56 protein-coding genes (2 of these 56 running past the window's edge) are annotated in these 54,558 nt (G+C 62.3%); 24 read left to right on the forward strand and 32 right to left on the reverse strand.

The features are described from left to right. The 4 genes from HY30_RS12830 to mtgA all read left to right on the forward strand — a co-directional run. A protein-coding gene (locus HY30_RS12830; RefSeq protein WP_034741161.1) for an NAD-glutamate dehydrogenase crosses the window boundary here: on the forward strand, positions 1-1,361 show its end. 3,364 nt of this gene lie to the left of the window's left edge; only the last 1,361 of its 4,725 coding nucleotides appear in the window; its start codon lies off the left edge, out of view; its stop codon occupies positions 1,359-1,361. Positions 1,362-1,459: 98 nt separating this feature from the next. Then, on the forward strand, positions 1,460-2,134 hold the full coding sequence (locus HY30_RS12835) for a glutathione S-transferase family protein (protein ID WP_034741163.1): 675 nt from the start codon (positions 1,460-1,462) through the stop codon (positions 2,132-2,134). Next, positions 2,115-3,254 carry a tRNA epoxyqueuosine(34) reductase QueG gene (gene queG / locus HY30_RS12840; protein ID WP_034741166.1) on the forward strand — a complete coding sequence of 380 codons (1,140 nt, stop codon included), beginning with the start codon at positions 2,115-2,117 and terminating at the stop codon, positions 3,252-3,254. Before HY30_RS12835 ends, queG begins: the two co-directional genes overlap by 20 nt. Continuing rightward, complete coding sequence (gene mtgA / locus HY30_RS12845; protein ID WP_081812228.1) at positions 3,251-4,327, forward strand: monofunctional biosynthetic peptidoglycan transglycosylase; 1,077 nt, start codon at positions 3,251-3,253, stop codon at positions 4,325-4,327. The genes queG and mtgA overlap by 4 nt, the downstream gene beginning before the upstream one ends. Positions 4,328-4,346: 19 nt before the next feature. Here the strand turns inward: mtgA and HY30_RS12850 are convergent, their stop codons facing one another. Beyond that, a complete protein-coding gene (locus HY30_RS12850) occupies positions 4,347-5,264 on the reverse strand; it encodes an SDR family NAD(P)-dependent oxidoreductase (RefSeq protein ID WP_034741169.1) in 918 nt (305 codons plus the stop codon). Positions 5,265-5,369: 105 nt separating this feature from the next. Between HY30_RS12850 and HY30_RS12855 the strand changes: the two genes are divergently transcribed. From HY30_RS12855 to HY30_RS12865, 3 genes are read left to right on the forward strand one after another with little or no spacing between them, the layout of a single operon-like run. Further along, positions 5,370-6,020, forward strand: a complete 651-nt coding sequence (locus tag HY30_RS12855; protein ID WP_034741172.1) for an HAD-IA family hydrolase — start codon at positions 5,370-5,372, stop codon at positions 6,018-6,020. After that, complete coding sequence (locus HY30_RS12860; protein WP_034741175.1) at positions 6,007-6,588, forward strand: hypothetical protein; 582 nt, start codon at positions 6,007-6,009, stop codon at positions 6,586-6,588. Before HY30_RS12855 ends, HY30_RS12860 begins: the two co-directional genes overlap by 14 nt. 4 nt (positions 6,589-6,592) lie before the next feature. Continuing rightward, on the forward strand, positions 6,593-6,886 hold the full coding sequence (locus HY30_RS12865; protein WP_034741177.1) for a 4a-hydroxytetrahydrobiopterin dehydratase: 294 nt from the start codon (positions 6,593-6,595) through the stop codon (positions 6,884-6,886). 11 nt (positions 6,887-6,897) lie between these two features. Here HY30_RS12865 and HY30_RS12870 read toward each other — a convergent pair whose 3' ends face one another. From HY30_RS12870 to HY30_RS19385, 5 genes are all read right to left on the reverse strand, one after another. Next, entirely contained in the window at positions 6,898-8,556 is a 1,659-nt protein-coding gene (locus tag HY30_RS12870; protein WP_051615454.1) for an ATP-binding protein, read from the reverse strand. A gap of 89 nt (positions 8,557-8,645) precedes the next feature. Next, positions 8,646-10,196, reverse strand: coding sequence for a bifunctional GNAT family N-acetyltransferase/carbon-nitrogen hydrolase family protein (locus tag HY30_RS12875; RefSeq protein ID WP_034741179.1), 1,551 nt, complete (start codon positions 10,194-10,196; stop codon positions 8,646-8,648). Positions 10,197-10,254: 58 nt separating this feature from the next. Further along, positions 10,255-11,547: an ATP-binding protein gene (locus HY30_RS12880; RefSeq protein ID WP_034741182.1), complete on the reverse strand. Its 1,293-nt coding sequence runs from the start codon at positions 11,545-11,547 to the stop codon at positions 10,255-10,257. A 10-nt stretch (positions 11,548-11,557) separates the two neighbouring features. After that, positions 11,558-12,238 (reverse strand): response regulator, encoded by a 681-nt coding sequence (locus tag HY30_RS12885; RefSeq protein ID WP_034741186.1) that lies wholly within the window; start codon positions 12,236-12,238, stop codon positions 11,558-11,560. Between the two features lie 7 nt (positions 12,239-12,245). Beyond that, complete coding sequence (locus HY30_RS19385) at positions 12,246-12,710, reverse strand: MarR family winged helix-turn-helix transcriptional regulator (RefSeq protein ID WP_051615455.1); 465 nt, start codon at positions 12,708-12,710, stop codon at positions 12,246-12,248. A 54-nt stretch (positions 12,711-12,764) separates the two neighbouring features. Here HY30_RS19385 and HY30_RS12895 point away from each other — a divergent pair, with 54 nt between their 5' ends. Beyond that, the gene (locus HY30_RS12895) at positions 12,765-13,649 is read left to right on the forward strand and encodes a branched-chain amino acid aminotransferase (protein WP_034741189.1); all 885 of its coding nucleotides are present in this window, start codon (positions 12,765-12,767) and stop codon (positions 13,647-13,649) included. A 10-nt stretch (positions 13,650-13,659) separates the two neighbouring features. On the opposite strand, the gene HY30_RS12900 is transcribed toward HY30_RS12895, so the two are convergent. The 3 genes from HY30_RS12900 to HY30_RS12910 form a co-directional block, all read right to left on the reverse strand. After that, positions 13,660-13,911: a DUF3297 family protein gene (locus HY30_RS12900; protein ID WP_034741192.1), complete on the reverse strand. Its 252-nt coding sequence runs from the start codon at positions 13,909-13,911 to the stop codon at positions 13,660-13,662. Positions 13,912-13,957: 46 nt separating this feature from the next. Next, entirely contained in the window at positions 13,958-14,974 is a 1,017-nt protein-coding gene (locus HY30_RS12905) for an NAD-dependent epimerase/dehydratase family protein (RefSeq protein WP_034741195.1), read from the reverse strand. A 91-nt stretch (positions 14,975-15,065) separates the two neighbouring features. Beyond that, the gene (locus HY30_RS12910) at positions 15,066-15,521 is read right to left on the reverse strand and encodes a MarR family winged helix-turn-helix transcriptional regulator (protein WP_034741198.1); all 456 of its coding nucleotides are present in this window, start codon (positions 15,519-15,521) and stop codon (positions 15,066-15,068) included. Between the two features lie 78 nt (positions 15,522-15,599). On the opposite strand from HY30_RS12910, the gene HY30_RS12915 reads away from it, so the two are divergent. Next, positions 15,600-16,004: a nuclear transport factor 2 family protein gene (locus tag HY30_RS12915; protein ID WP_034741202.1), complete on the forward strand. Its 405-nt coding sequence runs from the start codon at positions 15,600-15,602 to the stop codon at positions 16,002-16,004. 5 nt (positions 16,005-16,009) lie between these two features. Here HY30_RS12915 and HY30_RS12920 read toward each other — a convergent pair whose 3' ends face one another. From HY30_RS12920 to HY30_RS12930, 3 genes are all read right to left on the reverse strand, one after another. Continuing rightward, complete coding sequence (locus HY30_RS12920; RefSeq protein ID WP_162176946.1) at positions 16,010-17,149, reverse strand: dipeptidase; 1,140 nt, start codon at positions 17,147-17,149, stop codon at positions 16,010-16,012. A 130-nt stretch (positions 17,150-17,279) separates the two neighbouring features. After that, the gene (locus tag HY30_RS12925; RefSeq protein WP_034741208.1) at positions 17,280-17,900 is read right to left on the reverse strand and encodes a glutathione S-transferase family protein; all 621 of its coding nucleotides are present in this window, start codon (positions 17,898-17,900) and stop codon (positions 17,280-17,282) included. 199 nt (positions 17,901-18,099) lie between these two features. Continuing rightward, positions 18,100-18,738 (reverse strand): peroxiredoxin, encoded by a 639-nt coding sequence (locus tag HY30_RS12930; protein WP_034741211.1) that lies wholly within the window; start codon positions 18,736-18,738, stop codon positions 18,100-18,102. A gap of 128 nt (positions 18,739-18,866) precedes the next feature. Here HY30_RS12930 and HY30_RS12935 point away from each other — a divergent pair, with 128 nt between their 5' ends. Further along, entirely contained in the window at positions 18,867-19,394 is a 528-nt protein-coding gene (locus HY30_RS12935) for a SixA phosphatase family protein (RefSeq protein WP_034741214.1), read from the forward strand. A 124-nt stretch (positions 19,395-19,518) separates the two neighbouring features. On the opposite strand, the gene HY30_RS12940 is transcribed toward HY30_RS12935, so the two are convergent. From HY30_RS12940 to HY30_RS12950, 3 genes are all read right to left on the reverse strand, one after another. After that, the gene (locus HY30_RS12940) at positions 19,519-19,830 is read right to left on the reverse strand and encodes a UrcA family protein (protein WP_034741217.1); all 312 of its coding nucleotides are present in this window, start codon (positions 19,828-19,830) and stop codon (positions 19,519-19,521) included. Positions 19,831-19,912: 82 nt separating this feature from the next. Then, the gene (locus tag HY30_RS20210; protein WP_162176947.1) at positions 19,913-20,095 is read right to left on the reverse strand and encodes a hypothetical protein; all 183 of its coding nucleotides are present in this window, start codon (positions 20,093-20,095) and stop codon (positions 19,913-19,915) included. Positions 20,096-20,322: 227 nt separating this feature from the next. After that, a complete protein-coding gene (locus tag HY30_RS12950; RefSeq protein ID WP_051615456.1) occupies positions 20,323-21,924 on the reverse strand; it encodes an FAD-binding domain-containing protein in 1,602 nt (533 codons plus the stop codon). 433 nt (positions 21,925-22,357) lie between these two features. On the opposite strand from HY30_RS12950, the gene HY30_RS12955 reads away from it, so the two are divergent. From HY30_RS12955 to HY30_RS12965, 3 genes are read left to right on the forward strand one after another with little or no spacing between them, the layout of a single operon-like run. Next, positions 22,358-23,572 (forward strand): acyl-CoA dehydrogenase family protein, encoded by a 1,215-nt coding sequence (locus HY30_RS12955; RefSeq protein WP_034741222.1) that lies wholly within the window; start codon positions 22,358-22,360, stop codon positions 23,570-23,572. 2 nt (positions 23,573-23,574) lie between these two features. Next, positions 23,575-24,201, forward strand: coding sequence for a 2-hydroxychromene-2-carboxylate isomerase (locus HY30_RS12960; RefSeq protein ID WP_051615457.1), 627 nt, complete (start codon positions 23,575-23,577; stop codon positions 24,199-24,201). Then, the gene (locus tag HY30_RS12965; RefSeq protein ID WP_034741226.1) at positions 24,198-25,334 is read left to right on the forward strand and encodes an acyl-CoA dehydrogenase family protein; all 1,137 of its coding nucleotides are present in this window, start codon (positions 24,198-24,200) and stop codon (positions 25,332-25,334) included. The genes HY30_RS12960 and HY30_RS12965 overlap by 4 nt, the downstream gene beginning before the upstream one ends. An 81-nt stretch (positions 25,335-25,415) precedes the next feature. Here the strand turns inward: HY30_RS12965 and HY30_RS12970 are convergent, their stop codons facing one another. Then, positions 25,416-25,853 carry a DUF2853 family protein gene (locus HY30_RS12970; RefSeq protein WP_081812233.1) on the reverse strand — a complete coding sequence of 146 codons (438 nt, stop codon included), beginning with the start codon at positions 25,851-25,853 and terminating at the stop codon, positions 25,416-25,418. Between the two features lie 303 nt (positions 25,854-26,156). On the opposite strand from HY30_RS12970, the gene HY30_RS12975 reads away from it, so the two are divergent. Together HY30_RS12975 and HY30_RS12980 are read left to right on the forward strand one after the other, a co-directional pair. Continuing rightward, positions 26,157-27,749: an FMN-binding glutamate synthase family protein gene (locus tag HY30_RS12975; RefSeq protein ID WP_034741229.1), complete on the forward strand. Its 1,593-nt coding sequence runs from the start codon at positions 26,157-26,159 to the stop codon at positions 27,747-27,749. A gap of 89 nt (positions 27,750-27,838) precedes the next feature. Continuing rightward, positions 27,839-28,066 (forward strand): DUF805 domain-containing protein, encoded by a 228-nt coding sequence (locus HY30_RS12980; RefSeq protein ID WP_206741475.1) that lies wholly within the window; start codon positions 27,839-27,841, stop codon positions 28,064-28,066. 53 nt (positions 28,067-28,119) lie between these two features. Here the strand turns inward: HY30_RS12980 and bfr are convergent, their stop codons facing one another. Beyond that, positions 28,120-28,599, reverse strand: coding sequence for a bacterioferritin (gene bfr, locus HY30_RS12985; protein WP_034741232.1), 480 nt, complete (start codon positions 28,597-28,599; stop codon positions 28,120-28,122). A 148-nt stretch (positions 28,600-28,747) separates the two neighbouring features. After that, positions 28,748-28,957, reverse strand: a complete 210-nt coding sequence (locus HY30_RS12990) for a (2Fe-2S)-binding protein (protein WP_241765718.1) — start codon at positions 28,955-28,957, stop codon at positions 28,748-28,750. Positions 28,958-29,081: 124 nt separating this feature from the next. Here HY30_RS12990 and HY30_RS12995 point away from each other — a divergent pair, with 124 nt between their 5' ends. Further along, a complete protein-coding gene (locus HY30_RS12995) occupies positions 29,082-30,674 on the forward strand; it encodes a lysine--tRNA ligase (protein WP_051615484.1) in 1,593 nt (530 codons plus the stop codon). A 112-nt stretch (positions 30,675-30,786) separates the two neighbouring features. Here HY30_RS12995 and HY30_RS13000 read toward each other — a convergent pair whose 3' ends face one another. After that, entirely contained in the window at positions 30,787-34,245 is a 3,459-nt protein-coding gene (locus HY30_RS13000; protein ID WP_034741241.1) for an indolepyruvate ferredoxin oxidoreductase family protein, read from the reverse strand. A gap of 126 nt (positions 34,246-34,371) precedes the next feature. Between HY30_RS13000 and HY30_RS13005 the strand changes: the two genes are divergently transcribed. Beyond that, positions 34,372-34,866: an Lrp/AsnC family transcriptional regulator gene (locus HY30_RS13005; RefSeq protein WP_034741244.1), complete on the forward strand. Its 495-nt coding sequence runs from the start codon at positions 34,372-34,374 to the stop codon at positions 34,864-34,866. A 4-nt stretch (positions 34,867-34,870) separates the two neighbouring features. On the opposite strand, the gene HY30_RS13010 is transcribed toward HY30_RS13005, so the two are convergent. From HY30_RS13010 to HY30_RS13040, 7 genes are all read right to left on the reverse strand, one after another. After that, positions 34,871-35,938, reverse strand: a complete 1,068-nt coding sequence (locus tag HY30_RS13010) for a DUF2332 domain-containing protein (protein ID WP_051615458.1) — start codon at positions 35,936-35,938, stop codon at positions 34,871-34,873. Continuing rightward, positions 35,935-36,543, reverse strand: coding sequence for a hypothetical protein (locus HY30_RS13015; protein WP_034741247.1), 609 nt, complete (start codon positions 36,541-36,543; stop codon positions 35,935-35,937). The genes HY30_RS13010 and HY30_RS13015 overlap by 4 nt, the downstream gene beginning before the upstream one ends. Before the next feature lie 81 nt (positions 36,544-36,624). Further along, a complete protein-coding gene (locus HY30_RS13020) occupies positions 36,625-37,806 on the reverse strand; it encodes a thiolase family protein (RefSeq protein WP_034741250.1) in 1,182 nt (393 codons plus the stop codon). 172 nt (positions 37,807-37,978) lie between these two features. Further along, positions 37,979-38,326, reverse strand: coding sequence for a hypothetical protein (locus tag HY30_RS13025; RefSeq protein ID WP_034741253.1), 348 nt, complete (start codon positions 38,324-38,326; stop codon positions 37,979-37,981). 86 nt (positions 38,327-38,412) lie between these two features. Next, entirely contained in the window at positions 38,413-38,979 is a 567-nt protein-coding gene (locus HY30_RS13030) for a fatty acid desaturase CarF family protein (protein ID WP_034741256.1), read from the reverse strand. Between the two features lie 96 nt (positions 38,980-39,075). Further along, on the reverse strand, positions 39,076-39,423 hold the full coding sequence (locus HY30_RS13035) for a VOC family protein (RefSeq protein ID WP_034741259.1): 348 nt from the start codon (positions 39,421-39,423) through the stop codon (positions 39,076-39,078). 104 nt (positions 39,424-39,527) lie between these two features. Then, positions 39,528-39,878, reverse strand: coding sequence for a hypothetical protein (locus tag HY30_RS13040; protein ID WP_034741262.1), 351 nt, complete (start codon positions 39,876-39,878; stop codon positions 39,528-39,530). Positions 39,879-40,030: 152 nt separating this feature from the next. Here HY30_RS13040 and HY30_RS20035 point away from each other — a divergent pair, with 152 nt between their 5' ends. The 6 genes from HY30_RS20035 (at position 40,031) to HY30_RS13065 (ending at position 43,878) form a co-directional block, all read left to right on the forward strand. Next, a complete protein-coding gene (locus HY30_RS20035) occupies positions 40,031-40,177 on the forward strand; it encodes a hypothetical protein (RefSeq protein ID WP_155839330.1) in 147 nt (48 codons plus the stop codon). Positions 40,178-40,261: 84 nt separating this feature from the next. Further along, on the forward strand, positions 40,262-41,347 hold the full coding sequence (locus tag HY30_RS13045) for an alpha/beta fold hydrolase (RefSeq protein ID WP_034741265.1): 1,086 nt from the start codon (positions 40,262-40,264) through the stop codon (positions 41,345-41,347). A gap of 247 nt (positions 41,348-41,594) precedes the next feature. After that, positions 41,595-42,668 carry an aspartyl protease family protein gene (locus HY30_RS13050; RefSeq protein WP_162176948.1) on the forward strand — a complete coding sequence of 358 codons (1,074 nt, stop codon included), beginning with the start codon at positions 41,595-41,597 and terminating at the stop codon, positions 42,666-42,668. Between the two features lie 17 nt (positions 42,669-42,685). Beyond that, a complete protein-coding gene (locus tag HY30_RS13055) occupies positions 42,686-43,240 on the forward strand; it encodes a DUF2975 domain-containing protein (RefSeq protein WP_034741271.1) in 555 nt (184 codons plus the stop codon). 12 nt (positions 43,241-43,252) lie between these two features. Next, entirely contained in the window at positions 43,253-43,480 is a 228-nt protein-coding gene (locus HY30_RS13060; RefSeq protein ID WP_034741587.1) for a helix-turn-helix domain-containing protein, read from the forward strand. Further along, the gene (locus HY30_RS13065; RefSeq protein WP_034741274.1) at positions 43,477-43,878 is read left to right on the forward strand and encodes a globin; all 402 of its coding nucleotides are present in this window, start codon (positions 43,477-43,479) and stop codon (positions 43,876-43,878) included. Before HY30_RS13060 ends, HY30_RS13065 begins: the two co-directional genes overlap by 4 nt. Before the next feature lie 4 nt (positions 43,879-43,882). On the opposite strand, the gene HY30_RS13070 is transcribed toward HY30_RS13065, so the two are convergent. The 6 genes from HY30_RS13070 to HY30_RS13095 all read right to left on the reverse strand — a co-directional run bounded on the left by HY30_RS13070 (position 43,883) and on the right by HY30_RS13095 (position 53,342). Next, on the reverse strand, positions 43,883-44,470 hold the full coding sequence (locus HY30_RS13070) for a glutathione peroxidase (protein WP_241765719.1): 588 nt from the start codon (positions 44,468-44,470) through the stop codon (positions 43,883-43,885). A gap of 111 nt (positions 44,471-44,581) precedes the next feature. Beyond that, positions 44,582-44,953 (reverse strand): hypothetical protein, encoded by a 372-nt coding sequence (locus HY30_RS13075; protein ID WP_155839331.1) that lies wholly within the window; start codon positions 44,951-44,953, stop codon positions 44,582-44,584. Positions 44,954-45,104: 151 nt separating this feature from the next. Continuing rightward, positions 45,105-47,294: a M13 family metallopeptidase gene (locus HY30_RS13080; protein ID WP_034741279.1), complete on the reverse strand. Its 2,190-nt coding sequence runs from the start codon at positions 47,292-47,294 to the stop codon at positions 45,105-45,107. 85 nt (positions 47,295-47,379) lie between these two features. After that, positions 47,380-50,601 (reverse strand): efflux RND transporter permease subunit, encoded by a 3,222-nt coding sequence (locus tag HY30_RS13085; protein WP_034741283.1) that lies wholly within the window; start codon positions 50,599-50,601, stop codon positions 47,380-47,382. Further along, a complete protein-coding gene (locus HY30_RS13090) occupies positions 50,598-51,863 on the reverse strand; it encodes an efflux RND transporter periplasmic adaptor subunit (RefSeq protein ID WP_034741286.1) in 1,266 nt (421 codons plus the stop codon). The genes HY30_RS13085 and HY30_RS13090 overlap by 4 nt, the downstream gene beginning before the upstream one ends. Positions 51,864-51,869: 6 nt before the next feature. Next, positions 51,870-53,342: an efflux transporter outer membrane subunit gene (locus HY30_RS13095; protein ID WP_034741289.1), complete on the reverse strand. Its 1,473-nt coding sequence runs from the start codon at positions 53,340-53,342 to the stop codon at positions 51,870-51,872. A gap of 236 nt (positions 53,343-53,578) precedes the next feature. On the opposite strand from HY30_RS13095, the gene HY30_RS13100 reads away from it, so the two are divergent. Next, positions 53,579-54,558 carry the 5' portion of a sensor histidine kinase gene (locus tag HY30_RS13100; protein ID WP_051615459.1) on the forward strand. It continues 391 nt past the right edge of the window, so the window shows 980 of its 1,371 coding nt (coding positions 1-980); it begins with the start codon at positions 53,579-53,581; the stop codon falls past the right edge of the window.

The following is a 54,558-nucleotide window of genomic DNA, read 5'->3' on the forward strand; positions in this document are numbered from 1 at the left end:
AGTTTGCCCAGAATGGCGGGCGCATCAACACCGATGCCATCGACAACTCGGCCGGCGTCGACAGTTCCGACCATGAGGTCAATATCAAGATCCTCGCGGCCGAGGCCATCCGCATCAAGTCCCTCAAGGCGAATGACCGCAATGGCCTGCTCGCCGAGATGACCGATGATGTGGCCGCCCATGTGCTGCGCCACAATTACGACCAGACCGCCGCCCTGTCGCTGGCCGAAGCGAGCGCCGCAGCCGACCATGAAGCGCTTGAGCGCCTGATGGTCTATCTTGAAGAACGCGGCGTTTTGAACCGGCCACTGGAAGGCCTGCCAAGTTCCGCGCAGATGCGCGTGCGCCAGGAGCAGGGCCAATTCCTGACCCGGCCCGAACTTGCCGTGCTCCTGGCCTGGTCCAAGATCGTGCTGATCGACGACGTGGTCGCTTCCGACATTCCGGACGATCCGTATTTCGAAAGCGTGCTGACCTCCTATTTTACCCACCCGATCGATACCTATGGCGAGGCGATCAGCAACCACCGCCTCAAGCGGGAAATCATCGCGACCGTCATCGCCAACCGCTCGCTCGACATGGCGGGCCCTGTGCCGCTGCTGCGCTTGCGCGAAATGTCGGGCGGCGACAGCGCGGCCACTGTGCGCGGACTGGAAGCGGCCCGCGCGGTGCTCGACTTCGACGCCTTCCGCCGCGAAGTCGACAGCCTCGACAATGAAGTTCCCGCCGACCTCCAGATCGACCTGCGCATGCAGGCGATGCAGGCCATGAACGAGGCGGCCACCTGGTTTGTCCGCATGCGCCCGGGCATGTCCGTTGGAGATGCGGTTGCCGAGTCTCACGTCCCGCTCAATGAACTGAAAGCAGCTTTGGCTTCGGTGCATTCGCCCTATCCGGCATCGCGTATCGAGCGGGCGACACGCGCCTTCATCAAGCGCGGCGCACCCGAAGCGCTTGCCCGCTGGGCCGCAGCCATGAGCAATTTCGCACAAGGCCTTGTCGTCACCGATCTGGCAAAAACAGCTTCCATTGCGGTGGAAGAGGCAGCCTACGCCTTTTACGCCCTCGGCGACTCGCTGCGGCTCGACCGCCTGCGCGATAGCGCAACGGAAGGACTGGAAAAGGCTGGATACTGGGACCGCGTTGCGGGACGGCGGTTGGTCAGCGAGCTGGTGCGCCTGCAAGCCTCTGCAGCAAGTGATGCGATTGCAGCCGGCGGTATCGATGCCTGGCTCGCCGACAAGCTCGAGGCGCGTCGCCAATTGATCGCGACGCTCGGCACGCTCTCCAAGGGCAAGGACTGGTCCTTCGCAAAGTTCACCCTGTCGACAGACGCGGTGCGGCAATTCATGGGCCGGTAAGGGCTGGCGAGTTATACACAGGGCAGAAGTGCGCGGGATAGCGGCCGATAAGGCTTCGCTTGACGGGCGCAGGCAGCCTGTTGTGAGTGTATGCGACCATGAAACGGCTCTACCATTGGCCCCTTGATCCAGCCGGACGGCTGGTCCGCCTCGTGCTCGCCGAGAAGGGCGAAGCCTTCGAACTGTTTGAATCGACGCCCTGGGCGCCGCACCCTGATGTCGCCGCACTGGCCTATGGTGCCGTCGCGCCAGCTTTGGTCGAAACCTTGCCGACCGGACGCCTCTTTGCCTGTGGCACGCGGGCCATCTGCGAACAGATGGAAGAGATCAAGCCGGCGCCCGCCCTCCTGCCGACAGACCAGAACGAGCGCGCCGAGGCCCGCCGCCTCTGGGCCTGGGTCGAGGCCGGCTGCGAGGAAGTGACCGACAAGCTGCTGACCGAGCGCGTGATGCAATGGGTGCGACGCGACCGCCAGCCGGATTCGGAAAAGCTGCGCCGCGGCGCCCATGCGCTGCGCGGGCGGCTCACCTTCCTGAATGGCATGGTGGAGATGAACGGCTATCTGGCGGGCCGTACGCTGTCGCTGGCCGACCTCTGCGCGGCAGCGCACCTCTCGGCCTATGACTATTTCGGCGATGTGGAATGGAACGCGGTGCCGGACCTCAAGACATGGTATGCACGTATCAAGTCCCGCCCAAGCTTCCGGCCGTTGCTGAGCGACCGGATCGAGGGTACGCGACCTGTCTCCCATTATGCCGATCTCGACTTCTGATCCCCTAGCCCGTTCGCCCGAAGCTTTCCTCAAAGACACGGCGCGTTCGATAGGTTTCGACAGCGTCCGCATCACGCGGGCCGATGAGCCTTGGGCGGCCGGTGAACGGCTCGAGGCTTTCGTCGCAGACGGTCGCCATGGACAGATGGAGTGGATGGAAACGACGCTGGAACGCCGCAAGGCGCCGACCGCCATGTGGGCCGGGGCAAAGTCGGCTGTTGTCGTTGCATTGAACTATGGCCCTGGCATCGACCCGATGGAGCTGCTCGCCGAGCGTAGCGTCGGAAACATCTCCGTCTATGCGCGGGGGAGGGACTATCACGACCTCGTCAAGTCGCGCCTGAAACAGCTCGCCCGCGCCTTCGTGGCAGAGACGGGCGCTGAGGTGAAAGTCTTCGTCGACACCGCGCCTTTGATGGAAAAGCCGCTCGCGGCCAAGGCGGGCATGGGCTGGCAGGGCAAGCACACAAACCTCGTCAGCCGCGAACTCGGCTCATGGTTTTTCCTCGGCGTGATGCTGACAGCAGCAGAGCTGCGGCCGGATGCAACAGAGACAGATCATTGCGGCTCCTGCCGCGCCTGCCTTGATGTATGCCCGACGCAGGCTTTCCCGGCGCCCTACCAGCTTGATGCGCGCCGCTGCATCTCCTACCTCACCATTGAGCATGCCGGGCCCATCCCGCGCGAATTCCGCGCCGCCATGGGCAACCGCATCTATGGCTGCGACGATTGCCTCGCTGTTTGCCCATGGAACAAGTTTGCCGAAGCCGCCTCGGAAGCCGCGCTCCATGCCCGCGCCGAACTGAAGACGCCGGGCCTCGATGAACTTGCCGCGCTGGATGATGCCACCTTCCGCGAAGTCTTCTCCGGCTCACCGATCAAGCGTAGCGGCCGGACGCGTTTCGTGCGCAATGTCTGCGTGGCCATCGGCAATTCCGGAGATGCGCGCCTTGTGCCATCACTGCTCAGCCTGTTGGACGATGAAGCGGCTGACATTCGCGGTGCAGCCATCTGGGCGCTCGCGCGTCTTGATCCTGACAGATTTGAGGCCGAGAAGGCCGCGCGGATGGTGGAAGAGACCGATCCGTGCGTCATGGCGGAATGGGAAGGGGCAGCATGACCTACGCAAACGGACACGGAACGGACTCAAAAGGGCCCGTCCGCGTATGGCTTGGTCGCCTCGTAAAGCTCCTTGCGGGCCTGTTCGTGGCCTTTCATGTCTATGCACTGCTGCTCAAGTTCGTCCCGGTCCCAGGCACAATACTCATGGCCCAGCGCGCCATTGGCGGCGAGAGCCTGCGCCGTGACATCACCCCCATCGAAGACATATCGCCTTACCTCGTCAGTGCAGTCATTGCTGCAGAAGACACCCGCTACTGCGAGCATCATGGCGTCGATCCGGAAGCCATCGAAAAGGCCATCGACGAATACCAGCGCGGCCGCAAAGCCCGCGGCGCGTCCACCATTACCCAGCAGACCGCCAAGAACGTCTTCTTCTGGAATGGCGGCGGCGCCCCCCGCAAGGCCGGCGACATGTGGATGGCCACCTTCATAGACTACACATGGGGCAAGCGCCGCGTGATGGAGGCCTATCTCAACGTGGCCGAATGGGGCGACGGTATCTTTGGTGCTGAGGCGGCTGCACAAGCCCGGTTCGGCAAGCCAGCCTCGAAACTGACAGAGCGCGAAGCGGCGCTCCTGGCGGCTGTGCTGCCGAGCCCGAACAAGTGGCGCGTTGACCCGCCGGGGCCTTATGTTTCCAAGCGGGCAGGCACGCTGCAGGCGCGCATGCGCGTCGTGCGCAACCAGGGGCTCGATGCCTGCGTCTTCGGTGACAAGCGTCCGGCCGCGCTGCCGCCCGTTAAGGGCCAGCCTGCGCCAGCGCCGGAAGTCATGCCGGACCTGCCGCCGGATCCCGAGCCGCAGCCGGAAGATACCCAACCGGATGCGCCGGTGGCGAATGATGATCCGCTGAATGATGTGCTTGATGCGGCCGACCAGTCCTTTTCGCAGCCCGCACCTGATGTGACGGACGAGCCTGAGCCGTTCACCGAGCCTGACGTGGCGCCTGTCCCGCAGGAAGAAACGCCCTCAGAGCCGACTGCGCCCCAGGAGGCCGGTCCGACGGACCTGCGCCCGCGCAATGATCTTGGATTGGACCCTGAGCCGGAGCCGGACAGCCCGCCGCAATAGGGCAGGCTGTCCTGGCGGACTAGACCGGGTCGTAAGGGAAGACGCTGGCCGACGCGCCAAGGCCGAAAAAGCTGCCCTGCATGGCGGGGAAGGCTTGATCGATGATGCTCTCAGGCGTCCAGCCTTCCATCCTTGCAACCGATTTGATCGGGCGGGGCTGGTCGCAGAGGATGACCTCGTTACCGCGCACGATGAAGATCTGGCCGCTCACGGTCTTCGCCTTGTCGGCGCAGAGGGCGATGGCGAGCTGGGCGACCTGGTCTGCACGCATGGAATTCTTGATCCGCTCGACGCGCTGGGCGCCGGCCTCGTCCTTCACCGGGATCGAGGCAATCATGCGCGTCCATGCAAAGGGCGCGATGACGTTGGAGCGAATGTTCTTGCGCTCACCTTCCATGGCAATGATGCGCGAGAGGCCCACGATGCCCATCTTGGCAGCGGCATAGTTCGCCTGGCCAATATTGCCGATGATGCCGGACGTGGACGTGAACAGCACGAACGAGCCGCTTTCCTTTTCCCGGAAGAGTTCAACGGCGGCGCGGGTGACGTTGAAGCTGCCGCGCAGGTGAACGTCGATCACGCTGTCCCAGTCGGATTCGCTCATCTTGTGGAACATGCCGTCGCGCAGAATGCCGGCCGGGTTGATGATCGAGTCGAGCGTGCCGTAGGTGTCCTTCGCCTGTTCGATCATGCCCTGCACGGCTTTCATGTCGGTCACGCTGTCGGAGTTCGACACGGCCTCGCCACCGGCCGCGCGGATTTCAGCCGCGACCTTCTCGGCCGGGCCGGCATCGCCTTCGTCACCGCCTGACAGGCTGCCGCCGAGATCGTTGACCACAACCTTGGCGCCTTCGCGGGCTGCCAGCAGGGCTGTCTCGCGCCCGATACCGTTGCCGCCGCCGGTGACCAGCACCACTTTTCCGTCAAGAACGCCCATTTTCGTTAATCCTCCGAATTTTCCATGTGATTGACGGGCACCCTAGATACCGCCAAGCAATGTTCAAGGTTTGAAACGCGAATTGAGGAAGGCTAAGGCTGGGGCATGACAAAGACATTTAAAGCTGTGATTTGGGATTTCGGGGGCGTTTTTACCTCCTCTCCCTTCGATGCCTTCACCCGCTACGAGGAAGAAAAAGGCCTGCCGAAGGACTTTATCCGCTCGGTCAATGCCGTGAATCCGCTGGAAAACGCATGGGCATTGCTTGAACGCAGCGAAGTGGACGCGGCCGGTTTTGACGGGATGTTCCGCGATGAATCTGCCGCCCTCGGGCATGAAGTGCCGGGCCGCGACGTCTTGTCCCTCCTGTCCGGCAGCTTGCGTCCACGCGTCGTGGAGGCCCTGAAAGTGTGCAAGGCCAAGGGCAAGGTCGGCTGCATCACGAATAATGCGCCGATCGGGAAGGGGGCCTCAATGACCAATGACGCCCAGAAGGCAGCTGATCTGGAAAAAGTCTTCGCCATGTTCGATCACGTCATCGAAAGCTCGAAGCTTGGCATCCGCAAGCCGGACCCGCGCATCTATGCGCTGATGTGTGAAGCACTGGACGTGGACCCGGCCGATTGCGTCTATCTCGATGACCTCGGCATCAACCTCAAGCCCGCCCGCCAGATGGGCATGACGACGATCAAGGTGCTCGGCGAAGACCAGTTGCTCGCCGATCTTGAGGCCGCTACCGGCTATGTGCTGGCGTAAGGCGGTCTTCGCGGCGGCGGCGCTCGCCCTCGCCGGGTGCAGCCAGGGCAGCGACGCGCCAGAGCCGGCCATACCAGACGAGAGCCTGACGCAGTCTCCGCAACCGGCCGCTCCGGTCGAAATCACGCAGACCGTCAGCGCCACGCGCGACCTGCTGCTGAAATATGCCGCTCAGGGATCGCTGACCAAGCTGGCGCGTCTCGCCGACCAGAGCGATGGCTTCATTTCCAATTTCAATGGCCAGCCGCATCAGGAATTCTGGGACCTGCTGCGCCGCACCGGGCTCGACCCGAACCTGAAATTGCGTGAATTGCTGGGCCAAGCGCCCGGTTTGCGTGTTGTCGACGGGGAACGCTGGTATGTCTGGCCTGCGCTCGCCGCACGCGATGCCAATGAACTGATCCCGGAAAAGCTGTCCTTCCAGGATCGCAAGCAATTGCGGGAACTTATCGGCGAAGACGGGATTGCCCTTATACGAGCCGGCAAAGGCTATCCGGGCATGCGCACCGCAATCGCGGAAGATGGACGCTGGGTCTATTTCGTACTCGGACTCGACGGAGAGGAATGAATACATGACAGGCAAGATCGGCGCGAGCGCCGCACTGGAACAACTCACGGGCTGGACGCAAGGCAAAGGCGACCGCGACGTGATCGAGAAGACCTATAAATTTGCCGACTTCAAGACGGCGTGGGCCTTTATGACCAGCACCGCCATCAAGGCGGACGGCATGGATCACCATCCTGAATGGTTCAATGTGTACAACAAGGTCGAAGTGACCCTGACCACGCATGACGTTGATGGCGTTTCGCCAAAGGATGTCGAGCTTGCAGGTTACATGGACGCCTTGGCCGCCAAGCTAGGCTAAGCGCGAAAGTGTCAGCTTCCCACGGCGGATTTGCGAGGACTGTATGGTGAAGCGATGTCATCATCCGACAGATCTGTCAGGGCCTGCGACGGGTCGAGATGTCGTATGCCCTTCTTTTCATGCACCCGGGTCAGGGCGGCCATGAGTTCGTGCTCGATGATTGGCTTGGCGATATAATCGTCCATACCCATCTGGAGATAGCGTTCGCGGTCGCCGTTCATCGCGTCAGCAGTCAGCGCGATCACGGGGATATCGCTCCAGCGCTCGCGGCTGTCCCGGATCCGTCGCAACACTTCCGGCCCGTCCATGCCCGGCATATGCGCATCTAGCAGGACGATGTCGAAGGTTTCGCTGTTGAGCCGGGCCAGCGCATCCTTGCCGCTCGGGACATCTGTCACGATGACGCCCAGCGGTTCCAGAACGACGCGCGCCACGCGCCGGTTGATGGTGTTGTCATCCACGACCAGCGCCCGCACGCCCTTGAGCAGGTCAACCTCACGATTGGCCATGCCAGAGTCTGACTTGACCACTTTCTTCGGTGCATCGGCCACGCGGGCCTCGAACGAGAAGGTGAAGATCGATCCTTCGCCTGGTTTGCTGACGCAGGTGACATCCCCGCCCATGAGCTGAGCCAGCTTGCGGGAGATGGCGAGGCCGAGGCCCGAGCCACCATATTCACGTGTGGTGGAGGAATCTGCCTGCTGGAAGTTCTGGAACAGCTTGCTGCGTTGCTCCTCACTGATGCCGATCCCCGTATCGGAGACGTGGATGGTAATGGCGATCCGTCCGTCTCGCGACATATCGCCGGCCATGACAGCAAGTGTGACGCCGCCTTCTTTCGTGAACTTGAGGGCATTGGTCAAAAGATTGTCGATGCACTGGCGCACCCGGGTCGTGTCGATTGCGAGATGCTCGGGAAGCTTCGGATCGAAGGCGACCTTGAGGAACAGGCCTTTTTTCTCCGCCAGCGGCCTGTAATTGCGCTCAATCCAGGATATCCTGTTGCGGACATTCTCGACCACCGGGGTGATTTCCAGTCTGCCGGCCTCGATCCGCGAAAGGTCCAGGATGTCATTGAGCAGCAGCAGGAGCGTGTGCGAGCTCTCGACGATGGTGTCGACCATTTCGGTTTCTTCAGCGCCCAGCGTGCGGTGGCGCAGACCCTCGGCCATGCCGATAATGCCATTGAGTGGCGTGCGGATCTCGTGGCTCATCGATGCCAGGAATTCCGATTTCGCCTCGCTGGCCATCAGCGCGTGCCGGCGCGCGGCATTCAGCGAAATCTCCCGCTGCACAAGGCCGGTCACGTCATGCGTGACGCCGATCAAATAGCCATCATCGAGACGCGAATGGCTGGTCACGACATGCCGGCCCGTGGCCGTGACCATGTCGAGGTCCTTGCACTTGCGGATTGCGTCCATGACGATGGTATGGCGCACCTGGAACGTGGCCTCGTTCAGGCGCGGGAACAGGCTGCGGATCTGGCGGGCAACGGAATCGTGGAACGAGATGCCCTCGTCCATGCTGGCATAGAGAACGGGCCAGTGCTCCCGTGCTGCCGTGTTGGCGTACCGGAGCGTACCATCAGGCCGATAGATGATGAACCCGCCCTGCATCTGGTCAAGCGCATGCCACGCCTTCTCAGCAGAGATTGTCCGTTCATCCGACATACTGGCTTGTCCATTCCCCAAATACCCAAACCTAGCGGTCATTTATGTAGGGAACGTAAAATCTCTGCCGGATGACAACCCCAGATGGATCAGCCGCCCTTCTTCCAGGCGACCTGGTAGAGGTCAAACCGGCGGTCTTTCAGGTTCTGCACGGCGCCGGATTGGCGGGCGGTCAGAAGGTCCGAGAGCGAAAGATCGGCCAGCGCCACGGTTTCTGTATTGGCTGGCGTGTCGGCTGCAACCCCGTCGCGCGAGAAAGGGAAGTCCGACGGCGTCAGGATGCAGCTCTCCGCATAGTGAATGTCCATGTTCTCCACGTTGGGCAGGTTGCCCACCACGCCGGACATGACGACATAGCACTGGTTCTCGACCGCCCGAGCCTGGCAGCAATAGCGCACGCGCAGGTATCCGCGCCGCTCGTCGGTGCAGAAGGGGACGAACAGAAGCAGGGCGCCCTGATCGACCAGATGGCGGGCCTGTTCAGGGAATTCGCTGTCATAACAGATCATCACGCCGATGGGGCCGCAATCGGTCTGGATGACGGTGTTGCCCTTGCCGCCCTGGATGTTCCACCAGCGCCGCTCAGATGGTGTGGGGTGGAGCTTCTGCTGGGTGTGAACCGAGCCATCGCGCAGGAAGATGTATGACACGTTGAGAATGTCGCCATTCTCCATCTTGCTCGGGTGTGAGCCGCCAATGATGTTGATATTGTAGGAGACCGCGAGCTTTTCCATGAAGGCGATATAGCGCTGCGTATATTCCGAAATCTTCTCGATCGCTTCCATCGGCCCGAGTGGCTTTTGCTCAAGCGATAGTAATTGCAGCGTGAACAGTTCCGGGAAGACGACAAAGTCGGAGCGGTAATCGGACGCGATATCGACGAAATACTCGACCTGCGTCTCGAACTCATCGATCGACTGGATGCGACGCATCTGGAACTGTACGGTCGTGATGCGGACGCTTTCGGGCAGGTCTGTGTTGCCGAGGCTGGGCTTCGCCTTGATCTCTTCCTGCGCCAGCGGGTTCTTCCAGAACATGTGCGTGGCATGGTTCATCGAGGCCGTGTCGCCGGGCAGGTAGTTCTTCAGCACACCAATCGGCTCGAAGCCCTGGCGCAGCTGGAACGTGATGACCTGATCCTTGAGCTTGGAAGCAACCACCGCGGCAACATAATCGGCCGGGTTCGGATATTCCTTGGCGCGGCGTGCGTAGCCCGGCATACGCCCGCCGAACACGATGCCTTTCAGCTCAAGATACTGGCAAAGTTCCTGGCGTACGCGGTAGAACCGCTGGCCGATCCGAAGGCGGCGGAAGTCGGGGTCGACACCCACATCCATGCCATAGAGAACGTCGCCCTCGACATCATGGCGGGCAGCAAAGCCGACGCCCGTGATCTCGTCCCATGTGTGCGGCGCGAAGGCCACTTCGGACTTGATCATGAATGTCGCTGCATGGCCGACAATCTTGCCCTCATACTCGGCGACGAACTGGCCGTCAGGAAAGCGGTTGATATGGCCGAGCAGGTTGTCCCGGGTATAGCCCATGCCGGCACCGTAAATCCGCTCCGACAGGTCGATCATCGCGCTCACATCAGCGGGTGTTGCATTGCGGACAATCAGTTTGGCGGCAGAATTCGTCATGGAGGCTCCGGATTGATGGGAAGGGTAGTTATATGGGCTGCGTCCTAGAAAGTTCCAGTTAATGAGGCAGCCGCAGGCTGGCTCGCAAACCGCCGAGAACACTGTCGGAGAGGCGCAAGTCGCCTCCATGCGCTCTCGCCGTGTCGCGCGCAAGGGTTAGTCCCAGCCCGGTGCCGGACGTGTTTTGCGTGCGCGCCTCATCAAGGCGTGAGAATGGGCGGAAGGCTTCCTCGCGGCGCTCGGGCGGAATGCCGGGGCCATTGTCGTCGACATGGACTTCGGCGGCATGCGGACCATCGAGCACGGTTACCCGCACATCCGTCGCATATTTCACGGCATTGGAGATCAGGTTGTTGATGGCACGTTTCAGTGCGAGAGGGCGACCTGTCGCCGAGATTGACGCCGGCCCGACAACGGCGACATGGGCGCCAAATCCGGCAGCCGCCTCGCGCACGAGCTGGGCGAGATCCAGCGGGATGGGCTCGTCGCCTTCTTCACCCCGGGCGAAGGTCAGGTATTCATCGAGCATCATGGCCATGTCGTCGAGGTCTGACTGGGCGGCGGCAAGCTCGTCCGACTGCTCCATCATCGCGAGCGACAGTTTCAGGCGCGTCAGCGGCGTACGAAGATCATGGCTGACACCGGCCAGCATGGCCGTGCGCTGATCGGCAAAGGCGGTCAGGCGGCTCTTCATGTCGAGAAGGGCGCGGGCGGCATCGCGCACTTCGGTGGCACCGGACGGGCGGAAGCCCGGTGAATCCCGGCCCCGGCCAAAGGCGCGCGCGGCTTCTGACAGGCGCAGGATGGAGCGCACCTGCTGGTTCAGGAAGGCAACGGCCAGCCCCAGCATCAAGAGGGACGAGGCGATCACCCAGACAATGAAGAAGTGCGAGTTGACGACCAGCGCCCGCTTTCGCTCGATCAGGATCTCGGCTGTGCCGCTACCTGACGCAAAGCGGAAGTGCAGCATTGTGTCTGGATCGACTCTGACATCAACCGGCACACCGAGACGGATCGACAATTCCTCGGTCAGCGTCTTTCCATAGGCAAAACTGTGCACGAGGCGTGGGCCGCCTTCCGCCGGATCCACATGGTTGCATGTGAATGTCATGTCGAGATCGCGTTCGAGTTGCTGCTGCGTCATCAGTGTGTCGGGGTGGGCGTCGCAGAAGGACTGGATCTGCGCCGCGTCGCGGGCGATCGCTTGCGCCAGCTTGCGGTTCACCTCGGCGAGGTGGCTGTCATAGTAATACCAGGTCATCAGCGCGAGGATCAGCACCACAGGCGCCACCACCATCAGCAGGCTGCGCGCATAGAGGCCGCGCGGTGTGATATCTCTCAAGCGTGGCATGGCGGGCGCCTCAATCCGGCATCAGGCGGTAACCGACGCCGCGCACTGTCTGGATATGAACCGGCTCGCGCGGATTGGGCTCGATCTTCCGGCGCAGGCGCGTCACCTGCACGTCAACCGAGCGTTCCATGCCCGCAGATGTCAGCGACGCGAGTTCCTCACGGCTGACCGGTTCGCCCGCATGGGCTGCGAGGATTGTCAGCAACTGCAGCTCGGCATCAGTGAGACGAATGCGCTTGTCGCCTTCGCGCAGCTCGCCTCGGGCCGCGTTGAACACAAGGCCCGACATCTCGACCTCTTCGGGCGGCACGTCCTTGTGCGACCGGCGCAGGATCGCCGCGCAGCGCAGGGCCAGTTCCTCCGGCTCGAACGGCTTGGGCAGATAATCGTCGGCGCCAAGTTTCAGCCCCTCGATCCGGTCCGAGGCCTGTCCGCGCGCGGTCAGCAGCATGACCGGTGTTTCCTTCTCGCGTCCGGTGCGGATCGCGGCCAGCAGCGACAGGCCGTCTTCGCCGGGCATCATGACGTCGAGAATGGCAAGATCGAATTCCATCGTGGCCAGCAGGCGTCTTGCGGCAGCCGCGTCGCCAGCTGCCGTCACCCGGTGGCCTTCACGCGACAGGAAGCGCTTCAACAGATCGCGAATGCGGTCATCGTCATCGACGACAAGAATGTGGGCCGGTTCCTTCATTGCCGCGTCACTTCGCCAGTGCTTCGAGGGCGAGACGCATGCCGGCGACCGCGTCCGGTCCGGCCGCGCGGAAGGCGAGGCGCAGGCGTTCGCGCAGAACGATGGCAATCGGCGTCGTCAGTGTTATCCCCGCATCTGACAGGACGAGCGTCCGGCGGCGGCCGTCGCGCTCCTCGCGCTCGCGATCAATTAGGCCGCGCGTGTCCAGGGCGCCGATCAAGCGCGCAAAGGTCGGCACCGTCATGCCGACTGACTCGCGCATTTCGCTGACAGTCCGGCCCGGCTCATAGCGGATGGTTATGAGAATTTGCATCTCTGGCTTGCTCAGCCCTGCTTTCTTGCGGGCTGTTTCTGCTGCAGAAAGGAGTTCGCGCCCCCCCGCCATCAGGAGGCCGACACCGCGATCAAGTTCCTGATCCATCAGGAAAAGTCGCGGATCGAACGGTCGGTTCAGGTTGACGTCAGGGGCCATAGTCTGAAATGAACGCGAATAGACAAAAAGTGCAAGCGAGGAGCGCTGAAATCCATGGCAAGTATCCCCTATGACGACCGTGACGGGTATATCTGGATGGACGGCGAATTCGCCGCCTGGCGTGACAGCAAGGTACATATCCTGACGCACGCACTGCACTATGCCTCGGCCGTGTTCGAAGGCGAGCGTGCCTATGGCGGCAAGATCTTCCGCTCGCTGGACCATTCCAAGCGCCTGCATAATTCGGCCCGCATCATGGGCTTCGAAATCCCGTTTACCGTTGAGCAGCTGGAAGAAGCCAAGCGCGAAGCGCTGGCCAAGTCCGGCCTCGACAGCGCCTATGTCCGGGCCATTGCTTGGCGCGGATCCGAGATGATGGGCGTTTCGGCCCAGAACAACACGATCCATCTCGCCGTGGCCGTCTGGTCATGGGGCGATTATTTTGCCGACAAGATGAAGGGCATCCGCCTGACGCACGCTGAATGGCGCCGTCCGGCCCCGGATACCGCGCCCTGCCACGCCAAGGCCGCTGGCCTCTACATGATCTGTACGCTCTCCAAGCATGCGGCTGAAAAGGCTGGCTATGCCGACGCGCTGATGCTGGATTATCGCGGTCAGGTCGCCGAGGCGACGGGCGCCAACATCTTCTTTGTGCGCGACAATGCCCTGCACACACCGACGCCGGACTGCTTCCTCAATGGCCTGACGCGTCAGACCACGATCAAGCTCGCCCAGGCGCGCCAGATCGAGGTTATCGAACGCGCCATCATGCCGGACGAGCTGGCGACTTTCTCCGAATGCTTCATCACGGGCAGCGCCGCCGAGATCACGCCGGTCGCTGAAATCGGCGCGCACACCTACAAGCCAGCAGAGATCAGCCACTCGCTCGTGGATGACTATACGCGGCTGGTGAACGGCAAGATGGATCTCGCGCTCTAGGGCGCGAGGTTCAGCCTTCGGCTGGTTCGTCCTTGATCCAGGCCTCGACGGGGCCCTTCAGCAGCAATGTCAGCGGGTTGCCCTTGCGGTCGACGGCCTTGCCGGCGGATACGCGTATCCAGCCTTCGGAGATGCAATACTCCTCGACATTGTTTTTCTCTTCACCCTTGAAACGGATGCCCACGCCGCGCAGCAGCAGGGCCTCGTTATAATAGGGGCTTTTCGGATTGACGCTCAGGCGGTCGGGAAGTGTGTCTGTCATGGGAATGTTCTTTGCCCCGTACACGGGCCTGACTCAAGAGCCTGTTTCAGGGCCGCGCAATGGCGCCCGCTTCCACCTGCTGGGCAAACATGTCGGCGATCGCCTCGCTGACCGGATGGTAGGTGAGGCCAAGCGCGCGCCGCGACTTTGAATTGTCGGCCTTCCACGGCAGCTTCGGCCCGTCAGATGGCGCGTCTTTCGTGGGGAAGGGCCAGTCATCGCCAAACCGCTCGCGAAGGACATTCGCGATATAGAGAAAGTCGTGCGCCTCGGCGAACGTGATATGGCGCCCTTCAGCCTCGGGTACGAAGCCTGCCATCATGTGCGCCTCTGCCACGTCCTTGACATCGACCATGCCGATCTGGCGCGGTGGCGCGCCGTCTTTCATGGCGCCCGTGCCATAAGCCTTGATATAGTTGAAGGATTCAGACGTCTGGTCCGGATTGATGCCGGGGCCAAGCACGAGGGCTGGATTGACAACAACGAGCTTCCAGCGGTCCTGCGCTGCGGCCATGTCCCAGGCCGCGCGTTCGGCCAGTGTCTTGGAATAATTGTAGGGCGTCACGGTGAGGGAAGAAGATGTGTTCCAGTCATCCTCTGTCAGAACCCCGCCTGACGCCTTGGCGACGTCCTCGATCACGCCATAGATCGCCGCGCAGGAGCTGGTGACGACGACGCGCTTCACGCTATCGACTGCATTGGCTGAGTCGAGCACGTTGCGCGTGCCCTTGAGGGCTGGGTCAACGAGATCGCGCTGGGGATCGTCCACATTCACCGTGAAGGGCGAGGCAGTGTGGAAGACCACGCCGCAGCCCTGCATGGCCTCGGCATAGCTACCGGGTTCCAGGAGGTCGGCCTTGAAGAAGCGGATCGTACCGGGCCTGGCATCGGCGAGCTTTTCCAGCGGTCCGGTCTTCTCGGAATTGGACGGATCACGCACCGCGGCGTGCACCGTGAAGCCCTCGTCCAGAAGCCGGCTGACCAGCCAGCCTGCCACATAGCCCGTCGCGCCCGTGACAAGAACCGGCGCGCTGGTGTCATAGTTCGGTGTGGGTGTGGACATGATGGGAGGCTCCTTTGAAATATTTCAGGGCAGGGCCTCACGACCCCGCGTCACTCCCACATAAGGGGCCGATCCGGATAAACCAGCCGTGCTAGCGCTGGCTGGCCTCAATAGCGGTGCCGAGATCCTTCAGGATGGCGCGCAGTTCTGCCATGCGCTTGCGCCCGATCATTTCCGCGCAGGCGTTTTCGGCTGCATCCCTGAGTTCTATCAGGGCATCCCACACGGCATGGCCGCGCGCCGTGAGGACAACGAGCTTGGCACGTTTGTCATCCGGATCGGAGACGATGCGGACATAGCCGAGGTCCTTCAGGCTGCCGGCAAGATAAGCCATGCTTTGCTTTGTCATCTGCGCACTATCGGCGAGGTCGGTCACCCGCGACCCTTGCGGGCGGATATAACGAAATACGCTGGAATGCGCTGGCCGCACATCGGGAAAGCCGCGGGCTTCGAGTTTCGCATATACGTCCGCCTGCAGGCTTTCATAGGGTTTGCGCAGGAGGGCACCCAGTGTGTCGCGTGCCTCCGAGATTGTTTTGTTGTCCATGAGTCCCTCTCGCATATTGACAGGCAATCTGTCTAGTTCTAGTTAGACAGATAATCTGTCTAACAAAAGGAGCTTCCCATGAGCTGCGGCTCGATTGAACAAAACCTCGCCACGGTCGATGCACATATTCGCGATGAGGCGGCTGATCCCGCCGAGGTGATGCATCTCTATGGCGATGGCATCGTACTCGATATGCCGACCCGCAACCTGCGCCTGTCCACGCTGGAAGCGATCGAAGCCAATTATCGCAACATGTTCGGCGCCATCGAGCTTATTTCGATGGAACCGGTCGAACGCTTTGCCACGCAGGACCGTGTGGTGGATGACATGCTGGTGCGCTTCACAATCGTGAAGGAAGGTTTCACCAATGCGCCCTATCCGGTCGGTTCAACAGTCGAGCTCCGGCTCCTTCATGTGTTTCACATGAAGGATGCAAAGATTGTGCACGAGAAGGTATTTGAGGGCTGGAAGAAAATCGCCTGAGGCGCTTAAGCCGCCACGCTTTGTCCCCAGACGCGCAGCAGGTTGCCGCCGAAGAACTTGGCCGCTTCCGTCTCGCCCATGCCCCGCTTCAGCAAGAGGCCTGTCAGGTCCGGCAGGCGGCGGTAATCATCGAAGACCGGTTTGTAATTGCCGTCCATGTCGGTGCCCATGCAGACATGGTCGATGCCGACCGCGTCGATCAGCGTGAAGATCCTGTCGGCATACCCGGCCAGGTCGCTGATGCCGATGCCGCTGGGCCAAGCGCCGATCACGCCGCCGCCAGCCGCGACTTCGCGGGCAAGATTGGCGGAGATGAAACGGGGATGGTTGAGCTCCGGCGTCTTGATGTGCGTGTGCGAGAACATTACCGGCCTGTCTGACAGCTCCAGCGCTTGGCGGGCCGCCTTTTCCGGCATGTGCGCGAGGTCGATCAATAGGCCCAGCCGGTTCATTTCGCGCACGATCGCCTCGCCTGCGCCGGATAGTGCGCTGTCATCCTCCGATTCCGTCATCGGTTCGCTGATCTCGTTGGCGCGGTAGTGCACCAATGTAATCGATTGCACACCGTCTGCTTGGGCTTCGGCCAGGCGGTCACTCGAGCCTTCCAGGAAGTCGGCGCCTTCGACTGTCCAGATCGCGCCAGGCTTTCCGGTCGCGCGAACCGCGTCCATCTCGCCGGGGGCGGAAAAAGGCGTGACCACGCCGTTGCTGGCGAGTTTCTTCAGGTTCGCGATCTGGGTCTTGTAGCTCGCCCAGGCCTCACCCGGCTCGAAGGGGCGGCTCTCGGCAATGCCGGTTTTTGTCGGGCTGAGAACATTGATGTCCGCAACCGCCGCAAAACTTGAAGCTGCGAGGCCGCCTTCCACCATGTCGGTCACAGTGCGCCGTTCGAATATACCCTTGGCGCCATAGGCCTTCATCATCGGGGAGAGACCGCTCGCATCGCGAAGGAATGTGCGGCCGGGGTGGGCGTGCGCATCGATGGCGGGGTTTGCTTTCAGGAAGGCGGTACCGCGTGCAAGTTCTTCGTCTGTCAGGTCAAAGCCCAATGGCGCTGCGTCTGGCCGCTTGCGCCATGCATATGCGCCATAGGCCCCTGCTGCGATTACGGCTGTGCCGCCTGCAAGCAGCACGCGTCTCGTCATTTTTCCCATCATTACCTCCCGGTCTGCGCGCACTAGCGTGGAGGCCGGTCATGGGGTCAAGTCAGGATGCCTTGGCGATGTGACGCAGTTGGATAGGTGCCAGTGCAAAGCGCGACGCCGCATGGCCGATTCAGCTTGCGGCAGCAATCGCCGCATCATCCAGCGCCGAAGCGCGCTTGAAGGCCTCACGCGAATAGACGCGTTCGGAATAGGCCGTCAGTTCCGGGCTTGGCGGGATCGAACCGAACTGCAGGCCCCAGCCGATCTGAGAGCCGACATAGACATCCGCCGCAGTGAACCGATCGCCGCACACAAACGGACGGTCTGCGATGGCGGAAATCAGCACATTACGCGTCCGCTCGAAATTTCCGTAGCCCACCATGCCGGTCTTCTCGGCGGGAACTTCCACGCCCAGCGACCGGTTGACCACCGCAGCCTCGACCGGGCCGGCAGCAAAGAAAAGCCAGCGATAATAGTCGGCGCGCTCGTCTGCCGTCGGCGCCAGGCCCGCGTCGGGAAAGGTCTCCGCAAGATACGCGCATATCGCCGCGCATTCGGTGACCACCTTGTCGCCATGCGTGATGGCAGGAACCTTGCCCATGGGATTGATTGCGAGGAAGTCAGCCGACTGCGACCCCTCGCCAAATTTCAGGATTTTCGTCTCATAGTCTACGCCGGTCTCTTCGAGCATCCAGCGCGCGATACGCCCGCGCGACATGGGATTTGTGTAGAGGGTCAGTTTGTCAGCCATGGGGGTCACTCCGTTCACGTTTTGATCTTTCTTCGACTATGCGACGGAGTCAACGGAAATCAGGTTCCAACAAAAATATCCCGCCCCGGCACCATTTGCGATCTATGGTTTCGAGGCGGGATGAGGATGGTTTTATAGTGAGTCTTGGGCGGGTTTCGCGACGGCCTTTCCGCCACGCCATTCCCCCCGGAAAGAAGCGCTATTTATCCGGCTGTGGCGTGTAACGCAGGTAGGGCTTCACGGCTTTGTAGCCTTTCGGGAAGAGGCGCTTGATCTCTTCCGGATCGGTCAGCGACGGGACGATGATCACGTCCTCGCCCTGCTGCCAGTTTACCGGCGTCGCCACCTTGTGGCCGTCGGTCAGCTGCAAGCTGTCGAGCAGACGGAGCACTTCGTCGAAGTTGCGGCCGGCGCTCGGCGGATAGACGATCGAGGCGCGGATTTTCTTTTTGGGATCAATCACATAGACTGCGCGGACGGTGACTTTCGCATCGGCGTTCGGGTGGATCATGTTGTACAGAGTCGCGACCTTGCGCTCGGTGTCGGCGATGATCGGGAACTGGACACTGGTATTCTGGGTCTCTTCGATATCCTTGATCCAGCGCTTGTGGTCTTCCACGCTGTCCACCGAAACCACCAGCGCCTTGGCGCCGCGCTTGGCAAACTCATCCTTCAGCTTGGCTGTATAGCCAAGTTCGGTGGTGCACACGGGCGTGAAATCTGCTGGGTGGGAGAAGAAGACAACCCAGTCGTCTCCGGCCCATTCATGAAACCGGATCCGGCCTTCCGTAGTATCCGCTTCAAAGTCGGGCGCGACGTCGCCAATCAGAAGGCTCATTATTCAAACTCCTATCACTTGATTTCTGGACCAGAAATGGTGCCTAAGGGCTACAGAACCAATGCGCGACGCCTGAAGGTGTCGATCAGTTTTTCTAATGGTCCCGGCAGAGCGAGCACACAGCGCCCATGAAACGCCTTATCCTGATGCGTCATGCCAAGACCGAGCCCTGGACGGAAGGCATTGACGATTTCGGCCGCGCGCTGACCGAGCAGGGACATGCCGATGCGCGCCGCATGGCCGAGGAGATCGTTGCGCGCGGCTGGAGTCCGGAGCGGATACTGGTCTCGACAGCCCGACGCGCACGGGAAACCTGTTCGGAAGTTGCCAAAGTGGTCGAAGGCGAACGCGTCCGCCCGATGGAGGCCCTTTATCTGTCAGGCCAGCGAGGCATCCTCGACGCCGTGCGTCAAAATGATGGCGCATCAACACTGATGGTCATCGGGCACAATCCCGGCCTGCACGATTTTGCCCTGAACCTGCTGCGCGATGGCGGCAGCAGCGATCACGAGAGTTCCGAACGGTTGGCCGAGAAATTCCCGACGGCCTGCGCCGCGCTGTTCGAGTCCGACGAAGACGGTCCCTTCCTGCCTGTGCACTTCCGCCTCACAGACGTGATGCGCGCGCGCGACTTTCGAGAGACGGGCCTCGCCTGATCCTTGAATAAACAAGAGCGCCACCCTGCCTTGGAGGGGACAGGATGGCGCAAGGAGCTGCAGACGAGCGTTTTCAGGGGGAAAGAGGCAGCGCTCGACGGTGAGGACAGCTCCTTTGCGTTGTTCAGCCTGCCTTTCTGGCGGCATGAACTTGCGTCAGTTGCGGGCTGGCGATCGAATTGATGGCCTTGTCCATGGTGCGGACCGTGCAAATCGTGACAGCGAATTTCTGGCCGAGCTGCAGGTCGGAATGTTCGGCTTCGCAGCGATCTTCGATTTGCGCATGGATCACTTTGTACTGGGCTTTGGCGCCTTCCGGCGTGGCCACGGCATTGCGGTCATACGAGATGGCCATGTCGAATGTGTCACTGGCGGCGAATGCCGGGGCGGTGATGAGCGAGGCGGCGAGGGCAGCGGCGATCAGGGTGCGTTTCATTTCAGTTATGTCCTTCTTTAAGATGGGGGGAAGTCGCTGCTGCGAGCCGCATGAAGCCGGCGCAGCAGCGGAAGAGAGGGGGTTAATGAGCTTCGCGGCGGTTGAGCCGGCGGCGACGACGGACAAGCAGTCCAGGCCGACCCCCACGTGTGACATCATTGGCCGGTGTGGCCATGACCGTTGCCGCACCTGTGAGGATGGCGCGGGCCATCTCAGCTGCAGGGGCAGTGGTTTCGACGTCGTTGAGACGAGGGCGGGGGGTCATTTTCTTTAGTCCTTCTTGCTTGATCTGTGTGTCTCTTGCGGACCATTCCGCCGTCGACACGATCAAGATAGGACTAGAATTATCGAAAAGCAATAAGAATTTATCGAAAAATAATAAATCCAAATATTTTAGGGTCTTATGCCTCGTTGTTTTTCGATATGGAGAGCCATAACCGCCCTACAAGTCCCCTTGCAAGCGATTCCTTCGAAAAAAATGGATTAAAGGGATCAGGCGTGGGGCGATGCCTGGGGCTGGACTGCCTCCGGCAGCTGCAAGTCAAACGCGAGCTGCTTCGGTGGGCTCGCCTGAGGACGTTCACGCCGTGAGGACGAAGGGGACCGGTCGGCCACCCACTCTGCCCGGACAGGCGTCGTCCTTTCCTTTTGGACTGGGCCCCCCTGACCGGCATAGATCCGGTCCCGCGCTTCCCTGGCTGCTGCCATATGGTCGACGATCCGCATCGGATAGGTCTGCCCGAGCACGATACCGGCCCTCGCCAGTTCCGCTTTCGGCGCATCCCAGGGCGCATGGATATGTGCGGCGGAAAGGCCCGAGAGTTCCGGCACCCAGCGGCGGATGAAATCCCCATCACGGTCATGGTCAAGGGACTGCTTGACCGGATTGAAGATGCGCGGAATGCCTGTTCCCCGCACACCCGCCTGCTTTTGCGCCTGCGGATAATGGATCCCGGCTTCGAAATCGGTGAACAGGGCCGCCAGCCGTGCGGCCGGTTGCTGCCAGTCCATCCACAGGTGCTGCGCGGCGAAAGCCATGACCATGGCGCGCATCCGGTGGTTCAGCCAACCGGTATCATTCAGGGACCGCATGCAGGCGTCCAGGAAGGGAAAGCCGGTACGGCCGCTGATCCAGGCTTCGAGCCGCGGGTCACCGTCGCTCACCCGGTCGCGCAGTCCATCTGGTGCGACATGCAGGTTGCGGCTGTTGATGGTGGTCTGGTCGCTGAGCTTCTGCAGGAAATGGCAATGCCACTGGAGACGCGAGAGGAAAGTGTCGAGCGAAGCGGCAAAGGTGGAATCACCATCCCGTTCAAGCTCTGCCCGCGCCCGCATCGCGCCTTGATAGGCTTCACGGATCGACACGGTGCCGAATGTGAAATGCGGCGACAGGCGAGAACACGCGCCTTCCGCCGATTGGGGGCTGTCCATGGCAGTGCGATAGCGCCGTCCGCGCGAGGCGATGAAAGAGCGCAGCAATTCCACGCCTTCGGCGCGTCCGCCGGGCTGGCGGCCGGGACAGGCATCCGGTTTCAGGCGGAAATCATCACCTGCAGGCCATTCTCCCGCCGGCACGCCGGCAGGCCTTATCTCATCAGGCGCTTTTGCGCGCGGCGCCAGCATCCACGCTTCCCATTGGCGCGCCCACCCATCGGCGCTCCCCGGATGACGGCACATGATGCCGTGCTGAGGCTGTTCGCGCAGGGCAATGCCTGCCTTCAGCGCCCAGCGCTGGACGGCACGATCACGGTCATAACTCCATTGCAGGCCGATTTCCTCATGGGCGTGGATCGCGGCCAGGCCATGATGCTTGTGCAGTTCGGCAAAGACCTGAACTGCCTCACCGACACGAATGCATAGCGCCGATCCACGCACCTTGAGGGCTTCATCAAGGCTGCGCAGGCTCTCCATCATGAAGTCGAACTGACGACCGGAATGTTCCGGAAGAGACCAGAACGCCGGCTCGAATATATAGAGCGGCATGACAGGGGCGCCGCTGGCGACCGCTGCGAGGAGAGGCGCGTGATCGTGGACCCGAAGGTCCCGCTTGAACCAGACAACATGCACATTGCTCATGGAACAAATATAGAACATCTGAGCGAGCGCTCAAGTGTTTTCTTCATGAGGCGGATGTTTGCCATCTTGGAAAACAGATCGTTACGATAACGAAACGAATGCAACTTCAAGTTCCCGGCTTGTATTTGCCGCCGTGAGAACCTGCCTGATGCTGGCGTCCTATATTATTGGCATCGCGACGGGGCTCGCCGCGCCGCGACGGGACGGAGCAGAGCAGGGGGATTGTTGCTGTGCTGGCGTCGCCAATCTGCGGGCCGCTCCAGTCGATTGTCACGGGGCGGACCCGCTATGGCTTGTGGCAGCAGCCCCATTTCTGGGCCAAGACACCTGACGACGCCCGGGCTGCCTGAGGGCCATCCCAACTTTTACGCCGCGTCAGGCTTGGCGGGCGGGTCCCGGGGATTTAGGCTTCATCCAGACATAACATACCGACAATCGAGGAGCCTTCCCAATGGCCTATGACGTCACCGAAGACCTGGACGCGTTTCGCGCCGAGACGCGCGAGTGGCTGGAGGCGAATTGCCCGCCGTCCATGCGCACCCCCATGAAGGACAACGAGATTGTCTGGGGTGGCAAGAGCGAAAAGTTCCCTAATCCGGAATCCAGGATCTGGCTGGAACGCATGGGCGAAAAGGGCTGGACGGCCCCGGAATGGCCCGCTGCCTATGGCGGCGGCGGCCTGACCAAGGAACAGAACCGTGTCCTTCAGGAAGAGCTGCGCCGCATCAAGGCCCGCCCGGCCCTGTTCTCGTTCGGCCTCTGGATGTTCGGTCCGGCCCTCTTGGAGTTCGGCAATGAAGAGCAGAAGAAGCGCTTCCTACCGGACATCGTCAAAGGCAAGACACGCTGGTGCCAAGGCTATTCCGAGCCGGGCGCAGGCTCTGACCTTGCCGGCCTGCAGACGCGCTGCGAGGACAAGGGCGATCATTACCTGATCAATGGCCAGAAAGTATGGACCTCCTATGCCGACAAGGCCGACTGGATCTTCTGCCTCGTGCGCACCGACACAAGCGTGAAACATGAAGGCATCAGCTTCATCCTGTTCGACATGACGAGCCCCGGCGTCGAGGCGCGTCCGATCCTGCTGATTTCCGGCGAAAGCCCGTTCTGCGAGACCTTCTTCACCGATGTGAAGGTGCCCAAGGACCAGCTGGTTGGCCGCGTGAATGGCGGCTGGGAAATTGCCAAGCGCCTGCTCCAGTTCGAACGTTCGTCGATCTCGGCAGGCGGCTTCGGCGGCACGGGTGGCTCGGGCATTCTCGGCCCGGAAGAATATGCCAAGATCCATGTCGGCACCGACAGCGAAGGCCGGATCGCCGATGGCGACCTGCGCGGCCGCATTGCGGACCACAAGATGTATGCCAAGGCCTTCAACCTGACCGTCCAGCGCCAGACCGAACAGGCCAAGGCTGGCCAGCAGGTCGGTCATACCGCGTCCATCCTGAAATATGGCGCGGCCAAAATGAACCAGGATCGCCACGAACTCCTGATCGAGGCCCTCGGCTCCGAGGCGCTCGGCTGGGAAGGGGAGGGCTTTGACAAGAGTGCCATGCGCGCGACCCGCGGCTGGCTGCGCTCGAAAGGCAACTCGATCGAAGGCGGCACCAGCGAGATCAACCTCAATGTCATCGCCAAGCGCGTGCTGGGTCTGAAAGACCATCAATAGGCATGGGCAGGATTGAATTCTGGTTCGAGTTTGCATCGACTTACTCGTATCCGGCGGCCATGCGGATCGAGGCCCTCGCCGATGAGGCGGGGCACGATATCGTGTGGAAGCCGTTCCTGCTCGGACCTGTCTTCAATTCCCAGCAGGGGCTGACCGACAGCCCCTTCAATGCCTTCCCGGTCAAGGGCCGCTACATGTGGCGCGATCTTGCGCGCGTGTGTGCCCGTGCGGGCCTACCGCTGGAGACACCGGCCCGGTTTCCGCAGAACGGCCTGCTGGCGGCACGCTGCACGCTGGCACTGCCTGAGGCGGCCAGGGCGGCTTTTGTAAAGGCCGTCTACGCGGCCAACTTTGCCGACGGCGCCCTGATCTCCGAGCCTGCCATTGTCAGCCGGTGCATCGTGGCGGCGGGCGAAAACCCCGACGCCATCATGGCGCGGGCCGGCGACGAAACGATCAAGGCCGAACTGAAGGCCAATACAGAGGAAGCCATGCGCCGCGGCGTATTTGGCTCGCCCACTTTCTTTGCCGATGACGGCGAAATGTTCTGGGGCAATGACCGGTTGGAAGATGCTTTCGACTGGTTGGCCGCCCCCCTGCAAATAATGTCCATTGGAGGGACGAGATGAGCTTCGTACTGACTGAAGACCAGGAAATGCTGCGCGACACGGCGATGGCATTCGCACGTGATGAACTGCCGCTGACGCATCTGCGCGCCCTGCGCGACAAGGGCGCCAACGGCCATGATCCGGAAACACGCAAGAAGCTGGCCGAACTCGGCTTCTTCGGCGTGATCATTCCGGAAGAACCGGGCGGCGAGCATTTCGGCCTTGTCGGCCTTGGCCAGATCCTTGAGGCCCAGGGCCGCACGCTGGCCGCGACGCCCTTGCTGCAAACGGCGCTGATCGCAGCTTCAGCCATCCAGCTGGGGGGCAGCAAGGCCCAGCAGGCCGAATGGCTGCCGAAGATCGCCATGGGCGAGACGACCTTCGCCCTCGCGCTCGACGAGTCTGCGCATTTCGCGCCGCTGAACGTAGCAACCGAAGCCGAGCGCAACGGCCAGGGCTACACGCTGAACGGCATGAAGCGTTTCGTGCCGGGCGGCCACGATGCCGACATGTTCATTGTCGTTGCGCGCACCTTTGGCGAAGCTGGCGACCGCCACGGCATCACGCTCTTCCTCGTGCCGCGTGATGCAAAAGGCGTTACCGTCCAGGAGCTGAAGACGGTGGATTCCCATGGCGCCGCGCACGTGACGTTTGAGGATGTCATCGTGGGCGAGGGCGGCGTGCTCGGCCCTGTGGACGAAGGCTCTGACGTGCTTGAGCCGGTGCTCGACCGTGCAGCCATCGGCCAGGCGGCTGAAATGCTCGGCTCATCGGCTGCCGCTTTCGAGATGACGCTCGAATACCTGCAGAGCCGCAAGCAGTTCGGCCAGCTGATCGGCTCGTTCCAGTCGCTGCAGCACCGCGCCGCCAAAATGTTCACCGAGATGGAAATGACGCGCTCCTGCGTCGCGGCGGCCCTCGCGGCAGTCGATGCCGGCAGCGGTGATGTTGCGGAACTGGCCAGCCTTGCCAAGGCGAAGGCGAGCGAGCTTGTGCATCTCGTTTCCAATGAATGCGTGCAGATGCATGGCGGCATCGGCATGACCGATGTGGCAGACCCGGGCCTCTACATGAAGCGCGCGCGTGTGCAGGAAGCCATGTATGGCGGCGCCAGCTGGCACCGCGATCGCTATGCGCGCCTCAACGGCTTCTGATCGACTTCAAAACCAGACAAGAAAAAGCCGGGCCAGCCATGCTGCGCCCGGCTTTATTTTTTTCCGCAAGCGGAATGAAGATCAGCCTTTGAGGACCGAGCCTTTTTTCAGTGCCTTGGCGATGAGGTAGTACATCACGGGGCGGTGCTTGGCGCGGACGGACTTGCCGTATTTGGCAACTGCCTCAACCAGTGCGGCATCGGCCTTGGCTTCGTCGGTGACGCCGAGCTTCTTGGTGATGAAGCCTTTCTTGACGCGTGCGAGTTCGTCCTTGTCGGAAGCGGCAATCGTTGCCGTGTCGGACTTGTAGATGGTTGGACCGGATGCTTTCACAGCGGCTTCGAGCAGCGCCATGTCAGGACGCGCTTCGCCGACTTTCTCTTTCAGGTCGGTGATGTATTTTTCCATCAGCACTTCTTTGGCTGTTGGTGCTTTTGCCGGTACACTGACTTTTGGCGCAGGTGCAGCCTTCTTCGCAGCGGCAGGTTTCTTGGTCGTTGGCTTGGTTGCTTTTGCCATGGGATTTTCTCCTCGATGGGCCCTCGTGTGGGCGGTTATTGATCTTACGCAGCTCAGATCTCGAATCACTTCGACACGCGCTTGCACATTGACCTTCTTTTGAACAGCGTGCCAACCCCTTAAAGGGGTGGAATATGATTCGCAAACTTTCAATAATGAACGTAAACGGATGAAAAATTAATGATGTCGGCAAGTGCGACTTTGCAGTGCGTGTTGGAACATTCCGCGCTGTGCGGGATTTGTTGACGATGCCGCTTGCTTGGCCCAAGGCTCGGAAAGTCAAATAACTGCAGGGAGTTTGCCATGCTGCGCTTCGTTCCGCTTCTCACCGTCACAGGCCTGTTCGTGCTCAGTCTCTTCGGTCTGGAGGCTGCGCCATGGCTTGTCGTCATCAGTGTGATCCTTGGCGCACTTGTGCTTCTCGGCCTTTATGATTTTTTTCAGTCACGCCACACTTTGTGGCGCAACTTCCCGATCATTGCGCACATAAGATGGATTGCTGAGGAGCTGCATCCCTTCCTGCGTTCGTACATCGTTGAGAGTGAGACCGAAGGACGTCCCTTCAACAATGAACAGCGTGCGCTCATCTATCGCCGGGCAAAGAATGTCTCCTCCGTCGAGCCCTTCGGCAGCCATCTCGACATCGACAAGCCACCTTATGAATGGCTCGCGCATTCGATTGCCGCGAAGCATACGGCAGACGACTCTCCGCGCATTCATGTCGGCGCGCCGGGCACGAAGCAGCCTTACTCCGCCAGCGTCCTGAACGTCTCGGCCATGAGCTTTGGCTCGCTCGGCGCGCATGCCATCGAGGCGCTGTCCACGGGTGCAAAGAAAGGCAACTTCTATCACGACACAGGCGAGGGCGGCGTCTCGCGCTACCATCGCGCAGGCGGCGCGGACCTGGTCTGGGAACTCGGCTCCGGTTATTTCGGCTGCCGCGCACGCGATGGCCGGTTTGATGCGGCGCGCTTCAAGGATGTCGCGCAGGACCCGCAGATCAAGATGATCGAGATTAAGCTCAGCCAGGGCGCCAAGCCCGGTCATGGCGGCGTATTGCCAGGCGCGAAGGTGACCGAAGAGATTGCCGAGGCGCGCGGCGTGCCTGTGGGCGAGACATGCGTGTCGCCGCCCGGGCATACGGCTTTTTCGACGCCAATTGAGATGATGGAATTTGCCGCCAGCCTGCGCGAGATGTCTGGCGGCAAGCCGGTGGGCATCAAGTTCTGCGTCGGCAACCGGTGGGAACTGCTCGCCATCTGCAAGGCCATGCTGGAAACAGAGATCCGGCTCGACTTCATGGTCGTCGATGGCGGGGAGGGGGGCACGGGCGCCGCGCCTGCTGAATTCCTGGATCATGTCGGTGCGCCACTGAGGCAGGGGCTCGTCCTGGCCCGCAATGCGCTGGTCGGCACGGGCCTGAAGGATCATGTCCGCCTTGCCTGTTCCGGCAAGCAGACGAGTGCCTTCGCGATTGCCTCTTCGATGGCGCTTGGCGCGGACTGGATCAACACGGCGCGTGGCTTCATGTTTTCGCTTGGCTGCATCCAGTCGCTCAACTGCCACAACAATACGTGCCCGACCGGCATTGCGACCACGGACAAGGGGCGCCAGCGTGGCCTCGTGATCGCGGACAAGGCGGAGCGCGTCTACAATTTCCATCGCAACACGATGAAGGCGCTGATGGAAGTCGTCGGCGCGGCGGGGCTGGAACATCCGGCGGAACTGACACCGCGCCACATCATGCACCGCGTGACGGAAGACATCGTGAAGCCTGCGCACCGTGCCTATGACCTGCTGGATGCGAATGTCCTGCTCAATGCTCCGGAGGGCACCAAGCTCGCTAATGAATGGGCCATGGCGCAGGCCGCCTCTTTCAGGCCCCTGGATATCTAGCGCGTCGTCGCTCATTCGGGCCTGCATGCTTGGCAAAGCCGGCAAACCTTGTTTTGATCCTTACCGGACCATGAAGAGGAGGACGCACCATGGATTCCGGAAACTCGGCCACAATGGCCATTGTAGGGGTCATCTACCTGGCGGTGATTATATTTTTCATCGTCTGCTACTGGAAAATCTGGAGCAAGGCGGGCTTTAACGGCGCCTGGTCGCTCTTGATGCTCGTGCCGCTGGTGAACCTGATCGCCTTTGCCTATCTCGCCTTCGCGCAATGGCCGGTGCACAAGCGCATCAATCCGACAGATACATTCAATTAGGGATGTGATGCTCCCACAAAGAAAAAAGCCGGCCCCGAAAGGCCGGCTTTTTATCAGGAGCCGTTGGCTTCAGATTGCAGCATCGTGTAGCGCTCGATACCGATGCGTTCGATCAGATCGAACTGCGTTTCCAGATAATCGACATGCTCTTCCTCATTATGGAGGATCTTGCCGAACAGGTCGCGGCTGCCATAGTCACGCACGTTCTCGGCATGCTCCATCGCATCCTTGAGCGTGGGGATGGCCATCATCTCCACCTTCATGTCGCACTCGAGGATCTCCTGCACGCTTTCGCCAATGTGCAGCTTGCCGAGGTCCTGAAGGTTGGGCAGGCCGCCGAGGAAGAGGATTCGCTCGATCAGCCAGTCGGCGTGATTCATTTCCTCGATTGATTCCTCATACTCATGCTTGGCGAGCTTGGAGACGCCCCAGTCCTTGAGCATGCGGGAATGCAGGAAATACTGGTTGATCGCCGTCAGCTCGTTCTTGAGACAGAGATTCAGGAACTCGATAACTTTGGTGTCGCCTTTCATGGGGCACTCCTGCGCAAGGTAAATGGGTCGACTCGCGGGATACGGGAAGGCGCCACCAAAAGCAAGAAATTCCCGAATAAAAACAAGTTCATCTGCAAGTGAGACACAGTCTCACAGCGTGCTGAAACGCAGTCTCAAAGAGCAGGAATTATTCGGCGGCGACCAGCATAGGGGCCGGGCCCTGACGGTCCATTTCCTGCGAAATGATCTCGCCGATCGAGCAGCTGCACTTGCCGCAATTGAACTTGCAGCCGTGATGGGCCTGCACGGCCCGGGGGCTGCGCGCACCGGCGTCGACCGCAGCGCGGACACTTGCACAATTGATACGGTTGCAAATGCAGATGATCATGAGAACCATTTGCATCTACTTGCGAATGATTGTCAAGCGCGTGTTTGCGCATTGATCGCAGGTGCGGCGAGTTGACCCTTCCGGGTGGGGTGATTACAGCCTGTCAGCTTGAATTCACATGGAAACCGCCCTCATGACCGACCTCTCCACGCTCGCCCAATCTGCCAAGGCCTGGCCGTTTGAACTGGCGCGCGCGCTAAAGAAACGGGTGGATGAGCAGGTCAAGGCCGGCCAGCGCAAGGCCGATGATCCGGTCGTGTTCGAAACCGGCTATGGCCCCTCGGGCCTGCCGCATATCGGCACGTTCGGGGAAGTGGTGCGCACGACCATGGTGCGCCATGCCTTCGAAGTGCTGACGGGCGGACAGATCCCGACGCGCCTGATCTGTATTTCCGACGACATGGACGGTATGCGCAAGGTGCCGCCGACCGTGCCGAACCCGGAAAAACTGGAGCCCTGGCTGCAGCAGCCGCTGACCGCCGTGCCGGACCCGTTCGGGACACACGAGTCCTATGGCGCGCACATGAATGCCCGTCTTTGCGCCTTCCTGGACCAGTTCGGGTTCCAGTACGAGTTCATCTCGGCGACTGAATGCTACAAGTCCGGCCGGTTCGATCCGATGCTGCGGCGGGCGGCTGAGAAGTATGACGAGATCATGGGCGTGATGCTGCCAACGCTCGGCGCCGAACGTCAGGCCACTTATTCGCCCTTCCTGCCGATCTCTCCCAGCACGGGCCGCGTCCTCTATGTGCCGATGAAGCATGTGGACGCCGCGAAGGGCGAGATCACGTTCGAGGATGAAGACGGCACGGACGTGACGCTGCCCGTGACGGGCGGTCATGTGAAGATGCAGTGGAAGCCCGATTTCGGCATGCGCTGGGCTGCGCTCGGCGTCGACTTCGAAATGTTCGGCAAGGACCATCAGGCCAATGCGCCGATCTATTCCCGCATCGCCAAGATCCTCGGCCATCGCCCGCCGGAACAATATGTCTACGAGCTGTTCCTGGACGAGAAGGGCGAGAAGATTTCCAAGTCCAAGGGCAATGGCATCTCGGTCGAAGAGTGGCGCGCTTATGCGCCGGACGAGAGCCTGTCGCTGTTCCAGTTCCAGAAGCCGCGCGTCGCCAAGAAACTCTATTTCGATGTGATCCCGAAGACGGTCGATGAATACCTGACCTTCCTCGAGAAATACCCGGACGAGGCGCCGGACCGCCAGCTGGAAAACCCGGTCTGGCACATCCATTCCGGCAATCCGCCCAAGGCCGACGTTCCGGTCAGCTTCGCGCTGCTGCTGAACCTCGTCGCCGTGGCCAACCCGGAAGACAAGAGCCAGCTCTGGGGCTTCATCTCGCGCTATGCGCCCGAAGCCTCAGCCGAGACCCATCCGCTGCTCGACAGCCTCGCCGGCTATGCGATGCGCTATTACCGCGACTTTGTGCTGCCGGCGAAAGTGTTCCGTGCGCCCACCGATCAGGAACGCGCTGCGATGGTGGACCTATCGGCCCGCCTGAAGGCCTTCGATGAAGAGCCGAACTCAGAGAACCTGCAGACCATGACCTTTGCCGTCGGCAAAGACCATGCATTCGAGAACCTGCGCGAATGGTTCAAGGCGCTCTATGAAGTGCTGCTCGGACAGGAGCAGGGGCCCCGCTTCGGCAGCTTCGCTGCGCTCTATGGCGTGGAAGAGACGGCCCGCCTGATCGATGAGGCTTTGGCGCGGGATTAGGTGCCCTCACCTCCCATTGCTGCGCAATGGGGCCCTCCTCTCCCAGAGGGAGAGGGGTTAACGGCTCTGAACCACTTAACCTTCTCTCTCTGGGAGAGGAGGGGCCTTCTTATTACTCCGCTGCAATCAGCGTGGTCTTCGCTTTCGGCATGTCGCCTGTCGGCCAGCCTTTCCAGAGGGCGGCTTCGGTCTCGCTGGCGACGGCCATTGCGGCTTCCTTCACATGGCCATAGCCGCGGATTTCGTCCGGCACTTCGGCGATGGCGACAGCGACGGCGTGGTTCTTCGCCGTGAGGCCTGAGGCGAGCGTATCGAGCGTTTCGAGATAGGTGTCGCGCAGGGCGCGTTCCATCTTGCGTTCCTCGGTACGGCCGAACACGTCGAACGGCGTTTCGCGCAGGCCCTTCAGCTTCGTCAGCACTTTGAAGCCAAGCATCATCCAGCCGCCGAAATGTTTCTTCTTCAGGTGGCCGTGGCTGTCCTTCTTGGACATGATTGGCGGGGCGAGCCAGAAGCGCAGCTTGCCGCCCTTGAACTGGCTGGCGAGCTGGGCCGCGAAGGAACCATCCGTATAGAGGCGGGCGACTTCGTACTCGTCCTTGTAGGCCATCAACTTGTAGGCATAGGTCGCGGCGGCGCGGGTGAGCTTGTCACCCAGGCCTGCGGCCTCTTCGGCGGCGCGCACGCGGCTGACGGCGTCGCGATAGGTCTGCGCATAGGCGGCGTTCTGATAGGCCGTGAGGCGTGTTGCGCGGTCGTCGATCAGCTCGTCCAGCGTCTTCGGCTCAAGGTGGCCGCGCGGGTCGTGCTGCTGGGCGAGGCGCTCAGGCGCAGCCGCAGCGATGCGGCCGATATTGAACGCGGCCATATTGTCGTCGACCTTGGTGCCGTTGAGGCGGATCGCGCGATAGAGGCCGCGCAGCGAGACGGGTACGGCGCCCTTCTGCCAGCTGTAACCGACCATGATCATGTTCGTGTAGATCGCGTCGTGCAGGTAGCCGACGGCGAGCGCTTCTGCATCGAAGGCGCCGAAGTCGCGGGCCTGACGCTTCACGCGGCCTGCGAGCAGGTCGCTTTCGAACCGCTTCGACCGGTTGCGGATGAATTCGCTGGTCGGTGTCACGTCGGAGTTTGCATAGGCGGCCGTGCGGGCCGGATCCATCAGCAGGAGGGCATCGCCGCCCGCTGCCACGACAAGGTCGCAGGCGATGATGAGGTCCGCGCTGGCCGGTGGCACGCGGCCGGTGGAGATATCTTCGGGCTCACGCGCAAAGCGGATGTGCGAGAGGACCGGGCCGCCCTTCTGGGCAAGGCCTGTCATGTCGAGCGAGGAGGCCGCATTGCCGTCCACATGGGCGGCCATGGCGAGCACGGCCGCGACGGTGGTGACACCCGTGCCGCCAACGCCCGTGAACAGCACGTTCCAGGGCGCAGCAAGGCTCGGCGTCTCCGGCAAAGGCAGGTTCGAGGCATCGAACTCGCGGCGCACTTCGCCGGTCCAGGCCGGTTCGCCATCCTTGACGGTGACGAAGCTCGGGCAGAAGCCCGTGAGGCAGGAGAGGTCGGTGTTACAGGTCGACTGGTTGATGCGGCGCTTGCGGCCAAGCTCGGTCTCGACCGGCTCCACCGACAGGCAGTTCGACTTGATCGAGCAGTCGCCGCAGCCTTCGCAGACTTCGGTATTGATGATCACGCGCACGCGGTCGGGCGCAATGATGCCGCGCTTGGAGCGGCGGCGTTTCTCGGTGGCGCACATCTGGTCATAGATCATGACCGAGACGCCGGGAGTGCCGCGCAGCATGACCTGCACGTCTTCAAGGTCTTCGCGGTCGTAGATCTTCACGCTGCGCGGCAGGTTCTTCACGCCGGCATAGCGGGTCGGGTCTTCGGTGACGATGACGATGGTCTTCACGCCTTCGGCTTCGACCTGCTGGGCGATCTGGGCGGGCGTCTGGCCGGACTCGACATGCTGGCCGCCGGTCATGGCAACCGCGTCATTGTAGAGGATCTTGTAGGTCATCTTCGCGCCGGAGGTGACGGCGGCGCGGATGGCGAGGCTGCCGGAATGGCTGTAGGTGCCGTCGCCGAGATTGACGAAGACATGGTCTTCATCGGTCGCCCAGTGCTGGCCGACCCAGGCAATGCCTTCGCCGCCCATCTGGCTGGTCATGTCGGTCTTCCGGTCGGGCATGAAGTTCGCCATGTAATGGCAGCCGATGCCGGCAAGGGCGCGGGAGCCTTCAGGCACGGTGGTGGACGTGTTGTGCGGGCAGCCGGAGCAGAAGTGCGGGCTGCGGATCGTTTCCGAGGCATTGCCGCGGGCCGCTTCGCCTGCACGTCCGACACGGTCGAAATAGGCATCGGCGCGGGCCATGTCCCAGCCTGCGGGGATGATTTTCATCAGGGCGTGCGCCATTTCCGGGATGGAGATGGAGGCGACGTCCGAGAGGAGGGGCTCGCCGTTTGCGGCGCGCTTGCCTTCGATCAGCGGACGCTGCGCATGCGGCAGGTCGTAGAGCGCGGCCTTCAGCTGTTCCTCGATCAGGGGGCGCTTGTGTTCGATGACGACAACGCGCTCAAGGCCCGCGCAGAACTCACGCACGCCTTCCGGCTCAAGCGGCCAGGGCATGGCCACCTTGTAGACCGTGAGGCCGAGACGGCCTGCTTCTTCGGGCGAAAGGCCGATGGCGGCGAGTGCCTCGAAAACGTCGCGGGCGGCCTGTCCGGTGACGATGACACCGATGCGGGGCTTGGGAGAGGGGAGGACAACATGGTCGAGCCGGTTGGCGCGGACATAGGCCTGCGCGGCGGGCAGCTTGAAGTGGCGCAGGCGCGCTTCCTTGTCGAGCGGCGTGTCGCCCCGGCGCATGTGGACGCCAGCGTCGGGCATGTGGAAGCCGGGCTCGGCAAAGGCAAAGCGGTCGAGGCTGACATTGACGACAGAGCCGGAATCCATCGTGTCGGCGAGCGCGACGAGGCCGGTCCAGGCGCCGCTATAGCGGCTCATGTTCCAGCCATGGATGCCATAGTCCAGCACGTCCTGGATCGAGGCGGGATTCAGCACCGGGATTTCGGCGTCCGCCATGGCGAATTCGGATTGCGAGGGCAGGGTCGAGGATTTGCAATTATGGTCGTCGCCAATGATGGCGAGCACACCGCCAAGGGCCGACGTGCCAGCGGCATTGGCGTGTTTGAACACGTCGCCCGTGCGGTCGACGCCGGGGGCCTTGCCATACCAGATGCCGAAGAGGCCGTCATAGCGCGCACCGGGGAAGAGGCCGAGCTGCTGGCTGCCCCAGACCGCCGTGGCCCCGAGATCCTCGTTGAGGCCTTCCCAGAAGCGGATGTCGTGGCTGTCGAGCAGGGGCTGGACCGCGCGCAATTGCTGGTCATAACCGCCGAGCGGCGAGCCGCGATACCCCGAAATGAAGCCAGCCGTGTTGTGGCCACTGCCAATATCGAGGCGTTTGCGGTCAAGCGGTAGGCGCACGAGCGCCTGAATACCGGTCATAAAGGCATTACCCTCGACAAGTTCGTATTTGTCGTCCAGCGTAACTTCACGGTGTTTCATGGATTTCATCCCGAAATATCTGTTAGGTATATTATTGGGCAATTTTAGCGAAATTGCTTGCCTATCTTGCGTCATTCCTGTTAGTTAGGGGCATATTATGCCTCAAACACTGGAGTACGCAGCAAATTGGCCCAAGACCTAGACACGATCGACGCGCGCATCCTTGATATCATCCAACGCGACGCGAGCCTGTCAGTTGCAGAAATAGCTGATCGCGTTGGCCTTTCTTCTTCGCCCTGCTGGCGCCGCATCAAGCGCATGGAAGAGGCTGGTTTCATCACCGGACGCGTCACGCTGCTGGATAATTTCGCGCTGGGTCTCAATTTCGAAGTGATGGCGAGCGTCAAACTGGCGCTGCCGAGCCGGGAAAATCTCGAAGCTTTCGAATCCATCGTGCAGGACTGGTCCGAAGTGATCGAGTGCATGACGGTGACAGGCGCCGTCGATTACATGATTCATGTCGTGACCACCGACATGCACGCCTATGACAATTTCCTCCGTGACAAACTGCTGGGATCGGCGCTCGTGTCGGACGTGCAGTCGCGCATTGTTGTGCGCGTGTCGAAGCGCACGACGGCCCTGCCGCTGGGCCTGGTCAGCGACAAGCTGAAATCCTCCTGAGGCCTCAGGCCTCCAGCACTCTAACAGATGTCACATGTCCGTCGGATTGGTTGAGGAAGCGCGCCGCGCCGCCGGGCCATGTCTGCAACCGTGTGCGCATCATGCCGGAGGCGGGTTCTCCGCCGAATAAGGGTTCGGGTTCGAAGCAGAGCCAGGCGAGGGGCGCTGCGGGCGTGGCGGCGGCGCCGGCGGTTTCGATGAGGGCGCGGATACGCTCGCGGGTTTCCTGCGGCGGATAGATCAGGAAGACCGAGTGATAGATGACCGTCAGCCCGTCCGGGCGGCGTTGGCTGAGCTGTGTTTCCAGCCAGTCGGCGGCGTCGGCCTTGTCGACCCTGAGGCCGGTCTGGCGGGCAAGGGCAATGGCGCCATCGAGCCGGGCGAGGCGGGCCGGCTGGTCGGCCCAGACATAGGCTTTGAGCTGCAGGGCCTGCGCATCATCGGCAATGTCGAGCGGGTTCAGGTCGCAGGCCGCGCGGCTGCGGATGGTGGGAGAGGCGGCAAGGTAAGCGGGCGCGGGGCCGGTCCATTCTGTCGAGATGATTACGTCTGAGGGGCCGGGGCGCTGCCAGTTGGCTGTCCGATAGGCGTAATGGTCCCAGTTCTGGTTGAGGCCCGCACTGGCGCCAAGCTCGAGCAGGTCCATCGGCATGTCGTGGCGGGCGGCGAGATCGAGGAAACCTGGCAGGAGGGCGATGCAGCGGCGCGTCTCGTTGGTCTGCGGGGCAGAGGGCAGGAAGGCCCGAACCGTGTCGCCCTGGGTCGCCAGATAGTCTTCGACGACAGGCCAGACGCTAGCCATGGTCCAGCCGGGGTTTTCCGAAGGATAGATAGCGGTGAGGGCCGGGGCCGAGCCATTGAGGGCGGCATGGTGGAGGGCGCCCACAAGGCGGAGCCCCAGGGCATCCCTGCGGGGGTTCCCGGACCATTCCGAGACCAGTTCATGGGTCATCCCGGCGGCTTTGAAGTCCCTTGCAAGGGCAATCAGGAGCTGGGCCGTGAAGGGAGAGCCGAGATCGCGGCACCAGCCGGCCTGTTCGTGAAAATGGGCGACGATCCGGTCCGGCATCATGCGACCGCCGAGGCGTGGAGGGCGGGGCGGAAGCCATTGGCGAGGGCGGCGCAGGTGGTGGCGGGTGTCAGGCGCTGGGCGCTCGCGGGGAGGGGAGCCGGCGCGCCATAGCCGCTGAACGACCAGAAGCGGGCGGTGTTGCCCTGTTTGAGGAAAGCCGTGTCGCCGACGGCAAAGAAGGCGCCATCGGGGAGGCTGGCGGGCGAGACGGTTTCGCGGGGCGTCTCGCCCTTGAGGACGGACCGGACCTCGGCAGCGATGCGGGAGTCCATGTCACCGACGCGGACAGGGGCGGTGAGGCCCGTGGCATCGCGGAAGGCTTTGGCGGCGTCGCGGCGGCATTCGAAGCAGGGGCGGTGGCCCGCGGCGAGGGCAGTCGCCTCGTCGAGGAAGAAAAGCTCGGTATAGAGGCCGGGCTGCATGAGAGGGCGTTTGCGGCCCTTGAACTCAAGCTGGCAGATGATCCACTGGCGGCTCGCCCAGTGGCGCGGTTTCAGCGTCTGGTCCGGGCGGTGGAAACAGCCGCCGCGATTGCCCATGAAGGCGCCCCTGTCAGGCACGGCGTGGAGCTGGCCGAACGGGTCGACGCGGTTCTGCAGCGGCATTTGTTTCCCCCTGATACACAAAAGCCCGGGCTGTGCGATGGCACGGCCCGGGCTTCCAACTGGCTTTGAGGCCGGTGTGGACTAGTAGCGCTCGACAGCCATGGCGATGCCTTCGCCGCCGCCGATGCAGAGCGACGCCATGCCCTTCTTGGCGCCGCGATCTTCCATCGCTGCGAGCAGCGTGATGATGACGCGGGCACCGGAGGCGCCGATCGGGTGGCCCATGGCGCAGGCGCCGCCGTTCACGTTCAGCTTGTCATGGCTGATGCCGAGTTCCTTCATGGCGATCATCGGGACGACCGCGAAGGCTTCGTTGACTTCCCAGAGCTCGACATCGTCGATGGTCCAGCCAGCCTTGGCGAGGGCCTTCTTCATGGCAGGGACGGGCGCGGTGGTGAAATATTCCGGCTCGTGGGCGTGGCTGGAGGACGCGACGATCTTGGCGATCGGCTTCAGGCCGCGCTTCTTGGCTTCGGATTCGCGCATCAGCACCATGGCGGCCGCACCGTCAGAGATGGCCGAGGCGTTGGCCGCCGTGACCGTGCCGTCTTTCGAGAAGGCGGGCTTGAGGGTCGGGATCTTGTCCGGCATCGCGGTGCGGGGCAGTTCGTCCTGGTCGACGATCGTGTCGCCCTTGCGGCCTTTCACGGTGACCGGGGCGATCTCGCGCTTGAACTTGCCGTTCTTGGTGGCGTTCTGGGCGCGCGTCAGCGTTTCGAGGGCGTAGGCGTCCTGCTGCTCGCGGGTGAACTGGTATTCGTTGGCGATCTTGTCAGCGAAGAGGCCCATGGGGCCGTGGCTGTAGGCATCGGAGAGGCCATCGAGGGCCATGTGGTCCTCGGCGTTCATCGTGCCGTACTTGTGGCCCTTGCGGACGTTCAGCAGGTGGGGCGCATTGGTCATGGATTCCATGCCGCCGACGATGACGATGTCGGCATCGCCCGCCATGATGGCGTTGCGGCCCATGACGGTGGCCTGCATGCCGGAGCCGCACATCTTGTTGATCGTGGTGGCTTCGAGGCCCTTGTCTTCACCGGCCTTGAAGCCGGCCTGACGGGCAGGGGCCTGGCCCTGGCCAGCGGGAAGGCAGTTGCCCATGATGATTTCGTTCGCTTCGCCCGGCTTCAGCCCGGCTTCGGCAACAGCGGCCTTGACCGCGATGGCGCCGAGCTCGTTGGCGGAGAGGCTGGCGAGGTCGCCTAGCAGGCCGCCCATGGGGGTGCGGGCCATGCCGACGATGACGACGGGATCTTGTTCAGACATTCAGGGTTCCTTCCAGTACGCATTTTCTTGCAGTTGCGAACGTATAGGCGCCCTGACGCGGCGGTCGTCAAGACCGGGCGGGGGTCTGGCGGGGGGAAGGCCCAGCACAGGCGGCCGCAGCCTTCGGGGGAAGGCGCGGCCGAATAACGTGTATATACAACAAATTGAGACCTCAGGACGTGTCCGGACGGGCCGTTCCGGCGCGGGCAAATAAATTTTCGATGCACGGAAAAAGCCCGAAGGGTGCACGGACATAAGTGCATCCGGGCGCGGGCGGCGCGAGGGCCAGCCGGTCCAGCGCCGTGACGGCGGGGACGGGGCATTGCCAGGCGACGGGTTCACGCGGCGCATCGGCGATGTAGACGACGCGGAGGCGGCCCGTGGCGTAGCAGACATGCATCATCAGCTCGCGGCCATGGCGCATCTGCGCGCGCTTGATGAGCATCAGCTGCACCCACACGAACGGCCGCATCCAGATGGGAAAGCAGGCAAGAAGGGCAGAGATTTCAGCGCGGGTCATGGCGGCGATTATAGGCGCGCGGGCCGGGGGCGGGGAAAAGACGGGCGGGATGTGGTGTGCAGATTGGGGGAAGGGGGCGGAGAGGGCTAGACAGGCAGGCCGCGCCGCTTCCACCAATGGCGTTCTATGCCAAGCATTGAGAGGAGGCGTTCGAGGCGCGGCCACAACTGGATATATTCCACGACCGGGTTCACATGATCGGTGAGCAGGCAATAATGGGTGTCATTTTGCCCGCTATGGTGGTGCACATGATGGCGCTGCGACTGGACGAGACCGAGGCGCATCAGCGCCGTGATGAGCGGGCCATTCTGGCGGGGTGACTGGTGGGACCAGCGGTGCATCATGTTGGTGAGTGCACCGAACAGAAGGGCGCTGAGGGTGACCGGGCCCAGCCAGCCAATGAGCCAGAGCGTAAGCGTTGTCAGGGCCACGACGGTCCAGATGCCGCCATGACGCGCATGCCAGGACAGGCGCGCCAGTTCATGCGGATCATGATGATGATTGTGGCTGTAGACAATGTGGCGCGGCCCGAGCACGGGCCATTTGGGGTTGCCGTAATTATCGGCCAGCCAATGGACGAAGCCCGTGCCAAAATCGGCGAGCCAGAGCCCGATAAGGACCTGCAGACAGAGAAATAGAATATCCGTCGCCATCAGCCTCCCCCTCAGAGAGTCATGACACCTGAGGATGAAAATACGTTGGATGCAAGTTGAAGAAGTGTCGCAAGCCGGTGCGAAGGGCTGCCGCCTTCAACTGTCGACGACATTCACGAGATTCCCGGCGGGATCGCGAAAGTAGAAACGGCGAAGGCCCCAGGTTTCCTTGACGGGGCCGTAGACCACTTCGGCGCCGGCCGCGCGGACGGCGGCCTCTGTGGCGTCGAGATCGTCCACGCCGATGGAGATGACCGGGAGGTCCGTGCCGGAGCCGCCTTGAGACGCGGTATGCAGCTCGATCTTTTGCGTCATGTCTGTGGTCAGGAACGCGATCCACCCCATGTCGAAGGGGAGGTCAAGGTCGAAAACCTGTTTGTAGAATTGTGCCAGCGCCATGGGGTCCGGCGCCTTGAGATTGGCAATGATCCTTGTGACAGCCATCGGCGGCGCCTCGCGATATGAGAAGCGTCAAGGCTAGGCGGAAGGAGTCTTGGCCGCAACAGGCCCATGGCCTCCCCCGCGTTGCAGGGGAGGATGAGGGTGGCCTATTCGCTGGCTTGTGTTTCTGTTTCAGCTTCGGCGGCTTCGGTTTCGTCAGGGGCGACGAAGGCGCATTCCTTCTCGGCGGCGACTTCCTTCACGTCCTTGATGTAGGAGCGGGCGAAGGGAATGTTGGCGGGGTTCATCATCGAGCGCTTGGCGCCGGCGACTTCCTTTTCCAGCTCTTCACAGGACTGGCGCGAGAAGCGGGCCTTGTTGCCGCCACTGGCGAGCGCGCCGCTGGCGGCCGATCCGGCAAGCGCCGACCCGGCCGCGCCAACGGCGGTGGTGCAGCCTGAAACAGCGGTGAGCAGGCCGAGTGCGGCGACGGTGGGGACAAGGAATTTGATGGTCATTTTGGGGGCCCTTTGGCAGTTGAAATATCTGCCCTGTATGGGTGGCCCCCGGACATGCGTCTTGCCCCTCAGGGGTGACGCGGCGCATTTTTTCCGGCGTAACACAATCGGCAATCACGTGGATTTTTTTACAGGAGCGCGCCCTGCGCAGTATGTTTTTGCAGGCCTCGTCGCCCTCGACACTGTCGACGCGGACGTTCGGCGCAGGGGCTGCTGCCGCGCAGGTTCGCGACAAGTACCGCACGGCCCATTGCGAGATGGCCGGCAGCAATGCCAGCGCGGCGGTGTGCCGGAATTGAGCTGGGGGGCGGCCACCTGTTGCCATCGCGGGCGGGCGGGTTACCTTTGGTCGCTGATCGCAGCAGATAAAAGGGAAACCCGTCATGCGGATACTAGGCGCGCTTACGCTGATTGCAGCCATGTTCAGCGCGGGGCAGGCGGGGGCTGAGGACTGGCAGGCGCGGGCTAAGAAGCATTCGGCCGAGCTGGCGGATTTCAGCTTCGGCACGGGCGAGACGCTGCCTGCGATCACCATGACTTATTATACGCTTGGCACGCCGCAGCGGGATGCGGACGGGCATATCGTGAATGCGGTAATGCTGTTGCACGGGACGGGGGGCAGCGGGCTGTCGCTACTGCGGCCCTCGTTCGGGGATGAATTGTTCGGGCCGGGCCAGCCGCTGGACCTTGCGCGCTATTACATCGTCTCGCCCGACAATCTGGGCCATGGCGACAGCTCCAAGCCGAGCGACGGGCTGCGCGCGGCGTTCCCGCGCTATGATTATGACGACATGGTCGAGGCCGAGTACCGGATGCTGACCGAGGGCATGGATGTGCAGGGTCTGGAGATGATCGTCGGCACGTCGATGGGCTGCATGCAGGGCTTTGTATGGGGCGAGGAACATCCGGGCTTTGCGCGCCGGCTGGTGCCGCTGGCCTGCAACGTGATCGAGATTGCCGGGCGCAACCGCATGTTCCGCCAGATGATCATTGACGGCTTCGAGCAGGACTCGGCCTATGCGGGCGGGGACTATGCCGAGGCGGCCGACCTGAAGCGGGGCGTGGCCATCTGGGCCAATGCGCTGATCCTGGCCGGATCGAACCCCTACCGGATGCAGGCCGAGGCGCCGACGCGGGAGGCGGCGGTGGACCAGCTGCACAATACGCTGGAGCGGTATAGCGCCCATCCGGCAGACCCGAACGACACGATCTACCAGTTCGACGCGTCGCGGAATTACAATCCGGCGCCGCGCCTGTCAGAGATCACGGTGCCGGTGCTGTGGATCAATTCGGCCGATGATTTCATCAACCCGCCGGGCCTCGGCGACCCGGAAGCCAAGGCGGCCGAAATGCCGAATGCGCGCTTCGTGCTGGTGCCCGCGAGCGAGGAGACACGCGGCCATGGCACGCACACCTGGCCGGTCTTCTGGAAGGATGAGCTGGCGCAATTCCTGGCGGACAATCCTTAGCGGATCTCTGCACGGCTGGCTTGGGCCCACGAAACGCCTCTTTACATTAAAAAATTAAAGTATTACTTTCATTTTTCAATGTGAGGCGATGATGAAGAATTCTCATGTTTTTGCCGCGCTCATGGGCGTGTCCTGTTTGGGCTGCAGCAGCGCGCTTGCCCAAGACTCCGGAATGGGAGCGGTCCTGTCAAAGCCGCCAGGCATAGAGAGAGACAGGCAGGTCATCGAAGTGCCGATGGACGTCAGAATGGGAAAACTATTCATCGACGCGACCGTTGAGAGCGAAACGAGAGCGTTCATTTTCGACACAGGCTCTCCAACAATTCTGACAACGGATTTGGCAAAGGCCCTGAACCTCGAGATCATGGGCCAGAATACCGGGAGAGATGCCAACGGGCGCGAAGTCACGATGGATGTCGCTGTCGTCGAGACGCTCGCCATCGGGGGACTCACATTTCACAACGTGCCCGTTTTGATTTTTGACCCGCATCAATTGGAGCTTGGCGCATGTATCCTTGATGGCGGAGTTATCGGCTCAGAGATCCTGCCGGGCAGCGTCTGGACCATGGACACGGAACAAGGGCGCCTCACCGTTTCGGCCCCCGGCGCCGCAACAGATTCAAGGGAAGCTTCGCTGACGGCCCGCTTGCATGATTTCGGTTATCCTCACACGCCTGTTGTCGACTATTCGGTCGGGGACGTCCGCGACAAAGCCATCTTCGACACGGGCAGTGCTGATGAAGTTGTCCTTTTTGAAGGCGTGGCAGACAGCAAGAAAGTGCGCCGGAGCATCGCTGCCGGAACAGTCGTGAAAGGCCGTGGGTCAGATGGCGTTTCTGCCGGAGGACCGGGCGACATTCGGGACCTCCACCGGTTCACGCTGCCCGAGTTCCATCTTGGCAAGGACAGTATCGGGCCGGTGCGGGCCACAACCCGCGAGACGGCGCCGACGCTGATTGGCGCTGCCATCCTCGACCGTTACGCAGTGACACTCGACTATGCAGCAGGCCAATTCATCCTGACGGATCGCGCCAGCCCCATGCCCCGGGCTCCTGAACCGGGCTATAGTGTTTCGGTTGTCAACGGCGCCGTCACCGTAACGCGGCTATATGAGGGAACCCTGGCCGAGCAAGCCGGGCTGAGGCTTGGCGATCAGGTCACCTCCATCAATGGCCACGCGTTCAGGGATCTCGATACCGGGCCGGTTTGCGAAGAGGCCCTTTGGCTTGCCGATACATTTGATCGCACGGCCAGGGCGGAACTTGTCGTGGAGCGCGCGGGCGGGCCGGAAACCATCAGAATACCTAAAATGGTCCATTGAATGAGGATGCATGACCTATGACCTCTTATTCTATCGACGATGCGCGCCCTGCTCCATCGAGACTGGCCGGAATCCTCGCGGTCGTTACGTTGATCGCCGCAATCGTGCAGCCTGTATTCACCACACTTGTCTGGCTGTTCTGGGACGCATTTGCCGGTCCTGCCTCCGACAATTTTCAAGGGTCGTTTGACCTGACAACGCTCGGCATGGGCGGGCGCCTCGCGGGCTTTTGCGTGTCGCTTGCCGGAACGCTTGCCGGTGCATATGGACTATTGGGCCTTCGCCAGACATTCCTGGAAGCGCGTGATCGACGTGCATTTTCCGCAAAGTCACTTCAAGGCTTCCGGCGTTTCGCCTGGGTGAGCCTCTTTCTCGCATTCTATGGCATAATTCAGCATGCTGCACTCTTTGCGATATTCTCCATTTCGGACCCGTCCCAGCCGGCAGGCATCTCCGTGCGACTGGGAACGCCGGAACTCAAGGCCATTTTTTCGGCCCTTCTTCTAGTCTTCGTTGCAGGTGTCTTTGCCGAAGCGAAGCGGATCAAGGATGAAAATGACAGCTTTCTTTAGATGGCCTCCGGAATGAAAATTGTCGTCAATCTGGATGTCATGCTCGCAAAGCGAAAAATGCGCTTGAAAGAGCTTGCCGCAGCTATCGGTTTGACTGAGCAGGCCTTGTCGATGATCAAGACGGGCAAGGTCAAAGGGGTTCGTTTCGAAACTCTGGTCAAAATATGTGATGTCCTTGATTGCCAGCCTGGCGACCTGATGGAATTTGTCCGGGAAGACCGCGGGGGAGGTGCCACATGATCAACGCTGCCATCATCACGTCGACGCTGGAGACCGTGTCGGAGCGGTGCGGGGATCCGAAGGGGCGGATCTTTGCGCGGCTCTATGCGCTGGACGCGAAGTTCGAGCCGCTGTTCGTGATGGATACCGACGGCGGCGTGCGCGGCAGCATGCTGGAGACGAGCCTCAATTGCATGATCGGCGTGGCCGAGGGGAAGAGCGAGACGCCGCGCCTGCTGATCGAGGCGGCGCGGATGATCCATGACGGGTACGGACTGACGCCTGCGGAGGTGGACCTGATGTTCGTGGCCATGCGCGATGTATTCCGCGAAATCATGGCGGATGACTGGACAGCGGACGTGGATGCGGAATGGACCGCGCTGCTGGACGAGCTGGCAACGATTGGCGCAGCGGCCTGAGGCGCTAGCCCTTGAGGGCGGCTTCGATGTCGGCGACGAGTTCGGCGTCGGCGGGCTTGGTGGCCGAGGGATAGGCCTTGATCGGCGTGCCGGAGGCATCGGTCAGCACCTTGTGGAAGTTCCACTTGGGCTGGGCCGCGTCCCCGAGCGTTTCGACAGCGTGGACATAGAAGGGATGTTCCTCGGCGCCGGTGACCTTGTATTTCTTCGTCAGCGGGAAGGTGACGCCGTAATTGATCTGGCAGAAGGTTTTGACCTCGGCTTCGGTGCCGGGCTCCTGTCCGCCGAAATCGTTCGATGGGACGCCGACGATGACGAGGCCCTTGTCCTTGTAGGCCTCATAAAGTTCTTCGAGGCCGGCATATTGGGACGTGTAGCCGCATTTGGAGGCCGTGTTGACGACGAGGACGGCCTTGGCGCCGAGGCTGGCGAGGTCGAGCGGCTTGCCGTCGATGGAGGTGAATTCGGTGGCAGTCATGGCGGGCTCCATCTGGTGGGCGGAATGATCCTGGGCGGCCATGGGCTCGGCCGAGGCGGCAGAGACGAGCAGGGCGGCAAGGGCGAGGGGCAGGGCGGTACGCAAGGCGGACATGGGCGGCTCCTTCAGGCTGTCCCCATACAAGTAGACGGACTGCAGGCGGCGTCACCCCTGCGGGCGAACATTTTTTCGTGTTCGGGCGGAAACGGCGCCGATCGGATCAGGTCAGAGCAGTTCGAGGCCGACTTCGGAATTGTGCTGCCAGACGACACGGGCCGGGCCGGAGACGCCGACGGCGCCAGCCTTGACGATGACGCGGGGCGGCAGGACCTCGTTCGTGGGGAAGCGCAGGCGCACGCCGGTCTTGCTGTAGTCGAGCACGATGCAGCGGAGCGAATAGCCGGATTCAAAGACGACCGAGGCTTCCCGGTAGGCGGTGCCGCGCAGGGCGCGCGGGGTGGCGTGCTTTGAGGACACGGCCTGAGCGATCCGGTCGCTGGTGGGAGCGGCCTGTGGGGCAACGGCCTGCGCAATACGGCTGCTGGGAACAGCGTTTGCGGATTTTTTCTGGCCGAACTTCCGGGGCCCCATTGCCATTATGTGTACTCACTCACTCATTTATTCATTCCGGCCCAAATTGAACCGTTTGAATGATTTATGAGCAAGTATTACGCCAAGCTCCTAACAGAGCGCAAAAAAGCGGCGCCAAAGGCGCCGCTTTCTGTTGTATCAACAGCAGGTAGAATGGTTACCAGATGTGGATGCGCTGTTCCGGGGGCAGGTAGAGCGCGTCGCCCGGCTGCACATCAAACGCATCGTACCATGCATCGAAATTGCGGACGATGCCGTTGACCCGGTACTCTGGCGGGGAGTGCGGATCGGTCAGCATCTGGCGGCGCATGGCCTCTTCGCGGTTCTTCGAGCGCCAGACCTGGGCATAGGCCATGAAGAAGCGCTGGTCGCCGGTGAGGCCGTCAATCACCTTGTCTTCCTTGCCGTTCAGGCTGAGATGGTAGGCCTTGTAGGCCATCGAGAGGCCGCCAAGGTCGCCAATGTTCTCGCCGAGCGTCAGGGCGCCGTTGACGCAGGTTGCGCCGTCATCATAGGGGCAAAACGCATTGTACTGGGCGACAAGGGCCTGGGTCTTGGCCTTGAAATTGGCCTCGTCCTCGGCCGTCCACCAGTTGCGCAGGAGGCCGGTACCGTCCGACTTGGCGCCCTGGTCGTCAAAACCATGGCCCATTTCGTGGCCGATCACGGCGCCGATGGCGCCATAGTTCACGGCCGGATCAGCGGAAAGGTTGAAGAAAGGCGGCTGCAGGATGGCGGCCGGGAAGACGATTTCGTTGCGGTTCGGTGAGTAATAGGCGTTCACCGTCTGGGGCAGCATGCCCCATTCCGTCTTGTCGATCGGCTTGCCGAGATCGGAGATCATGTCCTGGTACTGCCATTCGGCGACGGCCATGTGGTTGGCGAAGGCGTCTTCGCTGACAACAAGGCTGTCATAGGTCTCGAACTTTTCCGGATAGCCGATTTTGGGCGTGAACTGTGTCAGCTTGGTTTCGGCTTCGGCCTTGGTCTCGGGACCCATCCAGTCGATGCCTTCGAGATTCTGGGAGAGGGCCGTGCGCAGGTTCGCGACGAGCTTGTCCATCGCGGCCTTGTTCTCGGCGGGGAAGTAGCGCTCGGCATAGATCTTGCCGACGGCTTCACCGACCGAGTTCTCGACCGTATCGACAGCGCGCTTCCAGCGCTCGCGCTGTTCCTCGAGACCGTTCAGTGTCTTGCCGTAGAAATCGAACACGGTGGTGTCGATATCGGCTGGCAGGACATCCGATGTGTCGATCAGGAGGTGGGCGGCAAGATAGGCCTTCCACTGATCAAGCGGCGCATCTTCCATGACCTTGAACAGGCCGGCGATGCCGCCGCCGGACACTTTGGCGAGCTGGTCGCCCTCAAGGCCGTTGTCCTTGATCTCTTCGGCGGTCGGCGTGACCTGACGGACGACGAACTCTTTCTGGTCGCCAAGACCGAGCCCGTCAATCATCGTGGCGGCGGGGAACTTGCCGGCCAGTTTGATGAGGTCTTCTTTCGACATCTTGTTATAGGTGAGGTTGCGGTTGCGGCCCGCAGCGCGGTCCCAATGCGCCTTTGCCAGCTCGGTCTCGAGCGCGATCACCTTGTCGGCGGCCGCATCGGCATCTTCATAGCCTGCGCGCGCCAGCAGGGTAGAGAGCATGGCCTTGTACGCGGCGAGCAGTTCCTTGTTGCGGTCATTGTCGACGAGGTAATAGTCGCGATCACCCATGCCGAGACCGGCCTGCGTGACGTAGAAGATGTACTGGTCGGTCTGCTTGGAATCGACATCGACCCAGCCGGCGACAGGTGTGGTGAAGCCATTGGCGGCAAAGGCCTTGGCCAGGTCTTCACGGCTTGAGATGGCCTTGATGCGCTCAAGGTAGGGCTCCGCCGGGACGAGGCCTTTGGCCTCGATGGCGTCAGTGTTCATGTAGGCGTTATAGATGGTCGCGACCTTGCCTTCGAGCGTCGACGGGTCCGGCTTCGCGGCGGCGAGTTCCTCGATGATCTTGCGCACGCGCTGCTCGGATTTTTCGCCGAGCAGGGTGAAGGAGCCATAGCGGGTCTTGTCGGCAGGGATGACGAAACTGTCGAGCCACTTGCCGTTGACATATGCGAAGAAGTCATTGCCCGGCTTCACGTCGGATTTCACGTTGTCGAGATTGACGCCCCATTTGCCCCAGGTGTCTGGCACGGTCAGCTCAAGGCCTTCGGCGGTTTCATACTTGCCATCGGCATTGGCGACGGGAGCGGCAGCAGGCGCTTCGGCGGCCACGGGCTCGGCAGGTGCCTTGTCCTTGGCCTGGCCACAGGCGGTAAGGAGCGCGATAGCGGCTGCGCCCAGCATCAGATGTTTCATGAAGTCTTCTCCAGATTGATCGGATGCGTCCACAGCCCGCGTCACAAAAGAGCGGGGAGGGGCGCAGCCGGGTTAAATCACGCCATTACTCGGCGGGGGCAAGGGGCCCAACTGTATCATCACGGCTGGTGCCAATGAGTTCGTCCTCGTCAATGGTCACTTCGCCGGAATAGGTATCGCCGATCTGCCGGAAGGGTTTGCCGCCCCATGTCCAGCGGAAGATGCGGCCGATTTCGACGCCTACGGCATAAAGGGCCGGCACCATCAGCAGCGAGACGAAGAGGGCAAAGGCCACCGCGCAGGCGAGCGACACGATCATCGGCTTCAGGAACTGCGCCTGCGTCGAGCGCACGGCGAGCAGCGGCAGAATGCCGACAAAGGTGGTGACGGAGGTGAGCAGGATCGGGCGGAAGCGGGAGACGCCTGCGTCGACAAGCGACTGGATCGCGCCAGCGCCTTCGTCACGCCGCCTGTTCACGTAATCGATCAGCACAAGGTTGTCGTTGATGACGACGCCTGCGGCCGCGGCGATGCCGAAGAAGGCGAACATGGCCATCGGCGTATTGAACAGGGCAAGGCCGAAGATCGCACCGCAATAGGCAAAGGGCAGGGCCATCATCAGCAGGACGGGCTGCGAATATGACCGGAAGGCGACCGCCAGCAGGATATACATGGCGCCGATGGCCATGACGACGAGCCGGCCGATCTCATTGAAGAATTTCTGCTCTTCCTCGAAGCCGCCCGCCTCGCCGCGCTGGACGTCCGGGAAGCGTTTCTGGAACTCGGGCCAGAAATTCTTTTCCATGTCGGCCATGATGCGGCTGCGTTCGCCTTCGCCCTTGACCTCGGCATAGACGGCGACCGAGCGGGTACGGTTGCGCCGGACGATGCGGTTGATGCCGGGGGCGTATTCAAAGTCGGCGACCTGGGTGACCGGGATCTCGCGGCCGTCGGCTGTGCGGACCTTGAGATTGTTGAGGCTGTCGAGATTGGAGCGCGCGCTTTCCGGAAGGCGGACCATGACGCGCACGTCCTCGCCGTCACGCGGGAGGCGCTGGACCTCTTCGCCGAAATAGGCCTGGCGCAATTGCTGGGAGACGCTGGCAAGCGTGACACCGAGCGTTTCGGCGCCGGGCTTCAGCGTGATGCGGATCTCCTCGGCGGAGGAGGAGAGGTTGTCGCCGATGTCATAGGCGCTGGAATAGGTGGCGAGGTGGCCCTTCACGTCGGCTGCGGCTGCGCGCAGGCGGGCAAGGTCCGGATGGTTGAGGGCGAAGCGCACGCCGCTGTCATCATCGTTGAAGGTGAACTCGAAGCCGACTTCCTGGGCGTCCTGGATCGGACCGACATCGTCGCGCAGCCGTTCCGAGATTTCCCGTGAACGGAGCGTGACCGGGCGGTCTTCGGGTGCGGCGAGGCCGACCCATGCCCGCACGAAAGCGCCGGAGGCGACGACGGAGGCCTGCGTGATCAGACCGCCTTCGATGTCGGGATATTCCTTGCCGGTTTCTTCGGTGAGGGTGTCAATGCCGACCTGGAGCTGGTCGCGGACCTGAAGCAGGCGCTCATAGGGCGTGCCTTCCGGCATCTCGATATTGACCTGGATGAGGTCGGCTTCGATTTCCGGCATGAACTGGAAGGGCACGATGCCGGTCATCTGCATCTGGAAGGCGAGGGCGAAGAGACAGAAGAAGAAGGCGACGGTGGCATAGCGGAAGCGCAGGGCCAGTTCGAGCACGGGCTTGTAGAGATGGTTGGCGAACCAGAGCAGGCTGTCGGCGATGCGGCGCTGGAGCTTGAGGAAGCCGCCGGCGGGGCCGTCGAACTGCTGCTTCTTCATGTGCGCGAGGTGGCTCGGCAGGATCAGCATGCACTCGATCACGGAGAAGACGAGGGCCGCGACCACGACGAAGGTGATCTGCTGGGTGAACATGCGCGTCGGACCCGAGATGAAGGCCCAGGGCAGGAAGGCGATCACGGTGGTCAGCACGCCAAAGATGACGGGCTTGAGCACGAGCTGTGTGCCGACAATGGCGGCATCGAGGCCTTCACGCCTCCCGCTCTCGACTTCCCTGTGTATGTTCTCGCCGACCACGATTGCATCGTCCACGATGACGCCGATCACGAGCAGCACGGCAAAGGTGGAGAGGATGTTCCACGAGACGCCAAAATAGGGCAGCAGCATAATGCCACCGGCAAAGGCGGTGAAGATGCCCACGGTCACCCAGAGCGCCACGACAGGGCGCAGGAAGAGGATCAGCACGAGCATCACCAGCACGGCGCCGGAGAGGGCCGACTGGGTGATCAGGTCCATGCGGGCCTTGAACTCGACCGAGTTGTCCCAGAGCGTGTCGATGCGCACGGCTTCGGGCAGGATGCCGTTCTTGTGCTCGTTGGCTTCCTCGGCGAACTTCTTGAAGCCGTCGGTATATTTGACGATGTCCATCTTGTCGGGCGAGGAGATCATCACGAAGGCGGTCGGTTCATTGTCGAACGTGGCCTTCAGCTTGTCGCTGACGAAGCCGTCGATGACCTGGGCGATGTCGGAGACATAGACCGTGCCCTCTTCGGTCGTCTGGCGGACGATGATCTTGTCGAACTGGTCAGCCGTGTCGGCCAGCTGGCGCGCGGTGATGTTGACGTCGCCGATGGAGGACTCGATGCGCCCGCCGGACGAGTTCAGCGAGGACTGGCGGATGGCGTTGGCGACATCGGAGAAGCTGAGTCCGAAGCGGCGCAGGGCCTCTTCGGAGACTTCAATGCTGACCTGTTCATCCAGCGTGCCCTGAAGCTGGGCCAGCTCGCCGCCGGGCAGCTTGGCGAACTCGTCGCGGACCTTGTCGGCCACCCGTTTCAGCGTGCGGCTGTCGACATTGCCGTGTATGGCAAAGCCCATGTACTGGTCGCGCTGTTCCCAGCGCTGGATCTGCGGCTGGAAGGCGGCCTGCGGCAGGTTGTTGATCTGGTTGACCCGGCGTTCCACGTCCTTGAGGAAGACGTCCATGTCGACATCGTCGCGGCCCTTGATGTTGACCACGCCGGAGCCTTCGCTGGCAATCGAGGTGATACGGTCAAGCCCGTTGAGGTCGGCAACAGCCTCCTCGATACGGGTGACGATCTGGTCTTCGATGTCCTGCGGGGAAGCGCCGTTCCACGCGACGATGACCGACGCGCCGGTGACGTTCACGACCGGGAACATTTCCTGTTCCATCCGCGAGTAGCCGAATATGCCCCCGGCAAAGGCGACGATCATCAGGAGGTTGGCGGCGACCGCATTGCGGGCGAACCAGGAGACAATACCGTTCATTGCGGAGTTCCCTCTGCTCCCTGGGTGGCCGTCGTGGCAGCCGCCGTTGCGGCCCCGCCATCTTCTTCAGGTTCGAAAACCTTGACCGAGCCGTCTTCAAGACGCTGCATCACGGTGATGCTCATGCCGTCGAAGGCTGCCTGGACCGGGCTGACAATGGCCAGTTCGCCTTCCTCGACACCGGAGCGCACATAGGCGCCTTCCGGATCGGAAAAGACCAGGTCGACCGTGCGGATCGAGAGCTTGCCGTGCTTGGCATCGCCGATGAACAGCTGGTCCTCGCCGCGCAGGGCGCCGCGCGGGGCGATCAGCACGTCGGGAATGGTGGCGCCTTCGATGGTGGCATTGACGAAGAGGCCGGGCGCCATGGGCGCGTCGCCATCGGCCCCTGCGCCATAGGGATCCTTCAGTTCGGCAATCACGTTGATCTGGCGCGTCATCGAGTTGACGGCGGCAGCGGTGCGCACGACTTCGCCGATCCATGTGCGGGGCTGGCCGGCGACATTGGCGGTGAAGGTCACTTTCGGGCCGGGCTGCTCTTTCGTCGCGGCAAAGGCGAGCGGCAGGCCGAGGCGGCCCATCTCGCCGTCGTCGAGCGGCAGGGAGACTTCGACCACGTCATTGGCGAAAATGCGGCCGAGCGTCGATCCGGCGGCGGCCACCTGGCCGATATCGACATTGCGTTCGCGCACGCGGCCGTCGAAGGGCGCGTAGACGGCGGTGCGGTCGAGCGCGAGTTCGGCATCTTTCAGCTGGGCTTTGGCGCCATCGAGCGCGGCGCGGGCCTGGGCCAGCTGGGGTTCGCGGCGGGCCAGTGGCGAGGCGTTCTCGAGACCGAGATCCTTGATGTCCTGCTGGGCGAGTTCCGCTTCGGCGATCTCGCGGGCGAGGGCCTGTTCGGCGCTGGCAACGCCGGAGCGCGCGCTGACGACGCCGAGTTCATAATCGGCCGCTTCGACGCGGACGAGGAGCTGGCCCTTCTTGATGAAGCCGCCATCGATAAAGTCCGGCGAGACATAGGCGACACGACCGGTGATCTGCGGCGAGACGACGATCTCGCGGCGCGGACGCACTTCGCCCTGGGCCTCGACGGTCAGGTGCAGGTCACCGCGGCGCACAGGCTCGGCGAACACATTGAGACCGGCGCGGGCCTCGTCAGCCTTTTCGGGCTCCGGCTTGATGGCGTGCAGCAGGATGCTGCCGCCGACGCCGACGACAACAATGATGCCCAGGGGGGCGAGAATGGAAACAAGGCGGCCCATGAAAGATTAGCTCCTGCCGCTTCTTGCGGCGTCCGTGTCAGAATTGCTTTTAGCAGATTGCGTAGAGGCGGTCCCGGTCGGGAGGCCGCCGCCAAGGGCGAGATGATAGGAAATGCGGTTGGTCGCACGGCTGGCGCGGGCCGTCACGAGCTGGCTTTCAGCTGTCAGGCGGCGTGTCTGCGCGTCGATCAGGTTGAAGATGGTGATCGTGCCGCTGGTGTACTGGCGTTCGGCCAGGTCCTCGGCGAGGCGGGCCTCTTCGAGGGCGCGGGCCTGCGCGTCTTCCTGGCTGGCCAGGAATGTGTCGGCCGCGAGGGCGTTTTCGACTTCGCGCCAGGCGTCGAGCGCAGTGGACGCATAATTGGCGACGGCGGCTTCGGCCTGGGCCACGGCCGCGTCGCGCTGGGCATCAAGCTGGCCACCCGTGAAGAGGGGCTGGACCAGACTGGCGATCAGGTTGGCGGCGATGCGCTCCGGATCGAAGGCATCAGCGAAGTCGGTCGTATTGGTGCCGGCTGATGCGGTGAGGCGCAGCGAGGGCAGCATGGCGAGGCGGGCCTGTTCGGCGCGCAGGCCAGCGGCGGTGACGCGGGCTTCGGCGCCGGCAATGTCCGGACGGCGCGACAGGAGGAGGGCCGGGTTGCCCTCAGGCATGATGGCTTCGAGCGTCGGGATTTCAGCGGGCGCCTGAAGTTCCGCATTGGGATAACGACCGACAAGGGTTTCGAGGCGGCGGGCCGCTTCGCCGGTGAACTGGCGCTGGGCAGCCATCGAGGCTTCGGCCTGGGCAAGCGTGCTGCGCGCGGTGCGCACGTCGAGCGCGTCGGCGAGGCCGCGCTGGAAGCGGCGTTCGGTCAGCGTGCGGACGCGGTCGCGCGCTTCGACGGTCTGGGCAGCGACGCGTTCCTGCGCGAGGGCGGCGTTCAGGTTGATCCAGGCAATCGAGGTTTGCGCAGCGAGGGAAAGCTCGGCCGCGTCATAGTCGGCCTGGGAGGCGGCAAGGTCTGCCTCGGCGGCGCCGATGCCGGAACCGAGCCGGTTCCAGAGGTCGAGTTCCCAGCTGGCATCGAGACCGACGCCATAAACGCCGTCCGTGCTGCGGTCCGTCGTGCCACCGAACGTGGTCGAGGTGGAATTGACGCCGGCGGAGACAGAGCCGCTGATGCTCGGACGGCGCTGGGAGCGCGCGATCCGGGTGGCGGCTTCGGACGCGCGCACGAGGGCGGCGCGGGATTCCAGGGTCGGGCTGTTGGTGAGGGCTTCGTTGACGAGGCCGACCATCAACGGGTCGTTGAACTGGCTGAGCCAGTCACCCTGGGGGGCGACACCTGCGACACCGCGTGCAGCCCATTCGGCCGGCGCATCGACGGTTTCGGCAAAAAATTCCACGGGTTGGCCCGCAAGGCGACCAACTGACGTCGGAGAAGAGGCGCATGCTGCAACAATTGCCGTGCTGATAAGAAGAATAGACCGTTTCATGCCGTTCGAGGAGCTCCCAACTCGTTGCCCTACCCGATAGTGCGGGCCTAGTCGACTGTCAACGATAAATTATCGAATTTCAATAATTGTTGCGCAGGTGTCATAAAGGAGTGTCGCTGCTATCATCCGCTGCCGGGGGCTTGGCATATTTGCAGGGCCGCTGTAGCGGCAAGTGAAGGCGGTGCGATGAGGACGGACAGGGTGTCCGGGCCATTCGTATCCGCCCGGGAGACAGGATGAGCAAGTCCGATCCATCTCTTGGCCAACAGGGGCCACGCGCCGGCCTGAGCCGCCGGGCGCGGGACTTTTTCATCCTCGGCTTCTGCTTTTGCAGCGTCCTGTTCCTGCTGGCGGCGACGGGGGAGCTGGACTTCATCGTCGCGTTTGCAGCCATGGCCGTGCTGGCATCGGTGGCCTTTGCCTATTTTGTCGGATCGGCGGCCTTCCTGCCGGTGCGCAGCACGGCGCGCACGCAGGCACCGGCGACTGTCACGCGCCGGCTGGATTCAGTGCAGCTGCTGCGCGCGCTGCCGCTGCCGGCCTTCGAAGTGGATGGCGACAAGCGGATCGTGGCGTTCAATGAACACGCTGACCTGATCCTGCGGCTCGACGGACGGGTCAATCCGCGCGCCAGCACGGTCATCCGCTCGCCGGCGCTGCTCTCGGCCATTGACCGGATCGGACGCGGCGAGGGGGACGAGTCCCTCTCGGTGGAAGTCGACAGCGGGCCGGACGAGACCTGGCGCGCCCATGTTTCGCGGCCCACTGGCGCCGAGCAGACACTGGTCGTGCTGGAAGACCTGACGCCGGTGCACCGGGCGGCGCGGGCGCGTTCGGATTTCCTCGCCAATGCGAGCCATGAATTGCGCACGCCGCTGACGGCCCTCTCGGGTTTTATCGAAACCATGCGCGGACCGGCCAAGGACGATACGGGCTCGTGGCCGCGCTTCCTTGACATCATGGCCGGGGAGTCCGAGCGGATGAGCCGGCTGATCGCCGATCTTCTGTCGCTGTCGCGGATCGAGTTTTCCGAACATATTTCGCCGAGCGAGCATGAGGATTTCACCAAGATCGTGCTGGATGCGACCGAGGCGCTGCAGCCGATTGCGAGCGAGCGGTCCGTCACGCTGGAACTGGTGGGCGCAGAGGGCGCGCTGCCGGTGATCGCGCACCGCGACGAGATCATGCAGGTGGTGGAAAACCTGCTGACGAATGC

Source organism: Hyphomonas chukchiensis (assembly GCF_000682695.1).
Taxonomy (GTDB): domain Bacteria; phylum Pseudomonadota; class Alphaproteobacteria; order Caulobacterales; family Hyphomonadaceae; genus Hyphomonas; species Hyphomonas chukchiensis.

What these genes read in the sequence shown, in the direction of transcription:
- HY30_RS12835 (WP_034741163.1), top strand. Translation starts at nt 1,460, where the DNA reads ATGAAACGGCTCTACCATTGGCCCCTTGATCCAGCCGGACGGCTGGTC.
- queG (WP_034741166.1), top strand. Translation starts at nt 2,115, where the DNA reads ATGCCGATCTCGACTTCTGATCCCCTAGCCCGTTCGCCCGAAGCTTTC.
- mtgA (WP_081812228.1), top strand. Translation starts at nt 3,251, where the DNA reads ATGACCTACGCAAACGGACACGGAACGGACTCAAAAGGGCCCGTCCGC.
- HY30_RS12850 (WP_034741169.1), bottom strand. Translation starts at nt 5,264, where the DNA reads ATGGGCGTTCTTGACGGAAAAGTGGTGCTGGTCACCGGCGGCGGCAAC.
- HY30_RS12855 (WP_034741172.1), top strand. Translation starts at nt 5,370, where the DNA reads ATGACAAAGACATTTAAAGCTGTGATTTGGGATTTCGGGGGCGTTTTT.
- HY30_RS12860 (WP_034741175.1), top strand. Translation starts at nt 6,007, where the DNA reads ATGTGCTGGCGTAAGGCGGTCTTCGCGGCGGCGGCGCTCGCCCTCGCC.
- HY30_RS12865 (WP_034741177.1), top strand. Translation starts at nt 6,593, where the DNA reads ATGACAGGCAAGATCGGCGCGAGCGCCGCACTGGAACAACTCACGGGC.
- HY30_RS12870 (WP_051615454.1), bottom strand. Translation starts at nt 8,556, where the DNA reads ATGTCGGATGAACGGACAATCTCTGCTGAGAAGGCGTGGCATGCGCTT.
- HY30_RS12875 (WP_034741179.1), bottom strand. Translation starts at nt 10,196, where the DNA reads ATGACGAATTCTGCCGCCAAACTGATTGTCCGCAATGCAACACCCGCT.
- HY30_RS12880 (WP_034741182.1), bottom strand. Translation starts at nt 11,547, where the DNA reads ATGCCACGCTTGAGAGATATCACACCGCGCGGCCTCTATGCGCGCAGC.
- HY30_RS12885 (WP_034741186.1), bottom strand. Translation starts at nt 12,238, where the DNA reads ATGAAGGAACCGGCCCACATTCTTGTCGTCGATGACGATGACCGCATT.
- HY30_RS19385 (WP_051615455.1), bottom strand. Translation starts at nt 12,710, where the DNA reads ATGGCCCCTGACGTCAACCTGAACCGACCGTTCGATCCGCGACTTTTC.
- HY30_RS12895 (WP_034741189.1), top strand. Translation starts at nt 12,765, where the DNA reads ATGGCAAGTATCCCCTATGACGACCGTGACGGGTATATCTGGATGGAC.
- HY30_RS12900 (WP_034741192.1), bottom strand. Translation starts at nt 13,911, where the DNA reads ATGACAGACACACTTCCCGACCGCCTGAGCGTCAATCCGAAAAGCCCC.
- HY30_RS12905 (WP_034741195.1), bottom strand. Translation starts at nt 14,974, where the DNA reads ATGTCCACACCCACACCGAACTATGACACCAGCGCGCCGGTTCTTGTC.
- HY30_RS12910 (WP_034741198.1), bottom strand. Translation starts at nt 15,521, where the DNA reads ATGGACAACAAAACAATCTCGGAGGCACGCGACACACTGGGTGCCCTC.
- HY30_RS12915 (WP_034741202.1), top strand. Translation starts at nt 15,600, where the DNA reads ATGAGCTGCGGCTCGATTGAACAAAACCTCGCCACGGTCGATGCACAT.
- HY30_RS12920 (WP_162176946.1), bottom strand. Translation starts at nt 17,149, where the DNA reads ATGACGAGACGCGTGCTGCTTGCAGGCGGCACAGCCGTAATCGCAGCA.
- HY30_RS12925 (WP_034741208.1), bottom strand. Translation starts at nt 17,900, where the DNA reads ATGGCTGACAAACTGACCCTCTACACAAATCCCATGTCGCGCGGGCGT.
- HY30_RS12930 (WP_034741211.1), bottom strand. Translation starts at nt 18,738, where the DNA reads ATGAGCCTTCTGATTGGCGACGTCGCGCCCGACTTTGAAGCGGATACT.
- HY30_RS12935 (WP_034741214.1), top strand. Translation starts at nt 18,867, where the DNA reads ATGAAACGCCTTATCCTGATGCGTCATGCCAAGACCGAGCCCTGGACG.
- HY30_RS12940 (WP_034741217.1), bottom strand. Translation starts at nt 19,830, where the DNA reads ATGAAACGCACCCTGATCGCCGCTGCCCTCGCCGCCTCGCTCATCACC.
- HY30_RS20210 (WP_162176947.1), bottom strand. Translation starts at nt 20,095, where the DNA reads ATGACCCCCCGCCCTCGTCTCAACGACGTCGAAACCACTGCCCCTGCA.
- HY30_RS12950 (WP_051615456.1), bottom strand. Translation starts at nt 21,924, where the DNA reads ATGTTCTATATTTGTTCCATGAGCAATGTGCATGTTGTCTGGTTCAAG.
- HY30_RS12955 (WP_034741222.1), top strand. Translation starts at nt 22,358, where the DNA reads ATGGCCTATGACGTCACCGAAGACCTGGACGCGTTTCGCGCCGAGACG.
- HY30_RS12960 (WP_051615457.1), top strand. Translation starts at nt 23,575, where the DNA reads ATGGGCAGGATTGAATTCTGGTTCGAGTTTGCATCGACTTACTCGTAT.
- HY30_RS12965 (WP_034741226.1), top strand. Translation starts at nt 24,198, where the DNA reads ATGAGCTTCGTACTGACTGAAGACCAGGAAATGCTGCGCGACACGGCG.
- HY30_RS12970 (WP_081812233.1), bottom strand. Translation starts at nt 25,853, where the DNA reads ATGGCAAAAGCAACCAAGCCAACGACCAAGAAACCTGCCGCTGCGAAG.
- HY30_RS12975 (WP_034741229.1), top strand. Translation starts at nt 26,157, where the DNA reads ATGCTGCGCTTCGTTCCGCTTCTCACCGTCACAGGCCTGTTCGTGCTC.
- HY30_RS12980 (WP_206741475.1), top strand. Translation starts at nt 27,839, where the DNA reads ATGGATTCCGGAAACTCGGCCACAATGGCCATTGTAGGGGTCATCTAC.
- bfr (WP_034741232.1), bottom strand. Translation starts at nt 28,599, where the DNA reads ATGAAAGGCGACACCAAAGTTATCGAGTTCCTGAATCTCTGTCTCAAG.
- HY30_RS12990 (WP_241765718.1), bottom strand. Translation starts at nt 28,957, where the DNA reads ATGGTTCTCATGATCATCTGCATTTGCAACCGTATCAATTGTGCAAGT.
- HY30_RS12995 (WP_051615484.1), top strand. Translation starts at nt 29,082, where the DNA reads ATGACCGACCTCTCCACGCTCGCCCAATCTGCCAAGGCCTGGCCGTTT.
- HY30_RS13000 (WP_034741241.1), bottom strand. Translation starts at nt 34,245, where the DNA reads ATGAAACACCGTGAAGTTACGCTGGACGACAAATACGAACTTGTCGAG.
- HY30_RS13010 (WP_051615458.1), bottom strand. Translation starts at nt 35,938, where the DNA reads ATGATGCCGGACCGGATCGTCGCCCATTTTCACGAACAGGCCGGCTGG.
- HY30_RS13015 (WP_034741247.1), bottom strand. Translation starts at nt 36,543, where the DNA reads ATGCCGCTGCAGAACCGCGTCGACCCGTTCGGCCAGCTCCACGCCGTG.
- HY30_RS13020 (WP_034741250.1), bottom strand. Translation starts at nt 37,806, where the DNA reads ATGTCTGAACAAGATCCCGTCGTCATCGTCGGCATGGCCCGCACCCCC.
- HY30_RS13025 (WP_034741253.1), bottom strand. Translation starts at nt 38,326, where the DNA reads ATGACCCGCGCTGAAATCTCTGCCCTTCTTGCCTGCTTTCCCATCTGG.
- HY30_RS13030 (WP_034741256.1), bottom strand. Translation starts at nt 38,979, where the DNA reads ATGGCGACGGATATTCTATTTCTCTGTCTGCAGGTCCTTATCGGGCTC.
- HY30_RS13035 (WP_034741259.1), bottom strand. Translation starts at nt 39,423, where the DNA reads ATGGCTGTCACAAGGATCATTGCCAATCTCAAGGCGCCGGACCCCATG.
- HY30_RS13040 (WP_034741262.1), bottom strand. Translation starts at nt 39,878, where the DNA reads ATGACCATCAAATTCCTTGTCCCCACCGTCGCCGCACTCGGCCTGCTC.
- HY30_RS20035 (WP_155839330.1), top strand. Translation starts at nt 40,031, where the DNA reads ATGTTTTTGCAGGCCTCGTCGCCCTCGACACTGTCGACGCGGACGTTC.
- HY30_RS13045 (WP_034741265.1), top strand. Translation starts at nt 40,262, where the DNA reads ATGCGGATACTAGGCGCGCTTACGCTGATTGCAGCCATGTTCAGCGCG.
- HY30_RS13050 (WP_162176948.1), top strand. Translation starts at nt 41,595, where the DNA reads ATGGGAAAACTATTCATCGACGCGACCGTTGAGAGCGAAACGAGAGCG.
- HY30_RS13055 (WP_034741271.1), top strand. Translation starts at nt 42,686, where the DNA reads ATGACCTCTTATTCTATCGACGATGCGCGCCCTGCTCCATCGAGACTG.
- HY30_RS13060 (WP_034741587.1), top strand. Translation starts at nt 43,253, where the DNA reads ATGAAAATTGTCGTCAATCTGGATGTCATGCTCGCAAAGCGAAAAATG.
- HY30_RS13065 (WP_034741274.1), top strand. Translation starts at nt 43,477, where the DNA reads ATGATCAACGCTGCCATCATCACGTCGACGCTGGAGACCGTGTCGGAG.
- HY30_RS13070 (WP_241765719.1), bottom strand. Translation starts at nt 44,470, where the DNA reads ATGTCCGCCTTGCGTACCGCCCTGCCCCTCGCCCTTGCCGCCCTGCTC.
- HY30_RS13075 (WP_155839331.1), bottom strand. Translation starts at nt 44,953, where the DNA reads ATGGCAATGGGGCCCCGGAAGTTCGGCCAGAAAAAATCCGCAAACGCT.
- HY30_RS13080 (WP_034741279.1), bottom strand. Translation starts at nt 47,294, where the DNA reads ATGAAACATCTGATGCTGGGCGCAGCCGCTATCGCGCTCCTTACCGCC.
- HY30_RS13085 (WP_034741283.1), bottom strand. Translation starts at nt 50,601, where the DNA reads ATGAACGGTATTGTCTCCTGGTTCGCCCGCAATGCGGTCGCCGCCAAC.
- HY30_RS13090 (WP_034741286.1), bottom strand. Translation starts at nt 51,863, where the DNA reads ATGGGCCGCCTTGTTTCCATTCTCGCCCCCCTGGGCATCATTGTTGTC.
- HY30_RS13095 (WP_034741289.1), bottom strand. Translation starts at nt 53,342, where the DNA reads ATGAAACGGTCTATTCTTCTTATCAGCACGGCAATTGTTGCAGCATGC.